Below are 55,525 nucleotides of genomic sequence, written 5' to 3'. Positions count from 1 at the left end.
ACGCGATATGCAGGCGTGGTGTGACGACGTCCCATGACCCTCCCGCGCCATAGACGAGTTCACGAAACTCCCACTCCGGTTCTGCATGGTGCAGCAGCGTCTCGGCAGGCACGTCCCGATCTGCCCAGACGTCCGCGGGGCGAACGATGTCCGCCATGGTCGCACCCTCCCAGGCTGCCGCGTCTCTGATGGCGGGTCAGCCATGCCCAAGAACTTAGTCTGCGCGAAGCTGTCACTATATTGCACGATCGGCGTACGACGAAAGCCGCTCGTCCGGTAGCAGGGTCGCATGTCGACAGAACGCCCCGTTCTGGACAACTCGTGCGACCATCCATCGCTGATGCGCTTGGCGCCAGAGTCCGGCTGACCAGGAGGGGTCGGCGAACCGTGTCACGGAATCACATGTCCGGACATCGCGCGCGACCGGACATCGCCGATATCCGCCGCGAGGGGGCGCGTTGGGTCGGCAGCGTGGATTGCACGAGCACCTTCCGAACGTCCGAGGGGTCGAAAGCAGCGGTTCGAAGGATCGCGGCACGCCCTGCGCCGCATCAAGAATCTGGCAGGGTCAGAGCGCTTACGATCCCGACCATGTGCAACCTCTACAGCTCTGCCCGCTCTCAGGACGAGATCCGGCGCACTTTCGCGGTCGACCGCGACGAGGCCGGCAACCTGCCGCCGCTGCCCGGGATCTTCCCCGACCAGATGGCGCCCGTCATCCACGCGTCCGGCGATGCGCGGGTGCTGACGATGATGCGTTGGGGATTCCCGCCCCCACAAAAGCTCGGCACGCAGCCGGTCACCAACGTGCGCAACGTCGCCTCGCCCTACTGGCGGCCCTGGCTCAAGCCCGCGCATCGCTGCCTCGTGCCGGTCACCTCTTTCAGCGAGTACGCCGATACGAAGCCCCGCAAGACGCCGGTGTGGTTCGCCCTCGACGAGAGCCGGCCGCTTTTCGCATTTGCGGGGATCTGGCGGCCCTGGACGGGCGTGCGCGGCCCGAAGCGGGACGAGCCCGTGCCGGAGGAGCACCGTCTCTTCTCGTTCCTGACGACGGCGGCGAACGGCGTGGTCGGGCCGGTGCACCCCAAGGCGATGCCGGTCCTGCTGACGACCCCAGAGGAGTGGCGCACCTGGCTCGAGGCGCCGGCCGACGAGGCCCTGCAGCTTCAGCGCCCGCTCGCGGATGCGATGATGGCCGAGGTGGCGCGCGGCGAGCGGACGGATGGAGCCTGAAGGCTATTCGGCCGGGAACGGGTCGGTGCCGGTCGCGGCGGGCGTCGTATGACTCGGATCTCCATCTGATCCCGCGAAGCCGTCGTCACGTGGCCGGACCCGCCCAGCCTCGACTGGGGCAGGGCTGATTTGCACCTCGATCAGCGCCCGCCGGCGAGCAGCTCGCTACCGCCTCGCCCATAGCCCGCCAGTGCTCCTCGCCCAAGGCGTAGTCATTGCCAAAGCAGAACAGTCGACGCATGGTGGCTCCCTGATCCAAGCGAGTTCCGGGTGCTCGATGCAGGCCGTCTATTTCACGCGGACGATTGCGCGCTCTAACCAGCTCTGGACGGCCGACGCCGACGGGTCACGCCTGATTAGCACGATCAATACCACTGGAAAGGGCGCCTACGACCTCACCATGGTTGGCTCGCGCCTGTTCATGAATGCGGCGGGCAATGAGACGGGTAACGAGCTGTGGACCTCGGATGGCACCCCCGCCGGGACCCGGCTCGTGAAGGACATCTTTCCTCGCTTGGGGGGATCTTATCCGGGAAATTTCAAGAGCTTCCAGGGCTCCGCGTACTTCAGCGCCGAAGACGGGGTGAACGGCCGCGAATTATGGAAGAGCGACGGCACCGACGCCGGCACCAGCCTCGTCAAGGATATCAACCCCGGCGGGAAGTTGGAGCAATCCATCTACCCCAGTCGTACTAGGCGACTCGTTATACTTCATCGCCTCGGACAGCAGCTCCAGCGGAGTGCCGTGGGAGAGCGATAGCAGGGGGCTGTGGAAGAGCGATGGTACGAGCGCCGGCACCAGCCTCGTCAAGAAGCCCGTCTTTCAGACAGTCAGTACAAACCCCTTCTTTTTAGCGGCGGCCGGCGGCTCCCTGTACTTCAGCGCCGACGACGGGGTGAACGGCTACGAACTCTGGAAGAGCGATGGTACCGACGCCGGCACCAGCCTCATCGCCGACATTAGGTCTGGCTCGGGCAGCAGTGCCCCCAACACCTTCGTGGCGGTGAACGGGACGGTGTTCTTCATGGCCGATGACGGCACGCACGGGAACGAGCTATGGAAGACGGACGGCACGGCCGCCGGCACCAGCCTCGTCAAGGACATCGACACGGGTAGTTATGGGTCCGTTGCCAACCCGCTGGCCAACCTCAACGGCTCGCTCCTGTTCGGGGCATTTGACGAAACGCATGGCTACGAACTCTGGAAGAGCGACGGCACGGATGCCGGCACAGTGCTCATCAAGGACATCAAACCTGGTTCAGGTGGCTCCGACATCACCAGCCTGACGGTCTGGGGCGGGAAAGCGTACTTCGAGTCGAGCGACGGTCACGGCGATCAACTCTGGGTCACCGACGGCACCGCAGCCGGAACCCAGATGATCTACAACTTCAATCCAAGCGCGACGGCGTCAAGCTTTTCGACGAAGATCGTCCAGGCGAACGGCAGCCTGTACTTCACCGGCTTCGACGGCAGCGGCGTCTGCAACCTCTACCAGACCGACGGTACCGCGGCCGGAACCCACATGGTCGCCGCCGCCATCGATCCCTTTGCCGGCATCGCGGTGACGCCGGGTACGGGACTGAACGCGACCACGATGACCGACTACGACGGCGAGCAGAACGCGGATCTCACCTGGCTCAACGACATCGGTGAGATCGACATCTGGCTCATGCGCGACGGCACCATCCGCGGCGGCGGGCCCGTGTTCAACCTGGCACCCGGCGACCGGATCGTCGGGCGCGGGGACACCAACGGCGACGGCCACACCGACCTCGTGCTGCGCAAGAGTTCCGGTGAGATCGATGTCCTGTTCATGGACGGGGCGCGCGTGAAGGGCGGCGGCGCCATCGCCAACCCCGGGACCTCCTGGTCAGTGGCCGGCATGGCGGACACAGACGGGGACGGGCGCAGCGACCTCGTGCTGACGAACAGCACGGGCGAGGTGGACATCTGGAAGCTCGACAATGCTGGGAACATTTCGGCGGGCAGCGGCTACGTGGCCAATCCGGGCGTGGCTTGGTCGGTGGTGGGCACGGGCGACTTCAACGGCGACGCGCACGGCGACCTCGTGCTGAGGAATAGCAACACGGGCGAGATCGACCTGTGGCTCATGAACGGCACCACGATCCTGGGCACGAGCGGGTACGTGGGGAACCCCGGCATGGACTGGAGCGTGGCGACCACGGGCGACCTGAACGGGGACGGGCGGACCGACCTCGTGCTACGCAACAGCGCCACGGGCGAGCTGGATGCGTGGCTGCTAAACGGGCGCACGATCGGGGCGGGATCGGGCTACATCGCCAACCCTGGCACGGCCTGGACGGCGGACCAGGCGGGCGACTTCAACGCGGACGGGAAGTTCGACCTCGTGCTGCACAACACGCAGACCAACGAGGTCGATCTCTGGTACATGAACGGGGTGAACCGGACGGGGATCAGCATCGTCTCGACTCTGGATGCGAGTTGGCACTTGAGCTGAGGCCGCAGAGCTGCCACGGGCGTGCTGCAGGCTTGGGGGTGCAGAGGAGTCTGGCCACCTCTTCGTGGGCCTCTGGCGAACCGATGCGCATCGCAGGCCGGCACTGTCCGGAACCGTCCCAGTGCCTCTGTTGCCAGCCGGCGGCTCTCCTCGGTCGACGCCTTCAGCCCCGCCGACCGCCGCCGAACCGGGCTTCCTCGTCTGGTCGCCACCCCTCCGGCCACGGCACATCCTGCCCGACGACGAGGATCAGACCTCCGTATCTGGCTTCGGCTCCCTCTTTCGCCCGATCTCAACCGTGAGGCGGGCGTAGTGGTGGCAGCCATGGCAGGTCGCGGCGGCCGTGGTTTCGCCCCGCGCGCGGCAGTCACCCACCCTGGGCGGCGGGATCTCTCGACCCTGTTATCGTAGGCTCGGCGCGGGTTGCGGCGCCTCATGCCGACGGAGATTGGTTAGCCGCGTGCGGCGGCGCACGGTTTTAGGTACTGGGGTACTGCATCTTCCTCTCATGGACGCGGCGCCAAGCCGGACAACGGGAGCGAACGATGGGCCTCTTCAACACCTTCTCCGCCAAGCCCACCCACAAGGTTGAGGACCAGGCGCCGGCTGTGGAGCTGAGCGACAAGAGCCTGGATCAGGCCGTCGGTGGCGCGAACTTCTTTTCCAATCTGCCGCCGGCGTTGCAGCACCAGATGCAGTCGCCTCAGCGGTTGACCTGGGCGACAGTCACGCTGCCGAGCGGGCCCCGCACCCACACGGTCCATGGCTGGTAGAGCGCGTCTCCACCCGACCGTGCGAGCCGTGAACATCGCAAAGCAGGCCGCTCCTCGGGGCGGCCTTTGTCGTTCAGAGCTGGTCCATACCGGCGCTTATGCAAAGGTGCCGCCTCGTGCGCGTGGTGAGGGACGCCTCGCTCGGTGGCAGTGGCTTTTCCCCCCTCAGCCGGCCGGGTCATCCGACGCCTGCCTCTCTTCGCGCGCCTGTCCAGGCTTGTGTGATCTGCATCACAGAATCTGCGATGGCGGCGTTCCACTATGCATTCACCCTTTAGGGGCAATCATACTGGAGAGACGAAATGCTTACCTCCTCGAACAAGATCACCGGTTCTCGTGACGACGAATCGTTGATCTCTGCCGCTCTTGACCAGGACGAGCTTGATATGTCTGAGCTGGACCACGTCTCTGGTGGAAAGGCCACGTACTACCAGATGAACGGACACTGGTACATCGTTGGTCATGACAAGCATGGGCACTCGACGGGGGCCGTTCGGATCGATTGAGATCGACGAGAACCTTCATCGCGCCGATCTGACCGACTTGCACTGCAGGGAGCAGATCGCGGAGTGGGTCGAATGAGTGAAGGGTGATCGGGATAGGGGCGGTCCTTTCAGACTGCACCCATCCCACACCTCTCGCGCGGTTGCCCGTACCGCCTCACCTCTCATAACCCCCTGGGAGTATCTCCACGACAGAACGGGTGCCACTCTCTTGCGCAAAAGATTTTGCCGAGGGAGCAGGTTGTGCGTGCCGAAATTCTTGAGTTGATGCGCGTCATCGCTGCGGGGATCGCCGCCGATGAAATGTTGGCCGCTAACATTTCAGAGCTATCTCTGAAATTTCGCCATATTGGCAAGATTGATGATGCCGGAATGCTCCATACTCTATCAGAGTTTCATCGATACAATGCAGTCAGATTGAGAGACGAGCTTGCTGATTTGACCGATAAATATTTAATGCTATGTGATGATGGCCCAGATTTATCGGAGGCTTAGGAACGATATCCACCGTGCGCCAACGCGAGCTCCAAGATTTGGTTCACTGCAATGGGGACGTGCCGAGCACTCGGTTTCAGCATCCTGCTGGCGCGGTCGATCATCTCGTCTCGAGGGTCTGTTTGGTGCGGCCGGTCGGGGGCGGATCGCGTCCCAAGGCGTGGTGTCGCTGATGCTGGTTCGCCACGATGACCGGCGGGGCCCGACTGATCAGACTGCGAGGTTCGGCAGGCTGACGAGGGGATCATCGCCGACAAGGGCGATGCTTTCCGGGGTCATGCAGCCGCATCGTTGCATCGTCCAGTCGTCGTTCTGCTCCAGCACGATCGTGCCGACCAGGCGTCGGATTGCGGACTCGTCGGGGAAGATGCCGACGACCTCGGTGCGCCGCTTGATCTCGCCGTTGAGGCGCTCCAACGGATCAGCGCCCACGGGGTGGCCCGAGTGGAAGGTGAGTGGACCGTGGGCCTTACCACCACAGGTAGCTTGGCCGGCGAGCTGGTCGGGCGAGCGCAGCCGGCCGAGCGGTTAAGTGCGCCTCACAACACTCCCGCTGCGCCGAGTCCGCCTTACTGAGCAAGGCCGGCGATCGGGAGTCGTGTGAGAGGCACCAAGGCCGGCACGAACACCTCCGGGGCTGGCGGGCGATCGCCGAGCGAGGCGTGCGGACGAACCCCGCCTTCGTCTCTCTTTCAGCTCTCGATCACGATCTGCGTCTCTCGCAGAGAGCAGAAGATCTTCCCGTTCAGCAACTCGTCCCGCAGTCTCGCGTTCAGGCTCTCGATGTAGCCGTTCTCCCGCGGTGACCCAGGCGTGATGTAGGCAGTCCATGCGCCCAAGGCGAGGATTCACGTCTGCACGGATTGGGCGATGAACTCCAGTCCATTGTCAGAGCGAACGTGGGCAGGTACGCCACGCAGGATGAACAAGTCCGAGAGCACATCGATCACGTCCGGTGCCTTGAGCTTGCGCGCCACACGGATCGCCAGGCACTCGCGGGTGAACGCGTCGATGACGTTCAGCAGGCGGACCTTGCGCCCGTCATGCGTGCGCGCCTCGACGAAGTCGTTGGACCAGACGTGATCGCGGTGCTCGGGCCGCAGCCGGACACAGGAGCCATTTCCCTCCCACATCTCGCAAGAACGAGACATGCCAACCATGCAGAGTCAATCGGCGTGGTTTTGTTTTATATTTCGTTTAGGCTGTGCCGGTGAGGATCCATACTGACCCTTAGAAGCATTGTGTGACAATTTATCTTCGCGGCCTCTCGGTCCGATATTGAGGATATCGGTAGCTGGGAAAATATGATTGACGGGGAATTTCGGTTCTGACCAGCGGAGCCGGGCGCATTGGGATGTACGGACCATACCGAGTTACTCCGCCGCCTGGGCTACGATGAATATGGTGCATCATCCTATCAAGGCGCTGTTGGCGGGTTTCGCTAGGAACTGTAACAAATCGAGGATCATATCCCCAAGGCCGCCGCCCGGGATCACGATAAATACTTCCCGGCCGTAATGCTCCACATGCCCCAGTTCTCCGGCAGCCTAATGGAGAATTTGGATCAGGTTGATATGCTGGCGCTCTACCTTGATATGCTGGCGCCCTACCTTCGTAGATCGCCTGAGCTATAGAATGTTCAACCGGCAATATGAGCATTGTTGCAGCAAAAAAAGCGAATTTATATTTGAGAGAGATAGCATTTTTAGTCATTTTTCTCCCCTATATTAGACAGTTTTTAGGAGATATGCCACAGAAATCATGTGTGCTAAATTTCCCTTGTCTGGTCATTTACCATATTTTGTCACTTGAGAAACATTACGACACAATATAACGGTTAAACAATTCTCACCCCAGGGTTGTTCGATTTATGGAGATTGCACCTATGGTTTTCATATTAAAATATTAAAATTTAATTAAAGTAAAATTGCTTATCGGAAGATTGCAAATTTACGTATAAACCAGCTATTAAATATTTTGCCTGACAAAAATCCAAAACCTCATTATTATTTATCATCGCCGACGAGCGTTATTTTCAGTGACTGTTTAATCGGTGAGAGGGTTAGCTGCGTCAGCTCAAGCGAGCGCGTTGTCGAGTTGGTGCACGTCACACAACTCCCGCTGCGTCGAGGCCGCCACACGCAGCAATGCGGGCGATCGGGAGTTTTGTGAGAGACACTCAATCGACTGCGAACGTCACCGGGTTCGCGTCGGCGACAGGCTTGCCGGCCGCGGACCCGGTGTTTGTCCGTCGCGTTAGTAGCCGCAGGTACAGCCGCCATACCCTTGCGCGGGGTAGCTGTAGCCATAGCCGGCCGGGGTGTAACCGCCATAGTAGGGATCGCCGTAGCCGTAGCCACCATAATAGTTGCTGGCCGCAGCCCCGACAGCCATGCCAACCGCGAGACCGGCCAGACCCGCACCGACACCGTAGCCGTAACCGCGATATCCATAGCCCCGACCACCGTAGAAACCGCCGCGGTAGCCGTAACCGCGGCCACCGTAGAAGCCGCCGCGGTAGCCGCCAGCCACGCCACGATAACCTCCAAATCCGCCGCGCCAGCCGTCACCGGCGAACCCACCACCCCGGAATCCGCCGCCGCCAAAGCCGCCGCCGCGGAAACCACCACCTCCGAAGCCACCACCGCCGCCTCGGAAGCCGCCGCCCCCGAAGCCGCGGCGGGCCTCCGCCGTATCCGCGGTGATCAGCGCGCCCATCCCCAGCACCGCCACCGATGCCAAAACAATCTTACGCATAGCGTTCTCCATGCTCCCTCGTTGCCGAAAAGCTTTAAGCTTCTTGATTATCTGCGAGCCGGCTACTTGTTGACCGCGACTGTTCGTATGCTGGATCTTATCCTTGTTGATAGCGAGCACGCTCAACGACGGCCCTAGCAGGCGTAGGAGGCAGGCCCGTATGGGCTGGGTGGAGGCCGTCCATACTGTGCGGACGCCGGTACGCTGACGCCAGCGAGAGGGGCAATGGGGTCGAAGCGTCGGAGCGCAGCGCCGGCGGAGACGACGCCTGCCGGCGCACGCCGATCCTCGGGCTGCCGCGTATCGCGCGCGATGGAGCCCGTCTCGCGTCGCAGTCTCAGGCTGCATTCCCGCCTGGGCAGGCCGCTTCCAGGGATGCAGGCGTCGTGCCGGGCGCAAGCGACATCACGAACGTCGATGGGGGGAAGCGGCACGTTGGTGGCCATTTCGCAATCGTTGCCGTGGATGAGTGCCGCCGGCTGGTGAATGCCGCCTTCCGACTGAGCCCGCGCAGGCGATGCCGGGCAAGCGGCAACGATAAGGGGATACAATATCCCGAACAGCATGGCACGAAGCCTAAAGATAGGTGAAGGCGGTTGTGGACACAGGAAGAGGTCCGTGCTGTTACAAAAACCCGGTCGATTGGATCATATTGTCACCTGGGCCCGTTGCTTGATCCAAGAGGACAGCCGGCAAAATCGGTGAAGTCTGCAGCCGGGCCGGTCGGCGGCAACACGTCCCAAGGAAATCAACGGCTTGCCTAGGCTGCCGAATATGAATATCGTCGGTTCGGTTCAGTTCGCGATCATGGTCACGACGGGAGCCGCGGGCACGATCCTGCGCGCGCCACCGAAACGACTGGCCGCCGGCAAGGCCGAGGATGTCATCCGCCGTGAGCACCATCGCGGCGCCGCCACCGCCCGCGAGCACTGCCCGATCGCGTTGCAATCGAGCAGTGCTCTGGCTGTTTGATTTTGCCGCATTTTCCTCGACGAACCGGTATCCGCTTCGTCGGAAAACGCTCAAGCCGTGTCAGGCGATCATGTACAGGCGGCACGGCGTCTCGACCTCTACTTCGTGAGCGTGATCCACGAGGTGAGCGGCGCGAGAATGCGTTGTCGAAAGTCTGTCGAAATTTTGCACGTATCAACGCTTTGACTCATGAACGTGAGGCGTCGTCAAGGGTGAGAGGGGGCAAGCATTGTGGCGCGCACGAACGGCGCAGGGACACGGCTACGCCGATGCGGCCCGACGTGAGGTGCTGGTCGGTGCCGCCTCTGTGAGCGACGGGGGCCGGTCGCGTCTCCGGGCGTCGTGCGACGTCGGCTGGTTGAACGTGCGGTGGTCGTCGGAAACCGTGAGGAGCGCGGCTGCCATGAACGATCTGTCGCGGTATTCTGCCGTCGAACGCCTGCACGACGGTCGGCCACTGGAGGTCCGCGCGCTGCCCCCGGACGACCGGGACGGTATGCCGGCCACCATCTCCCACGCCAGCGATCAGTCCATTCGCCGCCGTTTCCTCGAGGCGAAGCGTCGCTTCAGTCAAACGGAGATCGATTACGGCGATGCTGAAGGTATTCGCTCGGTGCGGGTTGAGCATGGACAAGAGACGAGAAGCGGGAGTGGTGCGTGTCACTCCGTGGATGCCCGAGGCTGTTCGCCATTGATCGCGGCGCGGCTGTCCCAATCGTCTCATCCAAGCTACCGCAGAGCGATTCCTGAACCGCACACCCACACGGCCGTGGATGTCGAGCGTGACATTGCAGGAGGCGACGATGGCTCGTGAAATCACTTCGGTCGCGGCGGTTCTGCCGACAGGATGGCGCCTGAGACTGGGTTTCGTGCTCTTCCCGCTGGCTCTCATCCCCTATGGTCTATTGTCGCCCATCGTCTTTCATGGCCTGCCCGTAACGACGGTGGCAACACTCGTCGGCATAGGCGTGATCCTCCAGAAGGTGTTGTTCGTCAGCGCGATCGCTGTCCTGGGCAAGCCAGGCTTCGCCTTCCTCAAACAGCGTCTGTTCAACCGGATTGCACCTCAGAAGGAAGTCGGGCCGACGCGCTACAAGATCGGCCTGATCATGTTTTGCCTGCCTATCGTTGAGGGATTTCTCGAACCCTATGCCGGTCAGGTTGCGCCGGATCTCGTCAAAGACCGATTCTGGGTCGATGCCTTGATGGATGTCATGCAGATCGCGAGCGTTTTCGTGCTAGGTGGAAATTTCTGGGACAAGCTGCGCGCCTTGTTTGTTCGCGATGCCTGTGTGATATTTCCATGATCGACCGCGTGAGAGGCGCCGCCACCGCTTGCGGCATCCGTACCACGGGAGCCAGGAAGGTCGGCTCGTTACCGTGAGCAGCGCTGGTACTCGACCCCGGTCGGGTCTTGCTCACTGTAGTAGCGTTTCAGGCTCCCGTTCGGCGACACCGCCAGGAACACCCTGACCTCGCTGGCCGAGACGGCGTTCGCGCAGTCGAGCATGAGAATCTGACGGTCGCCGGCCGGTTTGATCGATGCGATGCGGCACGATGCCCCCGGCGTTCTCAGGCGGTTACCGGCGACGATGAAGGCAGGGGCGAAGAGGTCGAGCGGCCTCTTGAACGACGTTCCCTTCCCCGAGGAGGGGTACACGTCCGCACAATCACGCCCGCTCAACAGCCACGCGCCCTGGTAACCCGACACGCCGGCCGCGGCTGCTCGTGCCTCCGGCATGGCGACCGATACGCCAAGGCCCAGGCCGAGTGCGGTGACATGGACGAAACATGCAAGTTGCATGGCGGCTTTCTCCCGCAGCTCGCGTCGTGGACGTCGGATCAGTTGGTTGCCGTCACTCTGCCCATCGTTCCTTGCGCCATGCGCTCGGCATCATGCCTGTCCAGCGCCGGAAAGCGTGCGTGAACGCAGCAGGCTCCGAGAATTCCAGGGCGGCCGGGATCTCCGCCAAGCTTATGGTCGTGTCGGCCAGCCGTTGCTTGGCCATAGCGAGCCGCGTCTGGTTCGTGACGAACTTGACCGTCGTCCCCTCGGTTTTCAGGCGGCGGGACAGCGTGCGCGGACCGATCGCCAGTGCCTGCGCGACGTGGATCTTGCTCATCCGCTGCCGAATCGCCGTCGAGCGCACGCGCCGCTGAACGTCCGCGGTCACGTCAGCCGGGATGACGGCCTCACGCCGCCGAATGCGCCGCTCCGCCACGGCGCGAATGAGCGGATTCGCGCCTTCGATCGACCGTCGCAGGAGCCGGCCGGGAACACCAGCGCGGCGATCTCCTGCGAGAACCGGGGCTCGGAAGACGCGCTTGTAGGGCGTGGTATCCTCCGGCTCTAGACGGGGCAGCAGCCCCTCCTCCGTGCTCCAGTGCGGGCTGCACAGCGACCGCAGCACGCCGGTCACCGCCGCGATGGCTCTGTCGCAGTGAGGCGCCACCCCCTCCGTGTCGGCCCCATAGGGTGCATGGCTCACGGTCTCGACGGTGCCGCGAAGGTGGCCACCGCCAGGGTGCTCGATAAAGCGACGCCAATCGCTCAGGCAACACTCCAGAAGGCATGGTCCTGGAAACCAGATGTACATAGGCTGCCTCGGACTGAGCAAAGGACGGTCTTGCCGTGACCATCCCCGTGCGACCGGTGATCCATCAGACCGTGCGCGTTGCTGGGTTGACGCCAGTGACCTGGGCGGAGGGCTCCTCGGAGAGCCAGCGGTAGAGCACGCCGCCGAAGGCCCCGCCCGCGAGCGGCGCGACCCAGAACAACCAGAGCTGCGCCAGCGCCCAGCCGCCCGCGAACAGCGCCGGCCCGGTGCTGCGCGCCGGGTTCACCGAGAGGTTGTCGATCGGAATGCCGACGAGGTGGATCAGCGTCAGGCACAGGCCGATAGCGATAGGGGCGAAACCCGCGGGCGCCTTGCCGTGGGTCGCTCCCATGATCACGAACAGGAACATCATGGTGAGCACCACCTCGGCGAGGAGCGCCGGGATCACGCCGTAGCGGCCGGGCGAATGCTCGCCGTAACCGTTGGCGGCAAAGCCCTTCGTAGGGTCGAAGTCCGGCGATCCGCTCGCGATGGAGTAGAGGAGGGACGCCGCGACCACCGCGCCCGCGACCTGCGCGGCAACGTACGGCCCGATGTCCTTCGTGGGGAAGCGCCCGCCCGCCGCGAGCCCGACCGTCACGGCCGGGTTGAGGTGGCAGCCCGAGATGTGCCCGATGGCATAGGCCATGGTGAGCACGGTGAGCCCGAAGGCGAGCGAGACGCCCAGCAGCCCGATGCCGACCTGCGGGAAGCCCGCCGCGATCACCGCGCTGCCGCAGCCCGCGAAGGTGAGCCAGAAGGTGCCGATTCCCTCAGCCATGCATTTGCGGAGTATCATGACCTGCTCCCTGTGCTAATTGCCAAACAGGTAATATTCATCTACCTTGGATCCGCTCGATCAAAGACCATTGCCTGCTAGTATTCATGCCAAAAACATTCATTCTGCCTGTGCCGATCGCCGTTCTAAGCGCTCGCCGACGGGGCGGCCGGCGGACGCCGCGCAGTCTCGGCCTCAAGTCGCCGCCGGGGACGGACCAGCAAGCCAACGCCACTGGGGAGCGGCGGGGCGCTTGCCGGGCGGCGGGTCGGACTGGGGTGCAATCTGCCGATCCGCGAGGAGATCGCGATGCCGGCGGAGCTGAGACGCCGGACGGGGAGAGGGCCCTGCTGCTCGGCTGCGCAGCGAATGCTGGCGATCACGCATCCGCCGGAAGGCTTCAGCCGAGCCCGGGTGGCGGGGATGGCGCGGCAAGCCTTGCGCGATGCGGTGATCCGGTTCGACGCCAAGGGGGGTTGGGCTTGGTTCATCGTCCTCGTGGCCACAGGCGGGAGATCCTCAGCGAGAGCCAGCGATCGAGCGCCCGATCCCCCGAGCACCAAGAAGACCAACGCGTTGCGCATCAGCGGCGGAACCGGCCACCGCCACGATAGGCACGACCACCGTGGAAACCGCCAACCCGGCGGCCGTAGACCGCGCGCCCTCCGTAGACTCGGCCGCCCCGATAACCGTAGACACCCCCGCGGCGGTAGCCATAGACGGCTCCCCCTCGATAGCCGTAGTAGCCGGGCCGCCCGTAATAGCCGCCGTAGACGTTCGGCCGGCAGCCTCCGTACGGACCGCGGTGGAAGCCGGGTCCGCAGCCGCCTGCCGCTTCGGCTCTGCCGATCGTGATCCAGCCCTGTTCGGGCATACCCATTCCGAGAGAGACCGCGAACGTGACGGCAAAAGCCGCTGTCAGGCTCCATACGCGCATCGCGAAGCACTCCAAGGGATAGTCGCGTCGACCGAATGACTGGTTCCCGAAAACGTGGACGCGTGTCGCCCCACCAAGTCCCGAGCTGCGGCTCGGGTTGAGCAGATGTACCAGACGATGTGACCTGAGATTTAGGGCCAGGCCGCCGAGTCGGCTTGATCCAACGGGACAGGAGAAGAAGCCATCAGGGCTCGTCGGCGTGCCCATGCTGGAGGCGTCGCAGGAACCCAGTCCTCGACTGTCCACAGTAACCGCCCAGCGGCAGAATTCGCGAGCATACGCCCGTCATGTGTCCGCTGACCAGTTGGTTGGTCCCGCTGCGTGCCGGCTCAGGACCCTGCGGGGCCTCGCGCCCTACGCGTTCACGTGCCAGACCTGGATAATAGAATGCGAACGCTTCGGGCTCGATCCGTCACACCGCATGCCGGGATCGAGCATCTAATTTTGGGGTTCCATGGTGTGCGTCGCTCATTTGCACCGTGTGCGCTTCGAAGCCGCCGATTAACGAGCTTTGTCCTTGGTCATACGGGCAGGTTTCAGCCGCACAAGGAACTGCGGCTTCGATCAATGAGGGGCCCGCCAAGCCTCAATAAACAAAACATAACGAGCCGAGTCGAAAGCATCTTGCCATCGCATACTGAAAACAAAATTATTGATAGTACAAAACTGTGATTTATGATTTATAAATATATATTCTGTTTCTTTCGGCGTTGAGCAGCCACACTTCAAGTTTTTAATTTTATAAATATCTGTCTTGAAGGCGCCATGAATAAACTAAGACAAAAAGCGAAGACTCGTTGTGGCCGACCTTGCTCCCGAAGCGCGACCTTGAATTGTCGATATCGGAATGTTTCTCTTCGCTAATCATGCCATTGAGAAGAGGTCGCCGCTCAACAGACACTTCGCACGGCGCAGGTGCGGGCTTCCGTCGGGGTTCGACCCGTCCGCCGCCGGAAGGCATGGGTGAAGGCGCCGGTCTCCTGGAACCCGAGCAGCCATGCGAGGTGGTAGACCTGAAGGCCGGGGTCCCGGAGGTACTTCCAGTCGATGCGGTCACGCGCCGCCTCGGCGGCGCGGCGATCCGAGCGAGAGGGTCTCGGCGAACTGCAGCACGGTGGCGAGAGCCAGCCGCCAGGGCGCTTCGGCCGGGCGGCCGCGGGCGGAAAACCACGCCGTGAATGGGGCGTCAGCGAGCACGGTGCCGAGTTCATCCCTCAGCCGCATAGAGGCATTGCCCCACGGGAACGCGGCCCGCGCCACGGCGGCGGTCTGGCTCGGAACCTCGTCGGGAGAGCTTGGCGGCAGCGACGTGACGAGCCTCCGCGAGCGTCGGATGGCGCTGCCACATCAACGAGCTGACCGGACAAAAGGACCCGCCAGCAGTATCCGATCCGGGGCAATCCCATGGCGCCCTTATCCTTCCGGCGTGAACAGCTCCCCCTTGCCGAGGGTCGCGAGGTCGCCGGAATGGCGGCGCAGGGGTGCGCGCAGGAGTGCCGCGGCCTCCGGCGACAGGCGCGCGAGGGAGCGCGCCATGAGGCGCAGGACGACGAGGTCCTGGCGCCCGGTCTCGGCGAAGGTCGGCAGCAGGGCGCCGTGGCGGGCCGCCACGAGGGTGCCGCGGCGCATGCCGTAGCCCGGGTGGTCGCCGATCTCCTCCGCCACGATCGTGCCGGCGATCATCCGGGCGCCCGCATGGGCGCCGGCCCGCTTCGCCACGATCAGCCCGGCGCGCATCCGGTCGCCGAGGCGCTCGCCCGTTGTGCCGCCGATCACCAGGGTCGCGCCGTCGAGCCCCGCGGCCGCGCCGTGGACCGCGCCGCCGGCGCTCTCGCCGGCATCGCCCGCGATGCGGATCGTGCCGCCCGTCGCGGCCGTTCCGGCGAAGGGGCCGGCGGAGCCGCCGATCTCGAGGCTGCCGCCGGTCATGCCGGCGCCGAGGCGCTGGCCGACATCGCCCTCGACGACGATCCGGCCGGCCGCAAGGCCCGCCCCGACCCGGTCGAGGCGGTCCGTGGCGCCCAGGATCCGCAAGTCGTCCGACCCGTCGAGAGTGAGCGCGAAGCAGTCGCCGAGGGTGAGGCCGCGGCGGCTGGTGCCGACCGGCAGGCGGGCGGCCTCAATCTCCGACAGGCCGGCGAGGAAGGCGGGCGTCAGGCCGGCGAGGTCCAGGCGCTCGGGCGGCGCCTCGCGCAGGGTGAGAACGCTCATGCGGCCTCCCCGACGAGGTCGCGCAGGTGGAAGTGGTGGCGGCCGAGATTGCCGCCGTAATTGCCCGCCGTCACCGCGACGAGGCCGAGGTCGCCGCCGGCCCGGGTCGCGGCGTGCAACGCCGCCCGCATCGCCGCGGCCACGGAACCGGCCGAGAGCCCGTCGATCACGATCTCCAGCACCACGTCGACCTCCGGCGGCAGGGCCGAGCCGGCGCGGCCCTTCAGGGTCGGGCAATAGGCGTCGTTGGTCGAGGCCATCATGCCCTTGGTGCGTGCCCCGACCTTGGAGCCGGAGCGCACCACGCCGCCCGGGAAGGGCAGGATCACGTCCGGCACGGCGCGGGCCGCCGCGACCGCGATCTCGGCGACCCGCAGGGTCTCGGCGAAGCGCCGGCCGAGGAACAGCAGGTTGCCGCCGCCGACGGCGCCGTTGATCGTCGGCACGGAATGCTCGCACAGGAACTCGCCGTCCATCACTGGCGTGCGCCAGTAGCGCCGGCCCTCGACGCGCTTGGCCGTAGCGAAGCCGTCGCCGAAATAGCGGATCGCCCCGCCGAGCTTGAGCGCCTTCGCCACATTCGGGTCGTCCCAGGCGATGCCGGCATAGACCGCGCTGCCCGGCGAGGTCAGCACGCATTGCCCGACCCGGCGCAGCAGCTGGTCCTTGAGGCCGCCGGCATCGAAGCCGAACAGCAGCACGCGCACGCCCGGACGCCCGTCCGGGGTGTCGTCGGGCGCGAGCACCGCATCGATCCCGGCCTCGGCGCCGCAGCCGATCACCGAGGTGGCGAAGCCCGTCATCGTGGTGGCGGCGATCATCGCCCACTCAGCGGTCTCGGCGGTGAGCACCAGGGCGGTGGCCGCCATGTCGAAGGCCTCCGCGAAGGTGTCCTCGACCCGGATGCCGTGGAGGATCAGGTCCGGCATGGAACCGCCTCAAACACCGCGCGCCCCGGGAACGCCGCGTCGGGGACCGAAAAGCTCGACAGCCCGGCCCCGAAGCGGCCCTGGAGGTAGGTTTCCGCCCGCCGCGCCATGCCGGCATCGGCCTCGACCGCGAGGGACAGCGTGCGGCCGCGCGACCAGGCGACGACCTCGCCGTCCTCGACGATCACCGCCCCGTCCTTCAGCACCCGGTGGGCGCGGGCGAACATCGCGGTCCGGTCGGGCTGGTCGCGGTAGAGCGCGATGTCGGCCCGGGCCCCCGGGCGCAGGTGGCCGCGGTCGGAGAGCCCCAGGAGCTTCGCCGGGCCGGAGCGGGTGAGCTGCGCCACCTCCGAGAAGGTGTATTCGCGCGCGATCCCCGAGAGGCCGGACCGCTCGGTGGCGGCCCTCGGATGGGAGGCGAGCTCCCGGTCCCGCGCCTCCTTGTCCATCAGCAGGTGGAGGATGCGCGGATAGGCGGTGAACGGCCCGCCATTGGGGTGGTCGGTGGTCAGGATGGTGCGCTCCGGGTCCGGCGAGAGCAGCATCAGCTCGAGCCCGATGGCGAATTGCAGCGACGAGGTCGGCCCGCGGTCGCGGTAGCGGAACGGCACGATGCCGCCGCCCTCGGCGTCGCCGGCATTCAGGATCCATTTGCGCGGGCTCGCCGCCTTGCGGCCGGAGAACTGGCGCAGGATGTCCAGCGAGATCGTCGCGGTCTGGCCGAACACCACCTGGCCGATATCGAGGGTGGCGTTGGGGTGGCGGGCCAGCACCTCGGCGATGCGCGGCGCGGCGGAGGCGAAGCCGCCGGTCAGCGGGTTGTCCTTGTCCACGGCCGCGTAGGCGTAGAACTGGGCATGGGCGAAGTGGATGCGCCGCCCCTCCGCCGCCTCCAGGGTCTCGATCAGACTGTCGTCGGCCCCCGGCAGGCCGAGATTGCTGCAATGGACGTGGAGCGGGTGGGGGACCTTCAGCGTCTCGACCGCGTCGAGGAGCCCGGTGAGGATCGTGCGCGAGGTGAGCCCGTAGGCCGGCACCTCGTCGTCGAGGGAGAAGCGCACCGCCCCGTCCTTGAAGGCGTCGGCCCCGCCGGCATTGATGACCTTGACCCCGAGCGCCCGCGAGGTCGCGAGGTTGAGGGCGACGAGGTCGCGCACGGCCTCTGCGCCCGCCCGATCGCGCAGCAGCTGCAGCAGGTGGTCGTCATTGCCCATGACGCAGAGGCCGCCCCGGTCGAGGAGCGGGATCTCGGCGAGTTCGAGCTGGGTCGCCAGCGCGTTGACCGGCGGCATCGCCGGCTCGACCGCGGTGGTGTAGCCCATCCGGGCGTAGAGCTGGCCGACGTCGCTGCCCGAGCCGTGCGGGTTCGGGGCGCCGGGCTCGGACACGCCCAGCTCCGGCAGCAGCAGGCGCGCCAGCACCACGTTGCCGCCGGCGATGTGCGAATGGACCTCGACGCCCCCCGCCATCACGATGCAGCCGGCGGCGTCGATGGTGCGGTCGGGGGCGCGGTCGGCAACGGCTGGATCTGATTGTGCGACGATGCGGCCGTCCTCGATCCAGACGTCTCCGACGGCGTCGCGCCCGGCGGTCGGATCGACCACCCGGCCGCCGGCGATGCGGGTCAGCATGAGGCGGGCTCCGGATGCGGGGCGGGCCGGCCGGCAAGGCCGGACCGCAGGTCGGCCGAGGTCTGGGTCAGGATCTCGGCCAGGATCGCGGCGGCGGGGCTCGCGGCCGGCCGTGGTGCGGTCGCCTCGTGCCAGGCGATCGCGGCCCGGCCGGGATGCCAGAGGGCGGCGCCGAACGCCTCGCCCGGCACGCCGACGCCGATCACCACCCGCGCCTCGTCTCCCCGGATCGCGTCGTCCTGAGACGCCCCGAGGAGCGCCACGGTCGGCAGGTTACGGGTCCAGGCGGGCAGGGGGGCCGGCAGGGAGGCGAGCCAGAGGGCGGCGTCGACCTCGCCGGCGGCGACCTGGCGCGCGGCGTCGAAGCGCCAGGGATCGTGCTCCGGATGGCCGCGGCCGAAGCCGACCCGCGGTCCCTGTCCGGTGCTCCAGGCCGCGACCTGCGCCACGGCCCGGCCCTGGTGGGGGTCGCCGAGCGGCAGGGCGAAGCAGCGGGTGGTCTCGTTCAGGTCCTTGACGAGGCCGTTCAGCATCTCGGTCCCGAGGGCGCCGATCTCGGCGGGGTCGACCACCACCACGCCGTAGAGCGCCTCGCGCAGGCGCACCGCGAGGTCGGCGAGGGGATGGGGGCCGGCGACCCGGCCGGCGACGAGGCCGCGCAGCAGGCCGACCGACGCGGGCAGCCCGGCCGCGTCCACCGGGTAGGCGACGTGCTGCACGCCGCCGTCGCCGGGACCGCCGAGGGCGACGACCGCGCGGGGCCGCCCGGCCGCCCGGCCGCGGACCGGCCCCTCCGCCGCGAGGTCGTGCAGCAGGCCCGAGGCCCAGGGCGCCCGCCCGAGGGCCAGCACAAGGTCGGCCCGCCCCCGCGCCTCGGCCGGCGTCGTGGTCATGGCGCCGCCCGCGGCGAGCGCCCCGAGATCGGCATAGAGGGGCGCCCCCGCGGCGGGATCGAGGGAGGCCCCGATGGCGCGGGCGAGATCGAAGGCCGCCTGCACGGCCGCCGCCTCGGCGCAGAGGCCGGCGACCAGGGGCGCGCGCGCGCCTGCCAGCAGGGCCGCCGCCGCCGCGACCGCCGCGTCCCGCTCCACCGCCTGCCCGTCGATCCAGGCCGTCATCCGCCCTCGCTCGCTCCTGCCGATCGAAGATCGGTGCCGATCCGACAGATCGGTGCCGATCCTGCGGATCGGTGCCGGTTCGGTACGCCCCCGATCCCGTCCGGTCGTTGCTGCCGGAACGGTCGCATCCGGGCGCCCGGCGAGGCAAGTCCCCCGAAAGTCCGGCTCCCGGTCATACCGGGGCGCAGGACCGTGCCCAGGACGAAGTTCCTCCCCGCCGCGAGTTGCCTGGCCGATGCGCGATGTGGGACACTCGCCCCGGCCGGACGCAGGCTGTCCAGGGAAACACATGGCGCAGGATCCCTCCTCTCAAGGCGATCCCGCGCCTGAGGAAGCGAGGCCGGTTTGGCGCACGAGGTGGGGACGGCGCGGGCAGCGGTGCGGGTGCGCGCCCCGGCCCGGCTGCATTTCGGCTTCCTCGACCTGCATGGCGGGCTCGGCCGGCGCTTCGGCAGCATCGGCCTCAGCCTCGACGCACCCGCGATCGACCTCACCGCCGCCCGGGCCGACAGCGTGACGGTGACCGGGACGGATCTCCCCGGCCTCGCCGCCGAATGCGAGCGCGTGCGGGCCTACGCGGCGATAGCCGCCCGCCACCTCGGCGTGCCGGAGGCCGGCGCCTTCCACCTGGCCGAGGCGATTCCCGCCCATGCGGGCTTCGGCTCGGGCACCCAGCTCGCCCTGGCGGTGGCGGCGGCGCTCGCCGCCCTCCACGGCGCGCCCTTCGCGCCGGCCGCCTTCGCGGACGCCCTCGACCGCGGCAACCGCTCCGGCGTCGGCCTCGCGGCCTTCGTCACCGGCGGATTGATCGTCGATGGCGGGCGCGACGACGGCGACGCGCCGCCGCCCGTGATCGCGCGGCTGCCCTTCCCGGAGCCCTGGCGGGTGGTGCTGATCCTCGATGCGGGCCGCACCGGCGTGCACGGCTCCGAGGAGCGCCGCGCCTTCCGGGAGCTGCCCCGCTTCCCGGCGCCGGAGGCGGCCGAGATCTGCCGCACGGTGCTGATGCAGGTCCTGCCCGCCCTGGTGACCGAGGATCTCGACCGCTTCGGGTCCGGCATCACGGCGGTCCAGCGCCGGATCGGCGACTACTTCGCGCCCCACCAGGGCGGGCGCTACGCCAGCGAAAAGGTGGCGGCGGCGCTCGGGAGCGTCGAGGCCGCGGGCATCGCCGGCTTCGGCCAGAGCTCCTGGGGGCCGACCGGCTTCGCGCTCACCGGCAGCGACGCGCAGGCCCAGGCCCTGGTCGCGTCCTTGCGCGCCCGCCACCCGGACCTGGCCTACCGCATCGCCCGCGGGCGCAACCGCGGCGCGGAGATCGGCGCGCCGTAGCCGCTGGCACGTCGTTTGCAAGGCTGGCTTTGCAGCGCAGAGCCCCGAGGGCTCTTGTCGGGTTGGCGTGCCCATCGTCGGGTGTCCGCTGAGGGTCCGCCCGGCCATGCGCGTGCATGGCTGAGGCGGTCTCGCCGAGTGCCGCGGTGAGAGTGCCGTTCACCGGACGTCCACGTCTTTGAGACGGGACTTAAGCCATGTGCGATCGTGACGGGTCGTTCTACCGCAACCTCTCCCGGCGGGGGTTCCTCGGCCGGGGCGCCGGCGCCGCCGCGTCACTGGCCCTGCCGGCGCATCTCGCCGCCCTCCTGGCGCCGAGTCCCGCCCTCGCCGCCGCCACCCTGAAGGCCACCCACGGCTCGGGCTTCTGCAACATGGGCATGTTCCTCGCCAAGGAGCGGGGGCTGACCAAGGCCGACGGCGTCGAGCTCGACTTCGTGGTGACGCCCTCGAACACCGAGATCACCACCATGTTCGGGGCCGGGCTCGTCGACATGTCGATGATCCCGTACTCGAACTTCATGACCCTGTACGATGCCGGCGCGCCGGTGCGGATCGTCGCCGGCGGCGGCGTCCAGGGCTGCATCATCGTGGCGCGCGAGGGCATCGCTTCCGCGGCCGATCTCAAGGGCAAGACCTTCGGCACCTTCCAGGCCGACACCCTCGAGGTGCTGCCCTACGACTACCTCAAGAAGGCCGGGATGAGCTTTCGCGACGTCGACGTGAAGTACCTCGACACCTCGCCCGAACTCGCCCAGGCGTTCATGGCGGGCGCCCTCGACGCCATCTGCCACATCGAGCCCTACGCCTCGCAATGCGTCATGGGGCGCAAGGGCGCCAAGGTCCTGTCGGACGGCACCGACGTCTACGGCAAGGGCTACTCGGATTGCGTGCTCGCGGTGCGCGCGCCGCTGATCAAGAGCAACCCGGCCGCCGTGAAGGCGGTGATCAAGGCTCTGTTCGTCGCCCAGTCCCAGGCCGAGGCGGACAAGGGCGCCGCCCTCAAGGACACGGTCGGCAAGTACTACAAGACCAGCATGGAGGCGGCGGTCGACGCCTCCTCCAAGCAGCCGATCGTGGTCGACCAGCGCGACCAGACGAAGTTCATCATCGCCCGCGGCGCCTCGATGCAGGAACTCGGCTACGTCAAGAAGGCCCCGGACGAAGGCGCCTTCGACTGGAGCCTGCTCGAGGCGGTGATCGCCGAGAACAAGGGGCTCTATGCGGGCCTGAAGCTGAAGGCGGCGTAAGTCAACGGCGACACCGCAAGGCGAGCCCCAGATCCTGCCTGACTCACACGACGCGTTGCGTCCCGCCCACGACCTCATCCTGAGGTGTCAGTCGATCTTTGATCGACTGACCTCGAAGGAGGGCTCCAGAAGTCTCCGCGGTTCCTGGAGCCCTCCTTCGAGGCTTGCTTCGCAAGCACCTCAGGATGAGGTCGTGGTCGGGATGGATGTGTCCCGCGGGATCGATCTCGCCGATCGCACGAGCCCGACCTCCGCGCACCCCTTCGGCTCCGGGCTCCGCCGTCGCGGCCCCGGACTGACGATGGAGAACGACCATTCTGCTCTCGACCCGATCGGCCGTCGTCACGCCCCCCGGACCGCCGCGCGCCGCGCTGCCGGGGCTCCCGCCCGCTTGGCGCCGGCGCCTCGCGGCCTTCGGCTGGGCCCTCGTCTCCCTCGGCCTGTTCGCGGGCCTGTGGGAAGGCTTGTGGGCCCTCGACCTCGTCAACCCGCTGCTCCTGCCGCCGCCCCACCTGTTCCTGCAGGACATCCCCGGGACGCTGCGCTACTTCGACCGCTCGAACCGGATCGGCAGCGTGGCGAGCGGCGGCGGGGTCATGGCGCTCCTCGTCACCATGGCCTGGACGACGATGCGGGTCTTCGTCGGCCTCGCCCTCGGCTTCGTCTGCGGCGTCCTCGTCGGGGCGCTGATCCACTACGTGCGGCTCCTGCGCAACCTCCTGCTGCCGACGGTGCTGCTCCTCGCCCCGATCTCCCCGGTGGCGTGGCTGCCGGTCGCGATCTTCGTGTTCGGCATCGGCGACAAGCCGGCGATCTTCCTCGTCTTCATCACCCTGTTCTTCACCATCGTGCTGTCGACGGGCGCGCAGATCGAGAGCGTGCCCAAGACCTACATCCACGTCGCCCGGATCATGGGCGCCACCGGTCGGCAGACCTTCTGGCGCGTGGTCCTGCCGGCGATCCTGCCGAGCCTGTTCATGACCCTGCGCCTCAACCTGTTCGCCGCCTGGATGGTGGTGCTGATCGCCGAGACGGTCGGGGTCGGGACGGGGCTCGGGCAGATCACCTCGATGGCGCGCTCGACCTTCAACGCCAAGCTGGTGTTCTTCACCATGGCGATCATCGGGGTGCTCGGCTTCCTGTCCGACTTCGCCCTGCGCCAGGTCCAGCGCAGGATGCTGTGGTGGGTCGGCCCGGGAGGCGGCCGATGACCCGCCCCGCCGTCGCGATCCGCGCCGTCTCGAAGCGCTGGATGCCGGAGGGGCGCGCCCCGGTCCAGGCCCTCGCCGACCTCGACTTCGAGGTCGCGCCCGGCGAGTTCGTGGTGCTGCTCGGGCCCTCCGGCTGCGGCAAGTCCACGCTCCTCTACATGATCGCCGGGCTCGAGGAGGTCACCGGCGGCGAGATCCTGGCCGATGGCGAGCCCGTCACGGGTCCGAGCGCCGAGCGCGGCCTGATCTTCCAGGACGCCTCGCTGTTCCCCTGGCTCACCATCGCCGACAACGTCGCCTTCGGGCTCGCGGTGCGGCACGTGCCGCCGGTCAAGCGCCGGGAGCAGGCGGTGGAGATGCTGCGCCGGGTCGGCCTCGGCGACATGCTCGACAAGAAGCCGGACGAGCTGTCGGGCGGCATGCGCCAGCGCGCCGCCTGCGCCCGGGCGCTCGCCATGCGGCCGAAGGTGCTGATGATGGACGAGCCCTTCGCGGCCCTCGACGTCCAGACCCGCTCGCGCATGCAGGACTTTCTGCTCCAGGTCTGGCGCGACAGCGGCGCCTCGGTCCTCCTCGTCACCCACTCCATCGACGAGGCGATCTCCCTCGCCGACCGGGTCGTGGTGTTCACCGCCCGGCCGGGCCGGGTGAAGACGATCGTGCCGATCGACCTGCCGCGGCCGCGGCCGTCGCGGGACCCGCGCTACCATGCCTATCGCGACCTGTTCACCGACCTCCTCGGCGCCGAAGTCGACCGGGCCTTCGCCGAGCAGGAGGCCGCCGCGGCGCGATGACCTCCTGGTGCCGCGTCGCCGCCATCCCGGTCGGCCCCGCCGGGGCCGATCCGGAGGACCTTTGGCGGGAGGTCGAGGCGGGCCTCGCCGGGGCTGCCGCCGCGGGCGCCGCCCTCGCGGTCCTGCCGGAGCTGACGGTGCTTCCTTACGTCGCCGGGGCGAACCCGGCGCGCTGGCGCCACCTCGCCGAACCGGCGGCGGGCCCCACCGCCCGGCGGATGCTGGCGCTGTCCCGCCGCCACGGCCTGGCCGTGCTGTTCGGCCTGGCGCTCGCCGAATCCGGCGCGGCGCTGCCGCTCAATGCGGCTTTGCTCGCCCAACCGGACGGCACTCTGACCCGGATCGCGGCGAAACACCGGCTGCCGCCGCCGCTGCCGGGCGAGCCTTTCGGCGAGGCCGACCATTTCCGGGCCGGTCCCGCGGCGTGGCCGGCCGTGCGGGTCGGGCTCCCGGGCGGCGGCAGCCTCAGGGTCGCGGGCCTCGTCTGCTACGACCGGCGCTTTCCCGCGTCCTGGGATGCGGCGGCGGCGGAGGCCGACCTCGTCGCAATCCTGGTCGCCGGGCCGGCGCCCGGGGACCCGCCGGGCTTCTTCGAGGCCGAGCTGTCCGGCCACGCCCGGCGCTGCCGCGTCGCCGCCGTCGCGGCCGCCCGCTACGGCACCGAGCGGGTCCTCGGCCGGCCGGTGCGGCACGACGGGGAGAGCCTCGTCGTCGGCCAGGACGGCCACGTCCTGGCGGCGCGGCGGCCCGGCGCGCCGGGCCCGGTCGTCGTCGCCCTCACGCCGGATCCCCTCCGGCTCTCACTCCCCATCGCGTAACGGGACACGGACTTCCATGGCAGAGCTCATCGTCCAGGCCGGCTGGGTCGTCACCGGGATCAAGGACCGCCACACGCCGGTCATCATCGAGAACGGCGCCGTGCTCTCGCGCGACGGCGTGATCGTGGCGGTCGGCCCGCTCGAGGCGATGCAGCGGGACGCCCCTGCGGCGGACATCCGCCGCTATCCCGGTCACGTCATGCTGCCGGGCTTCGTCAACAGCCACCACCATGTCGGGCTCACCCCGCTCCAGCTCGGCTCGCCCGACTACGCGCTCGAATTGTGGTTCGCCAGCCGCCTGCCGGCCCGGCGCCTCGACCTCACCCTCGACACGCTCTACTCCGCCTTCGAGATGGTGGCCTCGGGGATCACCACGGTCCAGCACATCCAGGGCTGGATGGCCGGCGGCTATGACGCGATCCACGCCGCCGCGACCAAGACCCTGAATGCCTATCGCAGCCTCGGCATGCGGGCCTCCTACTGCTATGCCGTGCGCGAGCAGAACCGCCTCGTCTACGAGGCCGACGAGGCGTTCTGCGCCCGCCTGCCGGCCGATCTCGGGGCGCAGCTTTCCGCCCACCTCAAGGCGCAGGCGATGCCGTTCTCCGACTTCCTGCGCCTGTTCGACCAGCTGCGGGAGGAGAATGCGGGCCAGCGCCTGACGCGGATCCAGCTCGCGCCGGCCAACCTCCACTGGTGCACCGACGAGGGGCTGGTGGCGCTGCACGAGAAATCCCGCGCCGCCGGGGTGCCGATGCACATGCACCTCCTCGAGACCGCCTACCAGAAGGAATATGCCCGCCGCCGCACCGGCAAGACGGCGCTCCGCCACCTCCACGACCTCGGCGTGCTGGGACCCCACATGACCCTCGGCCACGGCGTCTGGCTCAATGCCGAGGACATCGACATCGTGGCCGAGACCGGCACCTGCATCTGCCACAACTGCTCCTCGAACTTCCGCCTGCGCTCCGGCCTCGCGCCCCTGAACGCCTGGGAGAAGAAGGGCATCACGGTCGGGATGGGCCTCGACGAGGCGGGCATCAACGACGACCGCGACATGCTCCAGGAGCTGCGGCTGGCGCTCAGGGTCCACCGGGTGCCGGGCATGGACGACGACGACGTGCCGACGCCCTCGCAGGTGGTGAAGATGGCGACCGAATCCGGCGCGATGACCACCGCCTTCGGGGCCGAGATCGGCCGCCTCGATCCCGGCCGCGGCTTCGACGCCGCGCTGATCAACTGGACGCGCGCCACCTACCCGTTCCAGGATCCCGACATCCCGGTCCTCGACGCCCTGGTCCAGCGCGCCAAGACCGAGTGCGTCGATGCGGTCTACATCGACGGCGAGCTTGTCTACGCCGAGGGCCGCTTCACCAAGGTCGACCGGGACGCCGTGCTGGCGGAGATCGCCGAGGTGCTGGGACGCCCGCGGTCGCCCGAGGAGGTGGCCCGCCGGGAGCTGGGCCGCGCCGTTTTTCCGCACGTGAAGGCCTTCTACGCCGACTACCTGCCCGAGGCGCCCCGCGACCCGTTCTACGCCGGCTCGTCGATCCGGTAGCGCGATCGGGCGACGCGCCGGCCCATCGCCGGCGCGTCGCACTAACGTACAGGCCACAGGCGGGGCTGCCCGGCGTACAAGCGGGGCAGGCCTCGTCATCCTCCGCGATGCGGGTCGCGTTCGCCGCTCCGGGGGAGGTTCGGATGGCCCGCTCGATCCTGCACATGCTGACGCCGCTCAGGCACATGAGCCCGTTCGACGTGAACATGGCGGTGGATGCCGGCTTCGACGTCGTGGCGACCTATACGGGGGTGGCGCCCGGCGAGGTGGCGCCGCTCGTCCAGGATTCGATCTTCTCCCGTGCGCCGCAGGACGGCCTCCGCACGGCGATCTTCATCGGCGGCAAGAACGCCGAGGCCGCCCTCGACATGGTGGACGCCGCGACCGGCGCCTTCGTGCCGCCCTTCCTGAACCACGTCGTCGCCGATCCCGCCGGCTCCTTCACCACCGGCGCCGCCATGGTGGCCTGCGTGGCCCGGGCGTTGACGGAAAAGTTCGGCGAGGGGCTCGCTGGCAAGCGCGTCGCGATCTTCGGCGGCACCGGCGTCGTCGCCTATTGCGCCGCCGTGATCGCCGCGCAGGAAGGGGCGCATCCGGTCATCATCGGGTATGACGGCCGCGAGCGGGTGGCGGCGATCGCCGAGGGCATGCGGGCCCGCTTCGGGGTCGCGGTCGAGGCGGCGGACGGCGCGACGCCGGAGGCCCGCGTCGCGGCCGTGCGGGACGCCGAGGTGATCCTGTCGGCAGCCGCCGCGGGCGTGCAGGTCCTCGGACCCGAGGACCTGGCCCAGGCCGGCCGCCTCCGCGTCGCCGCCGACGTCAACGCCGTGCCGCCGGCCGGCATCGCGGGGATCGACGTCCAGGCCGACGCCGCCCCGCTGCCGGGCGGGCGGGGCGTCGGCATCGGGGCGCTCGCGGTCGGCAACGTGAAGTACCGGACCCAGGCCGGGCTCTTCCGCCGCCTGCTCCAGGCCGACCAGCCACTCGTCCTCGATTTCCGCGACGCCTACCGGCTCGCCGTCGACATCACCGGCGAGGGCGCGGCATGACCGGCGAGGCGGTCCTGATCGCGGCGCAATCCGGCCGGGCGCTCGCCGCCGCCGCCCGGCGGGCGGGCTACCGCCCCTTCGTGGCCGACCTGTTCGGCGACGAGGACACCCGCGCGCTGGCGGCCGGCTACCGCCGCGTGCCGGGCCGCCTCGGCGCAGGGCCGGGTGCGCAGGGCGTGGAGGCGGCCCTGGCCGCCCTGGCGGCGGAGGCCGGGCACCCGGCCGGCCTCGTCCTCGGCTCCGGCTTCGAGGGGGCGCCCGCCCTGATGCGCCGCCTCGCCCGGCGCTACACGCTGCTCGGCGCTCGCCCCGACGCGGTCGCGACCCTGAAGGATCCCGCCGGCTTCGCGGCCCTGTGCCGGCGCCTCGGCATCCCGCATCCGGAGATCGCCCTCGCGCCGGTGCCGGATCCCGACGCCTGGCTGGTGAAGCGGCGCGGCGCCTCGGGCGGAGGCCATATCCGGCCGGGCGCACCGGGGCGGCTGCCGGCGGGCGCCTACCTCCAGCGCCGCATGCCGGGCCGGCCCCGCTCGCTCAATGCGCTTGCCGACGGCCGCGCCGCCGCCGTGCTGGCGGTGACGGAGCAATGGGCGGCGCCCTCGCCCGACCGGCCGTTCCGCTACGCCGGCGCCGCCGGCCCGGCCGCGCTGCCCCCGGCGGTGCGGGAGGCCGCCGGACGGGCGCTCGCCGGCCTCGTCGCCGCGACCGGCCTCTGCGGCTTCGTCAGCGCCGATCTCCTGGTCGAGAGCGAGAGCTGGTGGCTCCTCGAGGTCAATCCGCGCCCCGGCGCCACCCTGGACGTGCTCGATCGGGGGCCGTCACCGCTCTTCTCCGCCCACCTCGCCGCCTGCCGCGGCCGGTTGCCGGAGGTCCAGCCCGCCCCGGGCGCCGCCGCGACCGAGATCCTCTACGCAGGATCGGCGATTCCCGTGGTGCCGCCCCTCGACTGGCCCGACTGGGCGATGGACCGCCCGCCCGCCGGCAGCCGCGTCGAGGCCGGGGCGCCGATCTGCACGGTCATGGCCGAGGGACCGGACGCGGCGGCGGCCCGGATCGCGGTCACGGCGCGGGCCGGGGCCCTGCGGGCGCGGCTGGAGGAGAGATCCCGCTGCGGTACGTTGGCTTTCGCCGGCCACCGCCCCATCCTCAACAAAAGATCGCCGGATCCCCTCTCCCAAACGGGAGAGGGGGATTCCGAGATTCATTCGTAGAGCAACAAAGGCCCGCAGAGGCCACCGATTGGTTCGGCCGGGGATGGGGCAGGGGCAAGCACCTCCCGCCGCACCCGGCCCGAGGGAGTACCCCGATGAGTTCAGCCCCCAGCACCGCCCCCCGTCCGAGCGTGAATGCCCTCGCGGCCCCCCTGGTCGAGGCCCTGGCGGCCGACGCGGTCGCCTTGCGGCTCGCGGTGAGCCGGGCGCCGGACGGGGCGCGGCTGATCGATGCCGGGGCGGGGGTGCGGGGCTCGGTCGAGGCCGGCCGGCGCATCGCCGAGATCTGCCTCGGCGGCCTCGGCACCGTCACGTTGGGCCCGGCCGGGCCTCTCGAGGCCTGGCCCTTCACCCTGATGGTCCACAGCGCCGATCCGGTGCTCGCCTGCCTCGGCAGCCAGTATGCCGGCTGGAACCTCGCCGACGAGGAGGGCGATTCGGGCTTCTTCGCCCTCGGCTCCGGCCCGGGCCGGGCGGCGGCCGCGGCCGAGCCCCTGTTCGAGGAACTGGCCTACCGCGATGCGGCCTCGTGCATCGCCCTCGTGCTCGAATCCGGCAGCCCGCCGCCGCCCTCCGTCACCGCCAAGGTGGCGGCCGCTGCGGGCGTTGAGCCCGCCGCCGTCACCTTCGTGTACGCCCCGACCCAGAGCCTCGCCGGCGCGACCCAGGTGGTCGCCCGGGTGCTGGAGGTCGCCCTGCACAAGGCGCACTCGGTCGGGTTCGACCTGAACGCCATCGTGGACGGGCTCGGTGCCGCGCCGCTGAGCCCGCCGCACCCGGACTTCATCCAGGCGATGGGCCGCACCAACGACGCCATCATCTATGGCGGGCGGGTGCAGCTCTTCGTCGAGGCGGACGATGCCGACGCGAAGGGCCTCGCCGAGGCGCTGCCGAGCACCACCTCGCGCGACCACGGCGCGCCCTTCGCGGAGATCTTTTCCCGCTTCAACGGCGACTTCTATGCCATCGACAAGCACCTGTTCAGCCCGGCCGAGGTGGTGGTGACCTCGCTGCGCTCCGGCGCCAGCCACCGGGCCGGCCGGCTGGTGCCGGAGCTGGTGGCGCGCTCCTTCGCCTGATCGTGTCGATGCGCATCGGGCTCGCGGCCGATAACGGCACCTGGCACCGGACCCGGCTCCTCGCCGCCCTGACGGATCTCGGCGCGGCCCCCCGGCTGTTCTCGCTCGCCGACGTCACGGTCGAGACCGGGCATCCGGAGCCCCTGCGCGTGCCGGGCTTCGGCGACGGCCTGCCGGACGGAGTTCTGCTTCGCACCATCGCGGGCGGCACCTTCGAGGCGACCACGATGCGGCTCGGCGCCCTCCATGCCCTCGTCGCCGCCGGCACCGTGGTGTGGAACGGGCCCTCGGCCATCGAGCGCTCGGTCGACAAGGCGATGACGAGCCTGCTCCTCGCCCGCCATCGCATCCCGACGCCCGAGACCTTCGTGCTCTCGCGCCGGGACGCCGCCGCCGCCGTCGTGGCCCGGGAGGCCGCGCCCGGCCGGCCGCTGGTGCTGAAACCCCTGTTCGGCTCGCAAGGGGAGGGCCTGCAGCTGATCGCGCGTCCCGAGGAGCTGCCGCCCGAGGAGCTGGTGGGCCGGGTCTACTACCTGCAGCGCTACGTCGCCCGGCGCGACGGGGCCTGGCAGGATTACCGGATCTTCGTCTGCGCCGGCCGGGCGGTGGCGGGCATGATCCGTGAGGGCGACGGCTGGATCACCAACGTTCATCGCGGCGGCCGGCCGCTGCCCTGGCGCCCGCCGGCCCGGGCCGCGTCGCTGGCGGAGGCCGCCGCCGCCGCGGTCGGCTGCGCCTATACGGGGGTCGATCTCGTCGAGGACGGGGAGGGCGGGTTCCTGGTGCTCGAGGTCAACAGCATGCCGGCCTGGTCGGGCCTGCAGCAGGTGACGGAGGTCGACATCGCCCGGGAGGTCGCGGCCGGCTTCCTGGCGGCGGTGCAGGCCGGGCACGGGCCGCGTCTCGCCCTGGCCGGGCCGGCGTGATGGACGGCGCGCCCGCCCTCGGCCCCGCAATCATCGCCGAGGCGTACCTGGCGGCCTGCCGGGCGGAGCTGGCGGCGATCAAGCCCGGCAACGTCCATGTCCACGCCGCCGGGCACCGGATGAGCGTCGCGGATTTTGAGGCGAGCGCGGTGGCCTCCGCGCCCCATCTCGCGGCGGCGGGCGCCCGGGTCGGGGCCCGGGCCGAGGCGGCCGTCGCCGCCACCCGGGCCGCCACCGGGCAAAACACCAATCTCGGCATCGTCCTGCTCTGCGCGCCGCTTGCGGCCGCCGCCGAGCGGCCCGGTGCCCCGCGGGCCGGCCTCGCGGCGGTGCTGGCGGGGCTCGACGCAGGCGATGCGGCGGGGGTCTACGCGGCGATCCGGCTCGCCGCTCCCGGCGGCCTCGGCCGGGCGGAGCGCCACGACGTGACGGCGGTAGGCCCGCCGCCGCCGCTCCTCGCCGCGATGGCGGAGGCGGCCGGGCGCGACCGCATCGCCCGGGCCTACGTCACCGGGTTCGAGGACCTGTTCGCGACCGGGCTGCCGGCGCTGGCGGCGGCGCGCGACCGGGGTCTGTCCGAGCCCTGGACCACCACGGCGGTCCACCTCGCCTTCCTGACCGGCTTTCCCGACAGCCACCTCGTGCGCAAATTCGGGCCCGCCGTCGCGGAAACGGTGCGGGCACAGGCCGAGACGGCCTTCCGCGGGCTCGCCCTCGGCGAGGGCGCGCGGGCGGCGCTCATGGCGCACGACGCCGCCCTCAAGGCGGCAGGCCTCAACCCCGGCACCAGCGCCGACCTGACCGTGGCGACGCTGTTCCTGGACGCCCTCGCGCGCTGCAAGGCCGGGACCGGATCCGGGCCCGCGCAACCTGCCAATAAGTCTTAGTCCCCACACGGCTTTCCTTCGGGCGGCGGGACCGAAATCACCGGTTCTAGCGGTTCGGCCGGCTTGTTCACGGTTCAGCGGCGCTGTAGGGTCCCGGCGCTATCCGGACAACCGGTTCGGCCTTCCGCTGGACGCCGACAACAAGGATGGCGGGGCCGGGCCGCACTGTCAGCGCGGCCGGCTAACCTTATCGACACCTGGGAGAAGCCCCACATGGCGACGATCAACAAGGTGATGGTGGGCGAAGCCCTCGTCGGCGACGGCAACGAGGTGGCGCATATCGACCTCATCATCGGCCCGCGCGGCAGCGCCGCCGAGACGGCGTTCTGCAACAGCCTGACCAACAACAAGCACGGCTTCACCAGCCTGCTCGCGGTGGTGGCGCCGAACCTGCCGTGCAAGCCCAACACCCTGCTGTTCAACAAGGTCACCATCAACGACGCGCGCCAGGCCGTCCAGATGTTCGGCCCGGCCCAGCACGCCGTCGCCAAGGCGGTGCAGGATTGCGTCGCCGAGGGGATCATCCCGGCCTCCGAGGCGGACGACCTCTACATCCTGGTCGGCGTGTTCATCCACTGGGAAGCCGCCGACGACGCCAAGATCGAGCAGTACAACTACGAGGCCACGAAGCTGTCGATTCAGCGCGCCATCAAGGGCACGCCGACCGCCGCCGAGGTCACGCAGCAGTACAAGACCGCCCACCACCCCTTCGCGGCGAACGTGGCTTAGACAAGAGACCGTCCGGAACAGTCAGCGGCGCCCCCACCGCCGCCCCCGCCGCCTCCGCCGCAGGGGCTGTTCCAGCGACTGGCCTCCATCTTTCTCGGGCGCTGACGCCGAGACCGTCACCGGGAGGGCCCGCCGGGCCCTCCCTCTTTCGTGTCACATCCGCAGCCGCCCGTCGTGGATCGCGCTCGCGACCAGCACCCCGGCGGCGCCCGCCGCCTCCAGGGCCGGCAGGTCCTCGGGCCCCCGCAGGCCCCCGGCGGCGTAGAAGGCGGTATCCGGCGCCCGCGCCTTGAGGCGGGCGAGGCCCTCGAGGTCCGGCCCCGCGCCGCTGCCGACCCGCGCGAGGGTCATCACGATCACCTCCGGCGGCCAGGCGGAGGAATCCTCGTGCAGGGCGGCGGGCCCGAGGGGTAGGCCGTCCCGGGTGTCGAGAGAGAGCACCGCCGCGCAGCCCAGCCGGCGCACCAGGGCGGCGTCGGCCTGGCTCTCGCTGCCCAGCACCGGCCGCCAGACGACGTCCCGCGGGCCGGAGGCCAGGAAGGCCGCGACGCCGTCCTGCGTGGAAAAGCCCGCATCGACCCAGAGCTCCACCCCCGGGCAGGCCGCCGCGATCGCCCGCAGGGACCCGAGATCGGGGGCCGTGCCATCCACGATCGCGTCGAGGTCGGCGACGTAGAGCCGGCGCGCCGGCCAGGCGGACAGCAGGCCGCGCGCCACGTCGGCCGGGGCGCTGCCCGGGCTGAGCGGCGTGACGATCGGCGCGTAGCGCGCCCGGTCGCCGGCCCTGGCCCGCACCACGACGCCGCCGCGCAGGTCGAGGACCGGCACCACCTCGGTCCGGCTTGCGGAGGGGGCGCCGCTCATGCCACCCCGCCCCGACCTGCACCGACCGAGACCCGACCGTGATCCATCCTGTCGCCTCCGCTCCGCTCCGTCGCGTCATCGGCTGGGACCTCGGCGGGGTCCATGTCAAGGCGGCGCTGGTCGAGGAGGGCCGCGTGCGGGCGGTGGTGCAGGCGCCGTGCCCGCTCTGGAACGGCCTGCCGGCCCTCGACGCCACCGTCGCGGGCCTGCCGCCCTGGACCCGGGAGCCCGCCCGCCACGCCGTGACGATGACCGGCGAGCTGACCGACTGCTTCCCGGACCGGGCCGCCGGGGTGGCGGCGCTCGCCGCCTGGGCCGGCCGCCACCTGCCGGGCGAGGTCGCGATCTATGCCGGGCGCGGCGGCTTCGTGCCGCCCGAGGCCGCCGCCGCGCAGGCGCCCGATGTCGCCAGCGCCAACTGGCACGCCACCGCCCGCCTGGTCGGGCTGTCGCGCTCTTGCGCGCTCCTCGTCGATATCGGCTCGACCACCGCCGACCTGATCCCGATCCTGGACGGACATCCTCACGCGCTCGGCTACAGCGACGCCGAGCGGCTGGAGACGGCCGAGCTCGTCTATACCGGCGTGGTGCGCACCCCGCTCCTCGCCCTCGCCCCGGCCGCCCCGTTCCGCGGCCGGCGCACCGCGCTGATGGCCGAGTGCTTCGCCACGACGGCGGATGCCTACCGGCTGCTCGGCCTGCTGCCCGAGGCGGAGGACCAGCAGGACGCCGCCGACCTCAAGGGCAAGTCGATTCCCGAGACCGAGATCCGCCTCGCCCGGATGATCGGCCGCGACCGCCACGAGGGGACGGGCACCGACTGGATCCGGCTGGCCGGCTTCTTCGCCGAGGCGCAGCTGCGCCTGCTGCACGACGCCGCCGGCCTGATCCTGTCGCGCGGCGACCTGCCGGAGGACGCCCCCCTGGTGATCTGCGGCGCCGGCCGCTTCGTCGCTGCGCGGCTGGCCGCGCGCCTCCGGCGCCGGGCCGACGACCTCGCCGACCTGATCGCCCCGCGCCTCGCCCCGGAGGCCGCCGCCTTCGCGTCGACCTGCGGCCCGGCGGTGGCGGTGGGGCTGCTGGCGGCGCAGGCCTGACCGCCCGCCCTCAGGAGGGCCCCGCTCAGGAGTGCCGCGACGACGGGGCCGGGCCGAGGCCGTCCTCGAGCGCCGCGCGCGCGCCGAGCCACGGCAGGCTGATCGGGCTGTCGACGAGGAGGAGCAAGGTCCGGCGCAGGAGCTGATCGAGGGCCTCGGGCCCGCAGGCCATCCCGGGTCCGGCACGGTTGAGCCGGTCGTCGAGCTCCTCCGTGATGCCCAGGAACCCCATGCTCCAGCCGGGAAAGCGGCGCTCGGCCGCGACGTCCATCTCGATGACGGCCAGGGTGTGATGGCGCCGGTCGACCAGGATCGACTCGAAGATCGCCTGGACGCCGGCCCGCGGGCCCTCCAGCACCTGGAAGAAGCCGAGGCCGGTATAGACCAGCACGCCGGACACCTGCGCCGCCTGGTTGCGCAGCCGCGCGGTGGCGAGCATGTCCGCGATATGGCCCTGTCCCAGCATCACCTCGGCCCGGTGCGCGGCCGTGCTCTTGTAGATGATGCGGAAGACGTCCTCGGACATCTGGTTCTCCGGAGCGGCTGTCATCCCTTGCATAAGACGACAGGTGTGGGCCGCAAGTGCGAAATTCTCACGCGCAGAATGATTTTGCGCCTTGACGGCGACCGGGAGCAGTAGTTTCAGCCGCTTCAGCTCCGCCAGCGCAGCTCCCGCGGCTCGAGAGGATTGACGAAGGCGGCTCCGGCCTCGCGGGCGCGCAGGAACTCGCGCTTGAGGCTGAAGTACCATTGCGACTGCACGTCGCTCTCGCCCATCAGCACCATCGCGGGCTTGCGGTCGAGGCCGCGCTGGGCGACCTGGAGCACGTCCCGGTCCTGGCCCAGGAACTGGCGCATCAGCGGCCGGGCGAGGGGCTTGAGCAAATTGAGGCCTGAGATGTTCCAGTACATCGCGTTGATGAGCGCGGTGCGCCCGTTCGCCAGCGGCGACGCGAAGGTGTAGTTGGCCAGGCGCTTCTCGCCTGCGGTGATGCGCTCGAGCCGCACGCCCGGCAGCCGGAACTCGATCTCGACCTCGGGGATCGAGCCGAGCAGGCGGTAGGCCAGCGAGGCGGTCTTCGCCGTGTGGCTCGTCATGGTGAAGCCGAAGGGCGAGGGGGCGAAGTGCTTCACCTTCTCCTTCATGGTCTTCGACGGGCGCCACCACCACGAATCGTGCACGTAGGCGACGTGGGCCGGATCGACGAAGCTCAACGCCACAAGGTCGAACGAGGCCTCGACCTCCAGGATCTCGACCAGCTGGCCGCTATAGGCGAAATCGACCTCCGGGATCGGCGGCGCCGCCTCGGGGTTCTGGCCCGCATTCACCCAGATCAGGCCGGATTTCTCCTCGACCGCGAAGCGGGCGAGGCGCACCGAGGCGAAGTTGGCGTCGTCCCGGCGGGCGAGCGCCGGGATCGCCGCGCAGACGCCGTCGGGCCGGAACTGCCAGCCGTGGAACGGGCAGACGAGGTTGCCGTCGACGATCCGGCCGGCCGAGAGCGCCATGCCGCGATGCGGGCAGCGGTCGCGCAGCGCGAACAGCGCCCCCGACTCCTCGCGCCCGACCACCACGGCCTCCTCGCCGAGGCTCACCGCGCGCATCCCGCCGGGCCGGACGCTGCGGCTCTCGCCGACGCAGTACCAGACGTCGTCGAGCGCCCGGCGGATCGGATCCCCTGTCATGCCTGTCCCACGCGCATCCCCGGGCCCCGGCCCTGCGGCCCGCCCGAGGTCCTTCTTCCGCCACGTCCCTTATCCCATCCTGCGGGCGCGTGAAGCGCCCGGATGGTCGCGCACCGATGGCAGCAGCACGTGTTTGCGAGGAACGGCGAGCGGGGCCGTTCGTTACCATGCCGGCGCTGCCGCAGGGCGAGCGCACCCTATATCCGCCCTCGGCCGCCTGCGCGGCGGCCCCTGACCCAGAGCCCCACACGGAGGATGATACGATGAGCCTGCTCGGGACGATCGTCGGCAAGATCCTGCACCCCTTCGGCGGCGGCGAGGCCCAGGCGCAGACGCCGGGCGAGACGACGCAGACCGGCACGGCCCCGGCCGGGGCCTCGCCCGCGGGCGGCGGCGCGGTGCCGAAGGTTGACGGCAAGGTGGACGTCGAGGCGGTGCTCAACGACCTCGCCGCCAAGGCCGGCCAGCCGCTGAACTGGCGCACCTCGATCGTCGACCTGATGAAGCTGCTCCACCTCGACAGCAGCCTGTCGGCCCGCAAGGAGCTGGCCAAGGAGCTGCACTACAGCGGCGACACCGACGATTCCGCCACCATGAACGTCTGGCTGCACAAGCAGGTCATCAAGAAGCTCGAGGAGAACGGCGGCAAGGTGCCGGACGACCTCAAGGACTGAGGCCCGGCGCGAGCTCCGCACTGAACGGCCCGCTCCCGGAGAGCGGGCTCCTCAGGGCCAGCTCTTTCCGGGCCGGCCCCGATCGGAGAGGTGCCGGGCCTCGCTCATCAGGCGCCGCGCATCCGCCACGGCGTCGTCGAGCCCGGCGCGGGCCCGCCGGACCTGCGCGGCGAGCCCCTGCGCCTCATCCCGCAGCCGCTCCGCGTCGGCGCGGCTCTGGACCACCGCCAGGACGATCTCGTCCAGCTGCTCGCAGATCTCGTCGAGGCTCCGGTCGCGCGCGAGGGTGGGCAGGCGCACCACCGGCACCCGGGGCCAGGCCGCCCGCAGCCGCGCCGCGATCTCGGGCAGGTCCGGCGAGGCGGACAGGTCCGCGCTCACCAGCGCCAGGTCGACCACCGGCAGCCCGATTCCCGGGGCGGTGAGGGCCGGGCTCAGCTCGGGTCCCACGGCGTCGATGACGCCGTAACCCTTGGCCGCGAGCTGTCCGGCGAGGGGCGTCACCGCCTCTCGCGCGGTCCGGAGCATCAGCAGGACGGGTTCGCAGGGATCGCCCATGCACCGTAAGTAGCACGGACGGCCCTGCTTCTGTACCGTTCGTTTGGCCTAAGCGTGGCCGCGAGCAGGGCGCGGTCAGCGCCCGGTGCGCACCCGGGTCCAGAGCCGGGTCACCACCCGCTGGGTCCGGTCGTCGTAGGCGGTGTTGGTGAACAGCCGGCGGAAGGTGGCCTCGTCCGGGTAGATGCCCGGATCCGAGAGGATCTCGGGCTTCACCAGGGCCTTGGCCGCGAGGTTGCCGCTCGCGTAAGCCACGAAGTTGGTGTTGGCCGCCGCCACCTCGGGGCGCATCATGAAGTCGATGAAGGCGTGGGCCTCCGCGGCATGGGCGGCGTCCTTCGGGATCGCGAAGGCGTCGAACCACATCAGGGCGCCCTGCTGCGGGATGATGTAGGCGATGTCGACGTCGTTCTTGGCCTCGCGGGCGCGCCGGCGCGCCTGCAGCACGTCGCCCGAATAGCCGACCGACAGGCAGACGTCGCCGTTGGCGAGCTGGTTGATGTATTCCGAGGAATGGAACTTCTGCACCGCGCCGCGGATGCGGAACAGCGCCTCGCCGGCCTTGTCGAGGTCGTCGGTACGGCGCGAATCGGGCTTCAAGCCCAGGGCCTGGAGCACGCTCGGAACGATGTCCTCGGGCGAGTCCAGCATCGTGACGCCGCAATCCTTGAGCTTGGCGATCAGCTCCGGGCGCAGGACGATGTCCCAGGTGTTGAGCGGCTGGTTCGCCCCGAGGCGCTCGCGGACCAGCGCGGTGTTCACCCCGATGCCGGTGGTGCCCCACATGTAGTCGACGGCGTAGACGTTGCCGGGGTCGTAGGTGGCGAGCCGTGCCGTCACCTCGGGCCAGGCGTGCCTGAGGTTCGGCAGCTTCGCCTTGTCGAGGGGCTGGAAGGCCCCCGCCTTGATCAGGCGCTGCAGGAACGGGCCGGACGGCACCACGATGTCGTAGCCCGAGCGGCCGGCGAGCAGCTTGGTCTCGACGATCTCGTTGGTGTCGTAGGTGTCGTACACGACCTTGATGCCGGTCTCGCGCGTGAACGCGTCGAGCATCTTGGGGTCGATATAATCCGACCAGTTGTAGATGTTGACGACCCGCTCCGGCGCGGCCAGGGCCGCGGGCGCCGCCGCGAGAGCGAGGAGAGAGGCAGCCGCCCGCAGGACACCGCGCCGGAGGAGCCGCATCCTCAGGCCCCGGTCGCGGCGATGATCGAGATCTCGACCCGGTATTGCGGGCCGGCGAGCTTCGCCTCGACGGTGGCGCGGGCCGGGGCATGGCCGGCCGCGACCCAACCGTCCCAGGCCCGGTTCATCTCCGCGAAGGTCGACATGTCGGCGAGGTAGATCGTGGCCGAGAGGAGCCGGGTCTTGTCGCTGCCGACGCTCGCCAGCAGCGCGTCGATCTGGCCCAGGATGTCCTTGGTCTGCGCCTCGACGCCCTCGTTGTTCGAGACCTGGTCCGCGACCTGGCCGGCCAGGTAGACGGTGCCGTTATGAACCACCGCCTGGCTCATCCGGGTGCCGGTCTCGAAACGCGTGATGGTCATCGGGAACTCCTCGAGGCTCTGGAACGGCGCTCCGGCGCCTTGTGCCGCCGAACCGCGCCCGGCGTAAAGGGCCTCCCGCCGCGGGGAACGCGCGAAGCGGAGCGTGAAGGCCGAACCCCGGCGCAACCACCGGCACAGGCTGCGCGTTTGTCACCCATCGAAGCGGAGCCGAAGGGCAGCACCCATGCTTGCGATCCTGTGGACCATCATCATCGGCTTCGTCGCCGGTGTCATCGCGAAGTTCATCATGCCCGGCTCGGCGAACGAGCCGAGCGGCTTCATCATGACCACGCTTCTCGGCATCGTCGGCGCCTTCGTGGCGACGTTCCTGGGACAGGTCACCGGCTGGTACCCGCCGAACGAGGGCGCGGGCCTGATCGCCTCGGTCATCGGCGCGGTGATCGTGCTGGCGATCTTCGGCTTCATCCAGGGCCGCCGCCGCAGCACGGTCCTCTGACACGCCTCCGGGCCGGCGGGCTCCCGCCGGCTCCCCCCACGGATTGAGGAAAGGCCCGCACCGGCATCCCGGTGCGGGCCTTTCTTCATCGTGGATGGGGCGCCTGCGGGAGCCGGGGCGCCGCGCGGGCGCCCCGGGCTCTCGTCAGATCCGCACCGGCGCGTGGGAGCCGCCGTTCATGAGCGACTTGGCGGCGCAGTGGCCGGTGGCGCCGCGGATCGCCAGGAGCGAGCCGGCGACCAGGGCCGCGAGGCTCAGGAACTTGTTCGGGCGCGGCTGCGCCGCCGCGGCGGCGAGGCCGAGGCCGAGCACGACCGAGATGGTCCGCTCCTTGGTGGTCAGGTTGCGCTCGCCGCCGAACACGTCGTGGATGAGGTCGTTGGCCATGGGATCTCCGTCAGGTCTCGTCGCGGGCGTTTCCGCTGCGTCGCGGTGCGAACGCGGCCGGGCGCCGGACGTTCCCTCCGCATCCCGCCCTCAGCCCTTCTGCGTCTCGGCGATGATCCGGTCGTCGATCTGCCGCGCCCGCACGGCCGCCGGGCGGCCGGCGAGGCGTGCAACGTAGGCCTCGTAGGCGGGCCGCCGTTCGATCGAGCCGAACTGCATCCCCCACATCAGGTGCGAGCCGAGGTAGAGGTCGGCGGCCGAGAAGCGCCCGCCGGCGAGATACTCGGATTTCGCGACGGCGTCCTCGAGGGCGTCGAGGACCTCGGCCAGGCTGCCGTAGCCGACCATGCCGCGCCGTTCCTCCGGCACGGCGACGCCGAGGGCCGCGTTGGTCACTGCCGCCTCGACCGGTCCGGCGGCGAAGAACAGCCAGCGGTAATAGGCGCCGCGCGCGGGGCTCTCCGGCGCCGGGGCGAGACCGGCCTGCGGGTAGGCGTCGGCCAGGTAGGCGCAGATCGCCGCCGTCTCGGTCACGGTGACGCCGCGATGGCGCAGGGCCGGCACCTTCGCCAGAGGGTTGATCGCCCGGTAGGCCGCATCCCGCATCGCTGCGCCGTAGCCGAGGATCTCGGTGCGGTAGGTCGCCCCGACCTCCTCCAGCATCCAGCGGACGATGCGCCCGCGGGACATCGGGTGGGTGTAGAAGACGAGTTCGTCGCTCATGCGCTGCCTCCCGGGCGGGCGAATCACCGGCGCCCGCGCGAGATCCTGAAGCAGGGGCGGGGCGGAGCGGGAAGACGGCGGGGCTCCGGATCGCCCTCCAGACCCCGCATCCCGCCACGGCGGAACGGGACTCCTTGACAACCAGATCAACAGACGATTCCGGGCTGCGGCGTGACGCGAGACAGCCTCGGCGCGCAGGACCAATAGGGGAGGGACCACGATGAAGCTCGGACTCGACGGCAAGGTCGTGCTGATCACCGGCGGCTCGAAGGGGATCGGCCTTGCCTGCGCCCGCGCCTTCCTGGAGGAGGGCGCGAAGGTCGGGATCGTCTCGCGCTCGCAGGCCAATCTCGACCGCGCCCGCGCCGCGCTCGGCGCGGTGGCGGGCTACGCCGCCGACCTCGTCGACCCGGGTCAGGCGCTCGCCGCCCTCGACGCGCTGGAGGCCGAGCTTGGGCCCACCGACGTGCTGGTGAACAGCGCGGGCGCCGCGCGGCGGGTCCCGCCCGCCGACCTCACGCCCGAGCGCTGGCGCGCCGCCTTCGACGCCAAGCTCTTCACCTACGTCAACGTGTTCGATCCGGCGGTGAAGCGGATGGCGGCGCGCGGAACCGGCGTGATCGTCAACGTCATCGGCAATGGCGGCAAGGTGGCGGCCCCCACCCACATCGCCGGCGGGGCCGCCAACGCCGCCCTGATGCTGGCGACGGCGGGCCTCGCCCAGGCCTATGCGGGGCAGGGCGTCCGGGTCGTCGGCGTGAGTCCCGGCCTGACCCGGACGGACCGGGTGGCCGAGGGCATGCAGGCCGAGGCGGCCCTGCAGGGCATCGCGGTCGCCGAGGCGCAGGCCCTGGCGGAGGCCGGAATCCCGCTCGGGCGCATGGCCGAGCCGGAGGAGATCGCCGCGGCGGTCGTGTTCCTGGCCTCCGCGAGGGCGAGCTACGTCACCGGCGTGAACCTCACGATGGACGGCGCGAAGGTCGCGGTCGTGGTCTGACCGGGGACCGGCGCGTCGAGGTCGCGCCGGTCCCCGCATCCGCGATCGGTTCAGAAGTCCCGCTGGATGCGCGCGCGCACCTGGACCGCGTCGACGCTGGAGGTCGTGAAGACCGGGTTCGCCAAGTTGTTCACGTAGGCGGCGGTCTGGTTCGGGTAGCGGCTGAGGTCGAGCACGCGCCCATTCTGCACGCCGTAGCGGGTGTACATCGCCTCCGCGCCGATATCGAGGTCGCGGACCGGCGACCAGATCAGGCTGCCGCCGACCACGAAGCGGTAGCTGTCGCGCAGGGTCTGGCTCAGGGCGTAGAAGCGCGTCCCGGGCGTGCCCGGGCCGGTGCCGGTCACGCCGAAATAGGCCCCTTGGGCGGCGCGGGCGCCCTGGGCGAACTTGACCTCGCCGTAGGAGCCGAACACCGCCGAGCGCAGTTCCGGCGTCCAGTAGTGCAGCAGCGAGGCCACCGCCGAGAAGCTGGTCGAGAGCTCGAGCCGGTTGGTGAAGGGGTTGAGCGTCGCGTCGCTGAAGAACTGGCTGAAGGCCGAGCCCTGGATCGACGAGGCGCTGGCGCTGTAGGAACCCATGTAGGAGGTCACGCCGGTATACAGGCTGGCGCCCTCGCCGTACGCGCCCTGCAGGTACAGGGCGTCGCCTTTGGCCAGGAAGGGCAGGTTGACCTTCACGCCGCCCTGGACCGCCCAGCCGTACTCCGTCGGGGTCCGGGCGAGGGTGCGCCGGTTCGCGTCGCTGAGGGCGACCCCGAGATTCGTTCCCGTGAAGTTGCCCGGGACCGCGTTGCCGGTATTGATGTCGTGCACGGCGGCCGAGACCTGGGCCGAGCCCCAGCCCCCGTCGTAGCGCAGGACGCCGACGAAATCCGGCATCCGGGAGCGCTGGATCACGTCGGTGAAGCCGACGCCGGTCGGCACCCCGGCCGCGCTGTAGCCGAGGAAGATCGGCGCGAGCGCGGTCGAGGCCGGAAAGCCGGCCGTGCTCGTCGCCGCGAAGGTCGGGGTCTTGCGGAAGATCGGATCCTCGACCGAGATCGTGGCCGAGAAGCCCTGCCCGAGGGTCGCCGTGTAGGCGGCGAGGTTCGTCGAGGCGACGTCCGAGCTCATCGTGGCGGCGATGTACTCGAAGTCGTGGGCGTAGAAGTCGTAGAACGAGGCCGCGCGACCGGCGGTGAGGCCGGCGAACTGGATGAAGGCCTTGTCGACGTTCACGAATTGCTGGGCGCGGCCGAACGTGTCGACGCCGAGCGCCGGGAAGGCCTGGGCGATGCGGTTCTGCGTGCCCGAATGCATCGTCGGGATGCCGGTGCGGGAGGCGAGCTCGAAGCGCACGAAGGCGCGCAGCGTGCCGTAGGCGGTCTGCGTGCGGGCGTCGAGGTTGAGGCGGCCGATCGACCGGTAGCCGCTGTAGTCGCCGGTGGTGCCGGAGCGGGTATAGGCGCCCTGATAGCCGTACTCGAACCGGGCGCGGCCGGAGACGCGCAGGCAGGTATCGGTGCCGGGGATGAAGAAGAAGCCGGCCCCGTAGGCCGAGCACACCCGGACGTACTCGACCGGCGCGGCCTTCTTGGCCGGCAGATCGGCGGCGCGCGCCGCCGGCGCGACGGCCAGCCCGGCCGCGGATGCGAGCAGGATCCCCTTGATGATCGTCATGAATGGCCCCCTTGGCGGCCGGTCGTCCGGCGTTCTTCGCGTCTCGTCCCGATCGGTGCGGCATCCCGAACGCCCGCCTCGGCACCGCCGCGCGGCGGTCCGGGAGTCACGTCGGATGACGATGAGAGGAATTTAGTCTCTGTGTTCTGTCGATCAGGAACGTTACGTAACTACAGCAATCGTGTCTGAACCGCAATCTTTGTTGCTGGTTCTTTCAGAAAAGTGACGCAGGTGTATCGCGGGATCGTGCAGAAATACAACAGTGATGGATGGCCTTCCCCGGACGCCTTGGCGGCGCGCGACCTCGTCACGCGGCACGGCGCGCCGCGTTCCGGTTCAGGACTTGCGTCTTCTTGCGTGAGGTCCGCGCGACCGCCCCCTGGGGCCGGCCGCGGGGATGGCTGCCGCGTCAGAACACCCAGAGCCGCTCCGGCGGGCATTCGAGCCAGTGCCGCCCCGGACCGGTCCGCCGGTCGGAGACGAGGCGGATGGTCTGGTCGCCGCAGCGGAAGAGGTGCTCGAACTGGTTGCCCAGATAGATCGAGGTCTCGTACTCGGCCGGCACGCGGTTCTCGCCGGCGCCGTCGACGATGCGCACCGCCTCGATGCGGATCACGCCCTTGGCCGCCTCGCCGGCCTTCGCGCCGGCGCTGCCGGCCCGGTCGACGCCCCAGAGGGGCTGGCCGCCGAGCTCGACGAGGGCCCTCCCGTCCCGGCGCTCGCGCAGGGTCACCGACAGGGTGTTGTTGGTGCCCATGAACTCCGAGGCGAACAGGGTCTCGGGCCGCTCGTAGAGGTCCTCCGGCGTGCCCGACTGGACGAGGCGGCCGCCGTCGAGGAGCACGACCTGATCGGCGATGGCGAGCGCCTCGGCCTGGTCGTGGGTGACGAACACCGCCGTGATGCCGCGCCGCTTGATCAGCGCCCGGATCCAGATCCGGGCCTCCTCGCGCAGCTTGGCGTCGAGGTTCGACAGGGGCTCGTCGAGGAGGATCACCGGCGGCTCGTAGACGAGGGCGCGGGCGATGGCGACGCGCTGCTGCTGGCCGCCCGAGAGCTGGGAGGGGTAGCGCTCGGCGAGCGCGCCGAGGCCGACGCCGTCCAGCGCCGCCTGGACCTTCGGCAGCAGCTCCGCCTTCGGCTGGCCGCGCAGGCGCAAGCCATAGGCGACGTTCTCGAACACCGTCTTATGCGGCCAGAGCGCGTAGGACTGGAACACGAAGCCGAGGTCGCGCTTCTCGGGCGGCAGGTTCACGCCGCTTCCTGCGTCGTAGACCGGGCGCCCGTCGATGCGGATCGCCCCGCGATAGGGCTCCTCCAGGCCGGCGATCGAGCGCAGGAGCGTGGTCTTGCCGCTGCCCGAGCGCCCCAGCAGGCACACCACGGAGCCCTCCTCGAATTGCGCGTCGATGCCCTTGAGGATCTCGACGGTGCCGTAGCGGAGGTGGAGGTCGTCGATCGTGAGCTTAGGCATGACGCTTGTTCCCGAGGGCGTACATCAGCCCGAGGCCGAGCAGGATGAGGGCGAGGTTGACGGTGGAGAGGGCGGTGACGAGGTCGACGGCGCCGGTGCCCCAGAGCGAGACCAGGAGCGAGCCGATGACCTCGGTGCCGGGGCTGAGCAGGTAGACGCCGGTCGAGTACTCGCGGATGAAGGTCACGAAGATCAGCACCCAGGAGCCGATCAGGCCGGCCTTGATCAGCGGCAGCGTGACGTCGCGGCTGACCTGGGCGGGGCGGGCCCCGACGACCCGCCCGGCCTCCTCCAGCTCCGGGCCGATCTGGAGCAGCGAGGCGCTCACCAGGCGCATGCCGTAGGCGAGCCAGACCAGGGTGTAGGCGAGCCACAGGCTGAACAGGGTCTGGCGCAGGGGCTGCAGTGCCGGGGTGAACAGGAACACCCAGAACATCGCGAGACCGGCGATCAGGCCCGGCATGGCGCGCGGCACCAGCACCAGGTAGTCCATCAGGCTGGTCCAGCGCGAGCGCCAGCGGTGGAGAGCGAGGTTGACGAGGGCGTAGAAGGCCACCGACAGCGCGCCGCCAACCGAGGCGATGAGCAGGGTGTTGACGATGCCGCGCACCAGGTTCGGGTAGTGCATCAGCTCGCGGAAGTGGTTGAGCGTCAGGTTCGGCCAGATCGCGACGCCCTCGCCCCAGGTGGAGAGGAACGAGCGCAGCACGAGCGCGGTGACCGGGATCACCACCGTGACGCCGAGCCAGGCGACGATGAGCGCCGCGGCCGGCCAGCGCCAGGCGCCGATGGCGAGCGGCTTCTGGGCGCTCGCCTTGCCCTTGACCGCGACGTAGCGGTTGGCGGCGGCCAGCAGCTTGCGCTGGGTGTAGACCAGCGGCAGCGTCACGAAGATGATCGACACCACCACCACCGCCATCAGGTCGTAGGACGGGGTGCCGAGCTTGTTCGTGAGCTTGTAGAGGTAGGTGGCGAGCACCAGGATCCGCTCGGGGTCGCCGAGGACCAGCGGCAGGCCGAACAGCTCGAAGCCGAGGAAGAACACCAGCACCGTCGCGTAGAGGATGCTCGGCATGATCATCGGCAGGCTGACCGTGAGCGCCACCCGCAACGGGCCGGCGCCGGAGGAGCGCGCCGCCTCCTCGACGTCGGAGCCGAGCGAGCGCAGGGCCGACGAGGCGTAGAGGAAGACGTGGGGCACGTGGGTAAGCCCCGCGATGAGGATGAGCGCGGTCTTCGAGTACAGGTACCAGGGGATGGTGCCGACGAGGCCCTTCACCCAGACGCTGACGATGCCGACGGGGCCCAGCGCCACGACGAAGCCGAAGGCCAGCACCACCGAGGACACGAACATCGGCACGAGCACCAGCGGCTCGATGAAGCGGCGCCCCGGCAGGTCGGTGCGGACCAGCAGGAACGCCATGATGCAGCCGAGCGGCACCGCGATCAGGGTCATCCCCGTCGCGATGATCGCCGAGTTGACGAAGGCCTCGCGAAAGTCGTCCTCCTCGAACAGGACGAACTCGTAGGCCTGCAGGGTGAGCGTGCTCGACGGCTGGAAGAACGGGCCGCTGAGGAAGCTCTGATAGATCACCAGGCCCACGGGGCCGAGGATCATCAGCGTGGTCGCGAGAATGATCGCGATGCGGAACGGCTTGGACATCGGCGTTTCAGTTCAACGGTGTCTCAGTTCGTCGCGGCGAGCGTCTTCTGCCACTGCTTGATGAAGCGCAGCCGGGTGATCTGGTCGAGCTGGGTCAGGAGCTCGGGCCCGACGCGGATCGGCCGCAGCGTGACGTCGCGGGCGCCCGGCAGGCTGGTGATGCCGTGCGTGTCCTGCAGGTCGGTGCGCACCGAGGTCATCGACTTCTTGGCGAGCTCGACCTGGGCCGCCTTCGACAGCATGAAGTCGAGGAAGAGCTTGGCCGCATTCGGGTTCTTGGCCTTGGCCGACACGAAGGCGATGCGCGACATCACCAGCGTGTAGTCCTTCGGCAGGACGTAGCCGAGGGTCGGGTCCTTGCGGTTGCGCTGCAGGACGTAGGAGCCGATCATGTTGTAGGCGAGCGTGTGCTCGCCCGAGACCACGCGCTCCATCATCGCGCCGGTCGAGGTGTAGAACTTGGCTCCCGCCTGGCCCATCGCCTTGACGGTCTCCCAGGTCGCCGGGGCGCTGACCTGCACGTCCTGCGTGACGTAGAGGAATCCGACGCCGGAGCGCTCGGGGTCGTAGGAGGTGACCTTGCCCTTGTAGGCGTCCTTCTTCTGGGAGAGGAGCTTGGCGAAGGCGGCGTGATCGCGCGGCACCTCGGCCTCGGGCACGAGGCGGTTGTTGTAGGCGAAGACGATCGGCTCGGCGGTGGTGCCGTAGGCCTGGTCCTTCCACTTCGCCCAGTCCGGCAGCGCGCCCTTCTCCGGCGAGGCGTAGGTCATGGCGTAGCCGTCGTTGACCAGCTTGATCTGGAGGTCCATCGCCGAGGACCAGATGAAGTCGGCGGTCGATCCCGCGGCCGCCTCGGCGACGTAGCGGCTGTAGAGCTCGGTCGAGTTCTGGTCGGCGTACTCGACCTTCAGCTTCGGGTAGAGCGCCCGGAACTGGGTGAGAAGGTCGGACACCTCGGAGGCATCGGCGGTGGCGTAGATCGAGAGCGCGCCCTCCTTGTGGGCGGCGTCGATGACCTCGCTGTAGGAGGCCGGATACCCTGCGGGAACGGCCTGCGCGAGGGCGGCGGGAGCGCCCATGATCATCAGGGCGAGCGTGGCGGTGATCCGCGTCTTCATGCGATCCTCCCATCGGTGCGGCGTGTCTGGTCGCGCACTCATCGACAGGACGTTAACCGCGCGAGCTTGCATCATCCTGACAAGGGCGGGGCCGTGTGCGGGAAATCGGCCGGGCCGCCGCGCAGGCGCCCGGGCAGGGTCGCAACCGGTTCCTGCCGCACGGGAAAACTGGTCTAAAACGGGGAGGCGACGCGACTGGCCGGAACGGGCCGGCGCCGGGAGGGAACGAGCGATGCGGATCCTGATCGTCGAGGACGACGAGGCCCTGGCCCGCGGCATCGTCGCCTCGCTGCGGCTCAGCGGCTTTGCGGTCGACCACGAGGCGGGCGCGGCCGGGGTGCTGCCGCTCCTGCGCCAGGAGGCCTATGCGGGGGTGCTGCTCGATCTCGGCCTGCCGGACGGGTCGGGCCTCTCGGTCCTGCGCGAGATCCGGCGCGCCGGCCTGACGGTGCCGGTGATGATCCTGACGGCGCGGGCGAGCGTCGACGATCGGGTCGCCGGCCTCGACCTCGGCGCCGACGACTACTTGCCTAAGCCCTTCGATCCGGCGGAGCTGGAGGCGCGGGTGCGCGCCCTGGTGCGGCGCGGCCGCGGCCAGCCCGATCCGATCGTGACCTGCGGCGACCTCGTGCTCGACCGCGCCGGACGGGTGGCGAGCCTCGCCGGCCGCGTCCTGCCCCTGCGCAAGCGCGAGCTGGCGATCCTCGAGTCGCTCATCACCCGGGTCGGCCGCGTGGTGTCGAAGGAGCGCCTGGTCTCCGAGGTGTTCGGCTTCGACGAGGAGATCTCCCCGAATGCGATCGAGGTCTACGTCGCGCGCCTGCGCCGCCAGCTCGGGCCCACGGGCCCCAGGATCGTGACCATGCGCGGCCTCGGCTACCTGATGGAGCCGGGTGGGGCCGAGGAGGGCCGGTGAGGGCGCCGGGCCGGTCGTCGCGCGCCCGTCCCCGGTCGCTGCGCGTCCGCGTCGCCACGTACCTGATGGTGCCGATGGCGGCGCTCGCCGTGCTGCTCGGGATCGGCGGGACCTGGTTCGTTAGCGCCTTCGCGACCAGCGCCTACGACCGGGGGCTCGCCGGCGCGATCCTGACCATCGCCGAGCGCCTGTCGGTGCAGGAGGGTCAGGTCGTCCTCGACATGCCGTCGGCGGCCTTCGGCATGCTGTCGAACACCCAGCGCGACAACATCTACTACAGCGTCACCGACGACCGGACCTTCGTCACCGGCTACGCGGACCTGCCGCTGCCGGAACGGATGCCTCCCCCCGAGACGTTGGTCTACCGCGACGCCGTCTTCCGCGGCGAGCGCGTGCGCATCGGCGCGATGCTGCGGCCGATCTACATCACGCGGCACAGCGCTTTGGTGCAGGTCGCCGAGACGACCCACGACCGGGACCGGCTCGCCCGGCACATGCTCCTCGCCCTCACGGCCCTCGGCGCGACGCTCGCCGGGATCGGCAGCCTGCTGATCTGGTTCGCGGTGCGGATGGGCCTGTCGCCCCTCGACGACCTGCGCCGGGAGATCGAGCACCGCTTCCACGGCGCCGGCGCGGTGCCGGCCGTGCCGGTCGCCGGGGTGCCGCGGGAGGCCCTGCCGCTCGTCGAGGCCCTGAACGAGCTCCTCGCCCAGCTCAACCACGCGATGACGGTCCTGCGCCGCTTCACCGCGGACGCCTCACACCAGCTGCGCACCCCGGTGGCGATCCTCAAGACGCATCTGCGGCTCCTCGACCGGCAGCCGCCGGAGAGCGACGGCTGGCGCTCCTCGCGCGCCGACCTCGACGGGGCGGTCGACCGCCTCGACCGGCTCATCGCCCAGCTCCTCACCCTGGTGCTGGAGGAGGGCGGGGCGCGCCGGGGCGGGGCCGCCCCGACCGACGTCGCCGCGATCGCCCGCGATGCCGCCCTCGCTCTCGTGCCCATCGCGCGGGCGCGCCGCGTCGCCCTGTCCTTCGACGGCCCCGAGGCGCCGGTCACCGTCCTGGCCGAGCCGTTCCTGATCGAGGAGGCCTTGCGCAACCTGATCGACAACGCGATCCGCTACAACCGCCCGGGCGGGACCGTCCGGGTCTCGGTTCTGAGCGGTGCCGACGCACCCTGCGCCATCGACGTCGAGGATGACGGGCCCGGGATCCCGGAGGCGCAGCGCGAGCTCGTGTTCGAGCGGTTCCACCGCCTCGAGCGCCCGGGCGATCCCTCCGGCAGCGGCCTCGGGCTGTCCATCGTGCAGGCCTTCGTGGCGCGCCTGGGCGGGACCGTCACGCTCCACGCCGGGGCGCAGGGCCGCGGCCTGCGGGCCCGGGTCAGCCTTCCGTCGGAACCAGGACCGGCCTGACGTCCGGGCCGGCGCGCGCCCGTATCCCGATGCTCCAATTCGTCCCGAAATCGGCGCGATCGCGGGCGATTCCGATCGCGATGCCCGTGCTGCCGCTGCCCCCCGATCCGCCCGCCCTCGTGCACCGCACCGCCGCGCCCTGCGACGCGGTTTTTCGGGCGCGCCTGCTCGCCCCGCCCGTCTCGGTCGAGGACGAGACCGTCTCGCTCACCTGCTCCCTGCGCCTGTCGCGGAGCGACCGGGTCCTCAAGCGCCTGGTGATCGAGGGATCGGCGGCCTCCGGCCTCACCCTCGATTGCGACGGCGCCAGCCTCGGCGAGCCGGGGGAGCCGGCCCATCTCGGCGCCTACACGATCGCGATCCGCTCACGCCCGCCGGCCCGCCCGGGCGAGGCCTGGGACCGCCCCTCCGGCATCCGCATCCGCGACTGCACGGTGTTCGGCCATATCCGGATCTGGGGCATGGGCGAGAACGGGCAGGGGCCGCTCTTGCGCGACTCCTCGCGCAGCCTCGGCCATACCGAGCGGGCGCAGGCCGCCGCCCCGACCGACGTCACGATCACCGGCACGACGATCACCGCCGCCGGGCCGATCCCGCTCTATCTCGGGCCCGGCGTCACGCGGGTCACCCTGCAGGGCTCGCGCCTCGCCGGCCGCTCGGTCTCGACGGCGCTCTATCTCGATGCCGAGAGCGCCGAGAACCGCATCGAGAACAACGAGTTCGTCACCGAGACGGAGCGCGAGGCCGTCGCGGTCGACGGCTCGGCGCGCAACCGCATCACCGGCAACCGCTTCACGCTCCGCGGCCAGGGCGGGGTGCGGCTCTACCGCAATTGCGGCGAGGGCGGCACCGTCCGCCACCAGACGCCCTCCGACAACGTCATCACCGGCAACGTCTTTCGTACCAGCGGCTTCTTTCCGGCCGCCGCGATCGTGGTGAATTCCCGCAACGGCTGGCGGCTCACCTGCGGGGAGGATGCGGGCTACCCGTTCGGGAGCAGCCTCGACAATTCCGACGGCGGGACCGGCAACGTCGTGACGCCCAACACCGTCGAGTGACGCCGCCCCGCCCGGCTCAGACGACGTCCCGCACGCCTGTCCGGGCTCCCCGGCCTCCCGGTCGTGCTCAGCCGGTGCGCTTGCCGCTCGACCGCTCTTCGGGCGGAGCACCGCGGCCAAGTGCGTAGCACCCGACCCTCCCGAGCCGCTCAGCGACTCTCCCGGCGCATCCAGGGCATGCTCCGGATCCTGCCCGAGCAGGGCTGGCGTTCAGGACTGCGATCGGCCAGGACTGCGATCGGCCGTGCCATGGATCATCAGGAGGGCGCCATGCCGCTGACCATCTCCGTGTTCTCCGACGTGATCTGCCCGTGGTGCTACGTCGGCAAGCGCCGGCTCGAACGCGCCCTCGACCAGCTCGGGCAGCGCGAGAGCACCACGATCGAATGGCTGCCTTTCGAGCTGAACCCCGGCATGCCGGCCGACGGCATGGAGCGCGCGCTCTACCGCGCCCGCAAGTTCGGGGCGGAGCGCAGTGCGCAGCTCGACGCGCAGATGGCCGAGCTCGGACGACAGGAGGGCATCGGCTTCGCGTTCGAGCGGATGACGCGCACGCCGAGCACCCGGCGCGCCCACATGCTGATCGCGGCAGCAGGGCAGCACGGACGGGCCGACCCGGTCGTGGACGCCCTGTTCCGCGCCTATTTCGAGGAAGGCCGGAATGTCGGCGATCCGGATGTTCTGCGGGAGATCGGTGTCGCGGCAGGGCTCGACCGAGACGTCGTCGACGACGCGCTCGGCGACGAACAGCTCAGCCAGCGCGTCGAGGCCGTCGAGCGGCAGGCCGCCGAGATGCAGATCGCGGGGGTGCCGTTCTTCATCGTCGACCGCCGGTGGGCGGTCTCGGGCGCGCAGCCGACAGAGCAGTGGCTCGCGGCCCTCAGGGCGGCATAGAGCATGAGGCGGCGTGTCTCCTGGTGTGGTTGCAGCTTCGGCGCTCCAGCCAAAATCCTCGGTTCCATGAGCCACAAGGGGCTGGCGTCCGGCTGAATTCAGCCCTGGCCTCGATGTCGCCCGTGCGAGGGTCAAGCTGCCGCTGATAAAAGCGATCGGCGTTGCCGCTTGGCGAGCCGCCGGCTTTCATCGTTGGGCAGGAGCTGACGATGAATTATAAGCTCTTCGTGAGGCGCCTGAATTTTGTAATCTGTTCATGATCCTCGGATTCATCGGAGGCCGTGCGTGGGATGCGGCGTCAAGATCGACGTCTGGGGTGATCGCGCCTGCTCCACGCGGCCCGAGATTGCCGCTTGCGCCGCGACGGGCCGCCGTCTGCCGGCACCCCTCGTCACCCTCACCCGGCACTCCCGGCAGGGATCGACCGGGCGACCTCGGAGGATCGTAGAACGCGAAGTTCAGGGAGCCCGCGCCGAGAAGCCCGGTCCCGATAACTCGGCGGCTGCAACTGGCGACAGGCGGGCGGCTTTCTCCTCGTCGAGCCGTGAGGGCTCGATGCGCCTCTCTCAAGCGCGGCTTCGCTGGGCTCCTGCCTCGTCCACACGGCAACAGAGCGTGCGCAGGCCTGGATGTTGCGCGTAGCGCTTCAGCTGCAATCGCAGATGACAATCTTCCTATCAATACAACCATGATGATCGGCTTGCTGATCGGTGTTTTACCGTAACAAGCACGAGTTTTACCTATGTTAATTCAGATAAAAAAACAGATTAACCGTTCTTAAAGAACCATGACGGCAATTCTTATCAAAATCATATGAGGGGGATCGTGCTTGATGAGAGCTTCAAGATTGCTGATGGCTGCCGCAACGTTCATCGCGATGCTTGCAAGCCCGTCTCATCCTGGCGCGGCTGATGCGGAACTCGATGCACTGAAGCAGCGATTTCGCCGCCCCGAGACGATCCCCTTCCCCGAGAAGTCCCCCTACTCGCCGCAGCTCGCGACCCTCGGCAAGATGTTGTTCTTCGATCCCCGCCTCAGCGGGGCGCAGAACCTCAGCTGCGCGAGCTGCCACAACCCGTCCTTCGGCTACGAGGTGCCGGTCAAGGGCGCGATCGGCGCCGCCAACACCCCGCTCGCCCGCAAGGCTCCGACCGTGCTCAACGCGGCCTGGACCGCACCCCTGTTCTGGGACGGGCGGGCGAAGACCCTGGAAGAGCAGGCCGCTGGACCGCTCACTGCCGACGTCGAGATGAACGCGCAGTTCCCGGAGATCGTCGCCCGGCTCAAGGAGATCCCGGAATACCGGACGTGGTTCGACCGCCTGTTTCCGGACCGGGGCGTGACGAAGGCCAACCTGCTCACCGCGATCGCCACCTACGAGCGCACGGTCGTGACCGGCTGGGCGCCCTTCGACCGCTGGGTGGAAGGGGATGCGCAGGCGATCTCGGTCTCCGCCATCAACGGCTTCCGGCTGTTCAACGGCAAGGCCGGTTGCGCCGGTTGCCATACCGGCTGGAACTTCACCGACAACAAGTTCCATGACATCGGCATCTCCACCGACGATGTCGGCCGGGGAAAGCTGGAGCCGAACAACCCGCTCGCGCGCCATGCCTTCAAGACGCCGGGCTTGAGAAATCTGACCTACCGGGCGCCATTCGGCCACAAGGGGCAGTTCGCCGATCTCGAATCCATTGTGGCCTTCTACGAGACAGGCGGTGTGGAGCGCCCGTCGCGGTCGCCGCTGATGCGTCCCCTCTCGCTCAGTGCCAGCGAGCGCGCCGACCTTCTCGCCTTCCTGCGGTCGCTGACCGCCGAGAAGACCGAGACCGCGCTGCCGAACCTGCCGAACTGAGGACGCCGCCATGTCGATCCGGATCAAGATCCTCCTGCCGCTCCTCGGTTTTCTCGCGCTCGCCGCGTGCGTCGTGGGCCTCGTTGGCAGCCGCAGCCTCTCGGCGAATGCCGACCTCGCCGATCTGTCCGGGAAGGCTCTCGCTGCCAACGCGGCGAGCCGCGGCGCCCGAGAGGCCTTCGCGCAGGCCGAGAGCTTGCTCGCTCAGGTGCTGGCCATGACGGGCTTCGTCGAGCCGGAGGCCGTCGAGACGCGCTTCGGCCAGCATACCACCACGCTTGCGGGCGAACTGGACCGCCTCAAGGCGGCATCCCTCTCGCCCGAGATGACCGACCTCGCGCGCCATGCCTCGGGCGTGTTCAGCCGTTGGCGGTCCGACGCGGCGGTGCTCCTGGGCCTCCAGCCGGCACGCGAGATCCCGACCGCCGAGCTGATGAGCCGCCACAGTATCCTGCTTCGCGGGCTGCTGGAGAAGGCTGTCGCATCAGCCGAGGCAGACGCGCGGGCACGCATCGCGGCATCCGACGCAACGCTGCGATCTGAGCTCGCCCTCGTCCTTGGGCTCGCGGGCCTCGCGGCGCTCGCGGGGGCGGCGGGCGCGGTGTGGGTCGCCGGCAATCTCTCCCGGCCACTCGTTCGCCTCGTGGCCGACGCCGAGCGCCTCGCAGCGGGTGACGTGAGCGTGCACTTCGTCGGGCTTGAGCGCAGCGACGAGATCGGCGGCGTGGCCCGCGCCATCGCGGGCTTCCGCGACGGCGTGGTCGAGCGCGCGCACCTCGCCACCCAGGCCGGCACCGAGCAGGAAGCACAGCTCGACCGATCGCGCCGCATCGAGGAGCATGTCCGCCGCTTCCAGGCTGCCGTCCAGAGCGCGCTCGGGCAGGTGGACCAGCGCATCACAGGAATGTCCGGTTCCGCCGACGTTCTGATTGGCGTTGTCGCCGATACCCAGGGCCAGGTGAAAAGCGCAGCCGGCGCCTCCGAGCAGACCCGCCGCAACGTCGAGGACGTCGCGGCCTCCGCGGGCGAGCTGAACCGCTCGATCCGCGGCATCGCCGGGCGTCTGCAGCAGACCTCGGACCGCGTGGCACAGACCACCGCCCAGGCTCAGACCACGAGCGAGACGGTGGCGGGCCTGGCCGAGGCGGCGCAGCGCATCGGCGACGTGATCGGGCTGATTCAGCAGATCGCCGCGCAGACGAACCTCCTGGCCCTGAACGCCACCATCGAGGCGGCGCGCGCGGGCGCAGCGGGGCGGGGCTTCGCCGTCGTCGCCTCGGAGGTCAAGGCGCTCGCGGACCAGACCGCGAAGGCCACCGACGAGATCGTTCGGCAGGTCGGCGGGATCCAGAGCGCGACCGGCGGCACGGTGCAGGCCATCGAGGCGATCCGATCGGCGATGGAGGATCTGAACGGACTCGCCGCCGAGATCACCCAGGCGATTCGCCAGCAGGAGCTGGAGACGGCGAGCATCAGCCGGAACGCCGAGCACGCGACCTCCCTCACGAGTCAAGTAGGGGCGAGCGTGGGCGCGGCGAGCGGCGCCATGCAACGGACGGTCGAGGCGATCGACGACGTGCGCCGCTCGGCTGACGACGTGACCGCGGAGACCGGGCGCCTGCGTCACGCGGTGCAGGAGTTCGTCGCCAGCGTGTCAGCGGCCTGAGAAGCCTTTTGGCTCCGCGACGAGCAGCAGGCCTGCCTCGGTGACCTGATGCCGAGGGCCTCGTGCGGCCCTCTGCGGCAGGCGTGGCACACCAGCGGCACGCGGCGCTAGCCGCGCCGCACGCCGTCCGCATCCGGGGCACAAAGCCTACCCGCCACCGCTTGCCCCCCTCTGCCCCCCGTGCACGCGACACGATACGACCGTGTGACCTTCGCCCTTTGAGCCTCCGCCCGGATCCCCTTGCGCGGACTGGCGATCCCATACCCCGTTGCGCTCCGCCCTGAGCCGCGCTGCAGAGGCTCCGCGGTCAGCACCCGTAGCTCATCTGGATAGAGCGTTGCCCTCCGAAGGTGGAGGACGAGTAGAGCCGGTGCTAGATCGACCTCCTGATCCATGAATGACTTAGCGCTTCGCGGGCTCTGCTTGAGCTCTTTGGAGTCTGTCCGCGGCACAAATGGGCCGCATCGGGCCGGGGAGTGGTCAGCCCCCAGCGGAGTGGTCCGGCCTGAAGTATGGCTTTGAGCCGACGGAGGACGGACGTGATGGGAACGAAG

At 69.7% G+C, this 55,525-nt stretch carries 54 protein-coding genes and 3 pseudogenes (1 of these 57 cut by a window edge); 31 read left to right on the top strand and 26 right to left on the bottom strand.

All coding sequences use genetic code 11. The annotated features are described in order from the left end of the window. On the bottom strand, positions 1–157 hold the 5' end (the start) of the coding sequence (locus tag EU555_RS28515) for a helix-turn-helix transcriptional regulator (protein ID WP_135418762.1). It extends 725 nt beyond the left edge of the window; the window shows 157 of its 882 coding nt (coding positions 1–157); its start codon is at positions 155–157; its stop codon lies beyond the left edge, outside the window. Positions 158–591: 434 nt separating this feature from the next. Here EU555_RS28515 and EU555_RS28510 point away from each other — a divergent pair, with 434 nt between their 5' ends. From EU555_RS28510 to EU555_RS28485, 6 genes are all read left to right on the top strand, one after another. Then, positions 592–1,236: an SOS response-associated peptidase gene (locus tag EU555_RS28510; protein ID WP_135418761.1), complete on the top strand. Its 645-nt coding sequence runs from the start codon at positions 592–594 to the stop codon at positions 1,234–1,236. Between the two features lie 277 nt (positions 1,237–1,513). Further along, the gene (locus EU555_RS28505; protein ID WP_135418760.1) at positions 1,514–1,996 is read left to right on the top strand and encodes an ELWxxDGT repeat protein; all 483 of its coding nucleotides are present in this window, start codon (positions 1,514–1,516) and stop codon (positions 1,994–1,996) included. Continuing rightward, positions 1,977–3,716: an ELWxxDGT repeat protein gene (locus tag EU555_RS28500; RefSeq protein WP_135418759.1), complete on the top strand. Its 1,740-nt coding sequence runs from the start codon at positions 1,977–1,979 to the stop codon at positions 3,714–3,716. Before EU555_RS28505 ends, EU555_RS28500 begins: the two co-directional genes overlap by 20 nt. A gap of 545 nt (positions 3,717–4,261) precedes the next feature. Continuing rightward, on the top strand, positions 4,262–4,489 hold the full coding sequence (locus tag EU555_RS28495) for a hypothetical protein (protein ID WP_135418758.1): 228 nt from the start codon (positions 4,262–4,264) through the stop codon (positions 4,487–4,489). Between the two features lie 302 nt (positions 4,490–4,791). Beyond that, entirely contained in the window at positions 4,792–4,995 is a 204-nt protein-coding gene (locus EU555_RS28490; protein WP_135418757.1) for a hypothetical protein, read from the top strand. 240 nt (positions 4,996–5,235) lie between these two features. Further along, a complete protein-coding gene (locus EU555_RS28485) occupies positions 5,236–5,487 on the top strand; it encodes a hypothetical protein (protein ID WP_135418756.1) in 252 nt (83 codons plus the stop codon). Positions 5,488–5,697: 210 nt separating this feature from the next. Here EU555_RS28485 and EU555_RS28480 read toward each other — a convergent pair. From EU555_RS28480 to EU555_RS28470, 3 genes and pseudogenes are all read right to left on the bottom strand, one after another. Beyond that, positions 5,698–5,916: pseudogene (locus EU555_RS28480) on the bottom strand (transposase); the annotation flags it as partial. Between the two features lie 140 nt (positions 5,917–6,056). Beyond that, positions 6,057–6,620: pseudogene (locus EU555_RS28475) on the bottom strand (integrase core domain-containing protein); the annotation flags it as partial. A gap of 1,123 nt (positions 6,621–7,743) precedes the next feature. Beyond that, complete coding sequence (locus EU555_RS28470; RefSeq protein WP_135418783.1) at positions 7,744–8,244, bottom strand: hypothetical protein; 501 nt, start codon at positions 8,242–8,244, stop codon at positions 7,744–7,746. 774 nt (positions 8,245–9,018) lie between these two features. Here EU555_RS28470 and EU555_RS28460 point away from each other — a divergent pair. The 3 genes from EU555_RS28460 (at position 9,019) to EU555_RS28450 (ending at position 10,523) form a co-directional block, all read left to right on the top strand. Next, positions 9,019–9,216 (top strand): hypothetical protein, encoded by a 198-nt coding sequence (locus tag EU555_RS28460; RefSeq protein WP_135418754.1) that lies wholly within the window; start codon positions 9,019–9,021, stop codon positions 9,214–9,216. A gap of 403 nt (positions 9,217–9,619) precedes the next feature. Further along, the gene (locus EU555_RS28455; protein ID WP_135418753.1) at positions 9,620–10,030 is read left to right on the top strand and encodes a hypothetical protein; all 411 of its coding nucleotides are present in this window, start codon (positions 9,620–9,622) and stop codon (positions 10,028–10,030) included. Further along, positions 10,020–10,523 (top strand): transporter suffix domain-containing protein, encoded by a 504-nt coding sequence (locus EU555_RS28450; protein WP_167858682.1) that lies wholly within the window; start codon positions 10,020–10,022, stop codon positions 10,521–10,523. The genes EU555_RS28455 and EU555_RS28450 overlap by 11 nt, the downstream gene beginning before the upstream one ends. Positions 10,524–10,591: 68 nt before the next feature. On the opposite strand, the gene EU555_RS28445 is transcribed toward EU555_RS28450, so the two are convergent. The 10 genes and pseudogenes from EU555_RS28445 to EU555_RS28400 all read right to left on the bottom strand — a co-directional run bounded on the left by EU555_RS28445 (position 10,592) and on the right by EU555_RS28400 (position 19,417). Further along, on the bottom strand, positions 10,592–11,020 hold the full coding sequence (locus EU555_RS28445; protein WP_425375164.1) for a hypothetical protein: 429 nt from the start codon (positions 11,018–11,020) through the stop codon (positions 10,592–10,594). Between the two features lie 52 nt (positions 11,021–11,072). After that, the gene (locus EU555_RS28440) at positions 11,073–11,636 is read right to left on the bottom strand and encodes a helix-turn-helix domain-containing protein (RefSeq protein ID WP_245524543.1); all 564 of its coding nucleotides are present in this window, start codon (positions 11,634–11,636) and stop codon (positions 11,073–11,075) included. Between the two features lie 241 nt (positions 11,637–11,877). Then, positions 11,878–12,612 (bottom strand): aquaporin Z, encoded by a 735-nt coding sequence (gene aqpZ / locus EU555_RS28435; RefSeq protein ID WP_135418750.1) that lies wholly within the window; start codon positions 12,610–12,612, stop codon positions 11,878–11,880. A gap of 562 nt (positions 12,613–13,174) precedes the next feature. Continuing rightward, positions 13,175–13,528 (bottom strand): GCG_CRPN prefix-to-repeats domain-containing protein, encoded by a 354-nt coding sequence (locus EU555_RS37260; protein ID WP_135418749.1) that lies wholly within the window; start codon positions 13,526–13,528, stop codon positions 13,175–13,177. A gap of 890 nt (positions 13,529–14,418) precedes the next feature. After that, positions 14,419–14,523: a hypothetical protein gene (locus EU555_RS37635; protein ID WP_342636502.1), complete on the bottom strand. Its 105-nt coding sequence runs from the start codon at positions 14,521–14,523 to the stop codon at positions 14,419–14,421. A gap of 36 nt (positions 14,524–14,559) precedes the next feature. Continuing rightward, positions 14,560–14,833, bottom strand: a pseudogene (locus tag EU555_RS37250) (transposase); the annotation flags it as partial. A 108-nt stretch (positions 14,834–14,941) separates the two neighbouring features. Next, positions 14,942–15,739 carry a formylmethanofuran dehydrogenase subunit C gene (locus EU555_RS28415; RefSeq protein WP_135418747.1) on the bottom strand — a complete coding sequence of 266 codons (798 nt, stop codon included), beginning with the start codon at positions 15,737–15,739 and terminating at the stop codon, positions 14,942–14,944. Then, complete coding sequence (gene fhcD, locus EU555_RS28410) at positions 15,736–16,668, bottom strand: formylmethanofuran--tetrahydromethanopterin N-formyltransferase (protein WP_135418746.1); 933 nt, start codon at positions 16,666–16,668, stop codon at positions 15,736–15,738. The genes EU555_RS28415 and fhcD overlap by 4 nt, the downstream gene beginning before the upstream one ends. After that, on the bottom strand, positions 16,656–18,299 hold the full coding sequence (locus EU555_RS28405) for a formylmethanofuran dehydrogenase subunit A (RefSeq protein WP_135418745.1): 1,644 nt from the start codon (positions 18,297–18,299) through the stop codon (positions 16,656–16,658). Before EU555_RS28405 ends, fhcD begins: the two co-directional genes overlap by 13 nt. Further along, positions 18,293–19,417: a molybdopterin-binding domain-containing protein gene (locus tag EU555_RS28400; protein WP_135418744.1), complete on the bottom strand. Its 1,125-nt coding sequence runs from the start codon at positions 19,415–19,417 to the stop codon at positions 18,293–18,295. The genes EU555_RS28405 and EU555_RS28400 overlap by 7 nt, the downstream gene beginning before the upstream one ends. Positions 19,418–19,762: 345 nt before the next feature. Between EU555_RS28400 and EU555_RS28395 the strand changes: the two genes are divergently transcribed. The 12 genes from EU555_RS28395 to fae all read left to right on the top strand — a co-directional run bounded on the left by EU555_RS28395 (position 19,763) and on the right by fae (position 32,261). Continuing rightward, entirely contained in the window at positions 19,763–20,749 is a 987-nt protein-coding gene (locus EU555_RS28395; RefSeq protein ID WP_135418743.1) for a beta-ribofuranosylaminobenzene 5'-phosphate synthase family protein, read from the top strand. 197 nt (positions 20,750–20,946) lie between these two features. Continuing rightward, the gene (locus EU555_RS28390; protein WP_135418742.1) at positions 20,947–21,999 is read left to right on the top strand and encodes an ABC transporter substrate-binding protein; all 1,053 of its coding nucleotides are present in this window, start codon (positions 20,947–20,949) and stop codon (positions 21,997–21,999) included. A gap of 314 nt (positions 22,000–22,313) precedes the next feature. Then, positions 22,314–23,210, top strand: coding sequence for an ABC transporter permease (locus tag EU555_RS28385; protein WP_135418741.1), 897 nt, complete (start codon positions 22,314–22,316; stop codon positions 23,208–23,210). Continuing rightward, positions 23,207–24,004 carry an ABC transporter ATP-binding protein gene (locus EU555_RS28380; RefSeq protein ID WP_135418740.1) on the top strand — a complete coding sequence of 266 codons (798 nt, stop codon included), beginning with the start codon at positions 23,207–23,209 and terminating at the stop codon, positions 24,002–24,004. Before EU555_RS28385 ends, EU555_RS28380 begins: the two co-directional genes overlap by 4 nt. Continuing rightward, a complete protein-coding gene (locus EU555_RS28375; RefSeq protein WP_135418739.1) occupies positions 24,001–24,822 on the top strand; it encodes a nitrilase-related carbon-nitrogen hydrolase in 822 nt (273 codons plus the stop codon). The genes EU555_RS28380 and EU555_RS28375 overlap by 4 nt, the downstream gene beginning before the upstream one ends. A gap of 16 nt (positions 24,823–24,838) precedes the next feature. Next, on the top strand, positions 24,839–26,380 hold the full coding sequence (locus tag EU555_RS28370) for an amidohydrolase family protein (RefSeq protein WP_135418738.1): 1,542 nt from the start codon (positions 24,839–24,841) through the stop codon (positions 26,378–26,380). A 143-nt stretch (positions 26,381–26,523) separates the two neighbouring features. Further along, positions 26,524–27,429: an NAD(P)-dependent methylenetetrahydromethanopterin dehydrogenase gene (locus EU555_RS28365; protein WP_135418737.1), complete on the top strand. Its 906-nt coding sequence runs from the start codon at positions 26,524–26,526 to the stop codon at positions 27,427–27,429. Continuing rightward, on the top strand, positions 27,426–28,640 hold the full coding sequence (locus EU555_RS28360) for an ATP-grasp domain-containing protein (protein ID WP_135418736.1): 1,215 nt from the start codon (positions 27,426–27,428) through the stop codon (positions 28,638–28,640). Before EU555_RS28365 ends, EU555_RS28360 begins: the two co-directional genes overlap by 4 nt. Positions 28,641–28,735: 95 nt before the next feature. Further along, positions 28,736–29,719, top strand: a complete 984-nt coding sequence (gene mch / locus EU555_RS28355; RefSeq protein WP_135418735.1) for a methenyltetrahydromethanopterin cyclohydrolase — start codon at positions 28,736–28,738, stop codon at positions 29,717–29,719. 8 nt (positions 29,720–29,727) lie between these two features. Beyond that, complete coding sequence (locus EU555_RS28350) at positions 29,728–30,645, top strand: ATP-grasp domain-containing protein (RefSeq protein WP_135418734.1); 918 nt, start codon at positions 29,728–29,730, stop codon at positions 30,643–30,645. After that, positions 30,645–31,532, top strand: a complete 888-nt coding sequence (locus tag EU555_RS28345; protein ID WP_135418733.1) for a triphosphoribosyl-dephospho-CoA synthase — start codon at positions 30,645–30,647, stop codon at positions 31,530–31,532. The genes EU555_RS28350 and EU555_RS28345 overlap by 1 nt, the downstream gene beginning before the upstream one ends. Before the next feature lie 213 nt (positions 31,533–31,745). After that, the gene (fae, locus tag EU555_RS28340) at positions 31,746–32,261 is read left to right on the top strand and encodes a formaldehyde-activating enzyme (RefSeq protein ID WP_135418732.1); all 516 of its coding nucleotides are present in this window, start codon (positions 31,746–31,748) and stop codon (positions 32,259–32,261) included. 153 nt (positions 32,262–32,414) lie between these two features. Here the strand turns inward: fae and EU555_RS28335 are convergent, their stop codons facing one another. After that, positions 32,415–33,125 carry a HisA/HisF-related TIM barrel protein gene (locus EU555_RS28335; protein ID WP_135418731.1) on the bottom strand — a complete coding sequence of 237 codons (711 nt, stop codon included), beginning with the start codon at positions 33,123–33,125 and terminating at the stop codon, positions 32,415–32,417. 41 nt (positions 33,126–33,166) lie between these two features. Between EU555_RS28335 and EU555_RS28330 the strand changes: the two genes are divergently transcribed. Continuing rightward, the gene (locus EU555_RS28330) at positions 33,167–34,222 is read left to right on the top strand and encodes a hydantoinase/oxoprolinase family protein (RefSeq protein WP_135418781.1); all 1,056 of its coding nucleotides are present in this window, start codon (positions 33,167–33,169) and stop codon (positions 34,220–34,222) included. A gap of 25 nt (positions 34,223–34,247) precedes the next feature. On the opposite strand, the gene EU555_RS28325 is transcribed toward EU555_RS28330, so the two are convergent. Both EU555_RS28325 and EU555_RS28320 read right to left on the bottom strand, forming a co-directional pair. Next, a complete protein-coding gene (locus tag EU555_RS28325) occupies positions 34,248–34,748 on the bottom strand; it encodes a BLUF domain-containing protein (RefSeq protein ID WP_167858681.1) in 501 nt (166 codons plus the stop codon). A gap of 125 nt (positions 34,749–34,873) precedes the next feature. Next, positions 34,874–35,908, bottom strand: coding sequence for an aromatic ring-hydroxylating oxygenase subunit alpha (locus EU555_RS28320; RefSeq protein ID WP_135418729.1), 1,035 nt, complete (start codon positions 35,906–35,908; stop codon positions 34,874–34,876). A gap of 263 nt (positions 35,909–36,171) precedes the next feature. Here EU555_RS28320 and EU555_RS28315 point away from each other — a divergent pair, with 263 nt between their 5' ends. After that, a complete protein-coding gene (locus tag EU555_RS28315; RefSeq protein WP_135418728.1) occupies positions 36,172–36,582 on the top strand; it encodes a DUF3597 domain-containing protein in 411 nt (136 codons plus the stop codon). Positions 36,583–36,633: 51 nt separating this feature from the next. On the opposite strand, the gene EU555_RS28310 is transcribed toward EU555_RS28315, so the two are convergent. The 3 genes from EU555_RS28310 to EU555_RS28300 form a co-directional block, all read right to left on the bottom strand. Beyond that, a complete protein-coding gene (locus EU555_RS28310; RefSeq protein ID WP_167858680.1) occupies positions 36,634–37,110 on the bottom strand; it encodes a hypothetical protein in 477 nt (158 codons plus the stop codon). A 105-nt stretch (positions 37,111–37,215) separates the two neighbouring features. Beyond that, on the bottom strand, positions 37,216–38,325 hold the full coding sequence (locus EU555_RS28305; protein ID WP_167858679.1) for a polyamine ABC transporter substrate-binding protein: 1,110 nt from the start codon (positions 38,323–38,325) through the stop codon (positions 37,216–37,218). A gap of 2 nt (positions 38,326–38,327) precedes the next feature. Beyond that, a complete protein-coding gene (locus EU555_RS28300; protein ID WP_135418726.1) occupies positions 38,328–38,687 on the bottom strand; it encodes a RidA family protein in 360 nt (119 codons plus the stop codon). A gap of 184 nt (positions 38,688–38,871) precedes the next feature. Here EU555_RS28300 and EU555_RS28295 point away from each other — a divergent pair, with 184 nt between their 5' ends. Then, positions 38,872–39,144 (top strand): GlsB/YeaQ/YmgE family stress response membrane protein, encoded by a 273-nt coding sequence (locus tag EU555_RS28295; RefSeq protein ID WP_135418725.1) that lies wholly within the window; start codon positions 38,872–38,874, stop codon positions 39,142–39,144. A 144-nt stretch (positions 39,145–39,288) separates the two neighbouring features. Here the strand turns inward: EU555_RS28295 and EU555_RS28290 are convergent, their stop codons facing one another. Continuing rightward, positions 39,289–39,531: a YgaP-like transmembrane domain gene (locus EU555_RS28290; RefSeq protein ID WP_135418724.1), complete on the bottom strand. Its 243-nt coding sequence runs from the start codon at positions 39,529–39,531 to the stop codon at positions 39,289–39,291. 90 nt (positions 39,532–39,621) lie between these two features. Continuing rightward, positions 39,622–40,254, bottom strand: coding sequence for a glutathione S-transferase family protein (locus tag EU555_RS28285; protein ID WP_135418723.1), 633 nt, complete (start codon positions 40,252–40,254; stop codon positions 39,622–39,624). Positions 40,255–40,474: 220 nt separating this feature from the next. Between EU555_RS28285 and EU555_RS28280 the strand changes: the two genes are divergently transcribed. Then, positions 40,475–41,251 (top strand): SDR family oxidoreductase, encoded by a 777-nt coding sequence (locus tag EU555_RS28280; protein WP_135418722.1) that lies wholly within the window; start codon positions 40,475–40,477, stop codon positions 41,249–41,251. A 50-nt stretch (positions 41,252–41,301) separates the two neighbouring features. Here the strand turns inward: EU555_RS28280 and EU555_RS28275 are convergent, their stop codons facing one another. The 4 genes from EU555_RS28275 to EU555_RS28260 form a co-directional block, all read right to left on the bottom strand. Then, a complete protein-coding gene (locus tag EU555_RS28275; protein ID WP_135418721.1) occupies positions 41,302–42,912 on the bottom strand; it encodes a porin in 1,611 nt (536 codons plus the stop codon). A 409-nt stretch (positions 42,913–43,321) separates the two neighbouring features. Beyond that, a complete protein-coding gene (locus EU555_RS28270; protein WP_135418720.1) occupies positions 43,322–44,386 on the bottom strand; it encodes an ABC transporter ATP-binding protein in 1,065 nt (354 codons plus the stop codon). After that, on the bottom strand, positions 44,379–46,049 hold the full coding sequence (locus tag EU555_RS28265) for an ABC transporter permease (protein WP_135418719.1): 1,671 nt from the start codon (positions 46,047–46,049) through the stop codon (positions 44,379–44,381). Before EU555_RS28265 ends, EU555_RS28270 begins: the two co-directional genes overlap by 8 nt. Positions 46,050–46,072: 23 nt before the next feature. Further along, positions 46,073–47,167, bottom strand: a complete 1,095-nt coding sequence (locus EU555_RS28260) for an ABC transporter substrate-binding protein (protein ID WP_135418718.1) — start codon at positions 47,165–47,167, stop codon at positions 46,073–46,075. A gap of 232 nt (positions 47,168–47,399) precedes the next feature. Between EU555_RS28260 and EU555_RS28255 the strand changes: the two genes are divergently transcribed. The 6 genes from EU555_RS28255 (at position 47,400) to EU555_RS28230 (ending at position 54,971) form a co-directional block, all read left to right on the top strand. Then, complete coding sequence (locus EU555_RS28255; protein WP_135418717.1) at positions 47,400–48,083, top strand: response regulator; 684 nt, start codon at positions 47,400–47,402, stop codon at positions 48,081–48,083. Beyond that, the gene (locus EU555_RS28250; protein ID WP_205821014.1) at positions 48,080–49,501 is read left to right on the top strand and encodes a sensor histidine kinase; all 1,422 of its coding nucleotides are present in this window, start codon (positions 48,080–48,082) and stop codon (positions 49,499–49,501) included. The genes EU555_RS28255 and EU555_RS28250 overlap by 4 nt, the downstream gene beginning before the upstream one ends. Positions 49,502–49,581: 80 nt before the next feature. Continuing rightward, positions 49,582–50,559, top strand: a complete 978-nt coding sequence (locus EU555_RS28245) for a right-handed parallel beta-helix repeat-containing protein (protein WP_167858678.1) — start codon at positions 49,582–49,584, stop codon at positions 50,557–50,559. A 177-nt stretch (positions 50,560–50,736) separates the two neighbouring features. Then, positions 50,737–51,453: a DsbA family oxidoreductase gene (locus EU555_RS28240; RefSeq protein ID WP_245524540.1), complete on the top strand. Its 717-nt coding sequence runs from the start codon at positions 50,737–50,739 to the stop codon at positions 51,451–51,453. An 853-nt stretch (positions 51,454–52,306) separates the two neighbouring features. Continuing rightward, a complete protein-coding gene (locus EU555_RS28235; RefSeq protein ID WP_245524539.1) occupies positions 52,307–53,305 on the top strand; it encodes a cytochrome-c peroxidase in 999 nt (332 codons plus the stop codon). 10 nt (positions 53,306–53,315) lie between these two features. Beyond that, positions 53,316–54,971: a methyl-accepting chemotaxis protein gene (locus tag EU555_RS28230; RefSeq protein ID WP_135418714.1), complete on the top strand. Its 1,656-nt coding sequence runs from the start codon at positions 53,316–53,318 to the stop codon at positions 54,969–54,971. The last annotated feature ends 554 nt before the right edge of the window (positions 54,972–55,525 follow it).

Source organism: Methylobacterium nonmethylotrophicum, assembly GCF_004745635.1.
Classification (GTDB): domain Bacteria; phylum Pseudomonadota; class Alphaproteobacteria; order Rhizobiales; family Beijerinckiaceae; genus Methylobacterium; species Methylobacterium nonmethylotrophicum.
The sequence above is the reverse complement of the archived record's forward strand: the minus strand, read 5'-3'. Positions and strand labels throughout refer to the sequence as shown.

Coding starts and splice junctions, on each gene's coding strand:
- EU555_RS28510 (WP_135418761.1), top strand. CDS start 592: ATGTGCAACCTCTACAGCTCTGCCCGCTCTCAGGACGAGATCCGGCGC.
- EU555_RS28505 (WP_135418760.1), top strand. CDS start 1,514: ATGCAGGCCGTCTATTTCACGCGGACGATTGCGCGCTCTAACCAGCTC.
- EU555_RS28495 (WP_135418758.1), top strand. CDS start 4,262: ATGGGCCTCTTCAACACCTTCTCCGCCAAGCCCACCCACAAGGTTGAG.
- EU555_RS28490 (WP_135418757.1), top strand. CDS start 4,792: ATGCTTACCTCCTCGAACAAGATCACCGGTTCTCGTGACGACGAATCG.
- EU555_RS28470 (WP_135418783.1), bottom strand. CDS start 8,244: ATGCGTAAGATTGTTTTGGCATCGGTGGCGGTGCTGGGGATGGGCGCG.
- EU555_RS28460 (WP_135418754.1), top strand. CDS start 9,019: ATGAATATCGTCGGTTCGGTTCAGTTCGCGATCATGGTCACGACGGGA.
- EU555_RS28455 (WP_135418753.1), top strand. CDS start 9,620: ATGAACGATCTGTCGCGGTATTCTGCCGTCGAACGCCTGCACGACGGT.
- EU555_RS28450 (WP_167858682.1), top strand. CDS start 10,020: ATGGCTCGTGAAATCACTTCGGTCGCGGCGGTTCTGCCGACAGGATGG.
- EU555_RS28445 (WP_425375164.1), bottom strand. CDS start 11,020: ATGCAACTTGCATGTTTCGTCCATGTCACCGCACTCGGCCTGGGCCTT.
- aqpZ (WP_135418750.1), bottom strand. CDS start 12,612: ATGATACTCCGCAAATGCATGGCTGAGGGAATCGGCACCTTCTGGCTC.
- EU555_RS37260 (WP_135418749.1), bottom strand. CDS start 13,528: ATGCGCGTATGGAGCCTGACAGCGGCTTTTGCCGTCACGTTCGCGGTC.
- EU555_RS28415 (WP_135418747.1), bottom strand. CDS start 15,739: ATGAGCGTTCTCACCCTGCGCGAGGCGCCGCCCGAGCGCCTGGACCTC.
- fhcD (WP_135418746.1), bottom strand. CDS start 16,668: ATGCCGGACCTGATCCTCCACGGCATCCGGGTCGAGGACACCTTCGCG.
- EU555_RS28405 (WP_135418745.1), bottom strand. CDS start 18,299: ATGCTGACCCGCATCGCCGGCGGCCGGGTGGTCGATCCGACCGCCGGG.
- EU555_RS28400 (WP_135418744.1), bottom strand. CDS start 19,417: ATGACGGCCTGGATCGACGGGCAGGCGGTGGAGCGGGACGCGGCGGTC.
- EU555_RS28390 (WP_135418742.1), top strand. CDS start 20,947: ATGTGCGATCGTGACGGGTCGTTCTACCGCAACCTCTCCCGGCGGGGG.
- EU555_RS28380 (WP_135418740.1), top strand. CDS start 23,207: ATGACCCGCCCCGCCGTCGCGATCCGCGCCGTCTCGAAGCGCTGGATG.
- EU555_RS28375 (WP_135418739.1), top strand. CDS start 24,001: ATGACCTCCTGGTGCCGCGTCGCCGCCATCCCGGTCGGCCCCGCCGGG.
- EU555_RS28370 (WP_135418738.1), top strand. CDS start 24,839: ATGGCAGAGCTCATCGTCCAGGCCGGCTGGGTCGTCACCGGGATCAAG.
- EU555_RS28365 (WP_135418737.1), top strand. CDS start 26,524: ATGGCCCGCTCGATCCTGCACATGCTGACGCCGCTCAGGCACATGAGC.
- EU555_RS28360 (WP_135418736.1), top strand. CDS start 27,426: ATGACCGGCGAGGCGGTCCTGATCGCGGCGCAATCCGGCCGGGCGCTC.
- mch (WP_135418735.1), top strand. CDS start 28,736: ATGAGTTCAGCCCCCAGCACCGCCCCCCGTCCGAGCGTGAATGCCCTC.
- EU555_RS28350 (WP_135418734.1), top strand. CDS start 29,728: ATGCGCATCGGGCTCGCGGCCGATAACGGCACCTGGCACCGGACCCGG.
- EU555_RS28345 (WP_135418733.1), top strand. CDS start 30,645: ATGGACGGCGCGCCCGCCCTCGGCCCCGCAATCATCGCCGAGGCGTAC.
- fae (WP_135418732.1), top strand. CDS start 31,746: ATGGCGACGATCAACAAGGTGATGGTGGGCGAAGCCCTCGTCGGCGAC.
- EU555_RS28335 (WP_135418731.1), bottom strand. CDS start 33,125: ATGAGCGGCGCCCCCTCCGCAAGCCGGACCGAGGTGGTGCCGGTCCTC.
- EU555_RS28325 (WP_167858681.1), bottom strand. CDS start 34,748: ATGTCCGAGGACGTCTTCCGCATCATCTACAAGAGCACGGCCGCGCAC.
- EU555_RS28320 (WP_135418729.1), bottom strand. CDS start 35,908: ATGACAGGGGATCCGATCCGCCGGGCGCTCGACGACGTCTGGTACTGC.
- EU555_RS28315 (WP_135418728.1), top strand. CDS start 36,172: ATGAGCCTGCTCGGGACGATCGTCGGCAAGATCCTGCACCCCTTCGGC.
- EU555_RS28310 (WP_167858680.1), bottom strand. CDS start 37,110: ATGCTCCGGACCGCGCGAGAGGCGGTGACGCCCCTCGCCGGACAGCTC.
- EU555_RS28305 (WP_167858679.1), bottom strand. CDS start 38,325: ATGCGGCTCCTCCGGCGCGGTGTCCTGCGGGCGGCTGCCTCTCTCCTC.
- EU555_RS28300 (WP_135418726.1), bottom strand. CDS start 38,687: ATGACCATCACGCGTTTCGAGACCGGCACCCGGATGAGCCAGGCGGTG.
- EU555_RS28295 (WP_135418725.1), top strand. CDS start 38,872: ATGCTTGCGATCCTGTGGACCATCATCATCGGCTTCGTCGCCGGTGTC.
- EU555_RS28290 (WP_135418724.1), bottom strand. CDS start 39,531: ATGGCCAACGACCTCATCCACGACGTGTTCGGCGGCGAGCGCAACCTG.
- EU555_RS28285 (WP_135418723.1), bottom strand. CDS start 40,254: ATGAGCGACGAACTCGTCTTCTACACCCACCCGATGTCCCGCGGGCGC.
- EU555_RS28280 (WP_135418722.1), top strand. CDS start 40,475: ATGAAGCTCGGACTCGACGGCAAGGTCGTGCTGATCACCGGCGGCTCG.
- EU555_RS28275 (WP_135418721.1), bottom strand. CDS start 42,912: ATGACGATCATCAAGGGGATCCTGCTCGCATCCGCGGCCGGGCTGGCC.
- EU555_RS28270 (WP_135418720.1), bottom strand. CDS start 44,386: ATGCCTAAGCTCACGATCGACGACCTCCACCTCCGCTACGGCACCGTC.
- EU555_RS28265 (WP_135418719.1), bottom strand. CDS start 46,049: ATGTCCAAGCCGTTCCGCATCGCGATCATTCTCGCGACCACGCTGATG.
- EU555_RS28260 (WP_135418718.1), bottom strand. CDS start 47,167: ATGAAGACGCGGATCACCGCCACGCTCGCCCTGATGATCATGGGCGCT.
- EU555_RS28255 (WP_135418717.1), top strand. CDS start 47,400: ATGCGGATCCTGATCGTCGAGGACGACGAGGCCCTGGCCCGCGGCATC.
- EU555_RS28245 (WP_167858678.1), top strand. CDS start 49,582: ATGCCCGTGCTGCCGCTGCCCCCCGATCCGCCCGCCCTCGTGCACCGC.
- EU555_RS28240 (WP_245524540.1), top strand. CDS start 50,737: ATGCTCCGGATCCTGCCCGAGCAGGGCTGGCGTTCAGGACTGCGATCG.
- EU555_RS28235 (WP_245524539.1), top strand. CDS start 52,307: ATGGCTGCCGCAACGTTCATCGCGATGCTTGCAAGCCCGTCTCATCCT.
- EU555_RS28230 (WP_135418714.1), top strand. CDS start 53,316: ATGTCGATCCGGATCAAGATCCTCCTGCCGCTCCTCGGTTTTCTCGCG.